Here is a 45,307-nt window from a genome sequence, read left to right as displayed (position 1 = left end):
CCGCCTGCTTCAACCGCCAGCCCAGCATCCGCGCCGCATGGTCGCGCGTGTTCACGCCTCGTCGCCCAGCGCCGCCAGACGCGCCGCCTGGTCCTCGGCGACAAGCGCCGAGATCAATTCGCCCAGCGCCTCGCCGGCGACGATCTGATCGAGCTTGTGCAATGTCAGATTGATGCGGTGATCGGTGACCCGGCTCTGCGGAAAATTATAGGTGCGGATGCGCTCCGAGCGGTCGCCCGAACCGACCTGGCCCTTGCGCTCCGCCGAACGCGCGCGGTCGAGACGTTCGCGCTCCGCGTCGTAGATCTTGGCCCGGAGCAGCTGCATCGCGCGCGCCTTGTTCTTGTGCTGCGATTTCTCGTCCTGCTGCGCAACGACGATGCCGGTCGGCAGATGCGTGATGCGGACGGCGCTTTCGGTCTTGTTGACATGCTGGCCGCCGGCGCCGGACGCCCGGTAGACGTCGATGCGCAAATCCTTGTCCTCGATCGCGACATCGACCTCCGCGGCCTCGGGCAGCACCGCGACGGTGGCCGCCGATGTGTGGATGCGTCCGCTGCCTTCGGTCGCCGGTACGCGCTGCACGCGATGGACGCCCGATTCGAATTTCAGCTTCGCATAGACGCCGCGCCCCGAAATGCCGGCAACGATTTCCTTGTAGCCGCCCATTTCGCCCTCGGACGCCGAGATGAGCTCGACCTTCCAGCCCTGCAGCGCCGCGTAGCGTTCATACATGCGGAAGAGATCGCCGGCGAAAAGGGCCGCCTCGTCGCCGCCGGTGCCGGCGCGCACCTCGAGAATGACGTTGCGCTCGTCGGCGGCGTCCCCGGGCAGCAGCATCAACTGCAGTTCATGTTCGAGCCGCGGCAATTCCTCGTTGAGGCGCGCGATTTCTTCGCGCGCCATCTCGGCCATATCGCGCACCCGCAAGAGCGCTTCGGCATCCTCGTATTCGCGCTGCGCGGCATTGAGCTTGCCGATCGCCGCGGCGATGGGCGCAAGCTCCGAAAATTCCTTCGACAGCGCGACGAAACGATCGCGCGGCAGGTCGGAATTCATTTCGGACTGCACCGCCTCGAAGCGGGCGATGACGCTCTGGAGTTTTTCTTCGGGGATCATGTCGAACAAGGAACCTGGCGAGTGACGGAGCGGGCGGCGGGCCGGGGCGCCAGCCTCGCTAATCGCCGGCCAGAGCGTGTGGTTCGGCCGCTCGTTCCGCGGCTTCGCGCGCGCGCTCGATTTCCTTCGCCTTGGTTTCGACCAGTTCGACCAGGTGCTCGACGATCTCGTCGTTCCTGATCTTGTGATCGGTGAGGCCGGCAAGATAGACCATGCCCGAACCCGCGCCGCCGCCGGTGAACCCGATATCGGTCTGTTCGGCCTCGCCCGGCCCGTTGACGACGCAGCCGATCACCGACAGCGTCATCGGCGTCGCGATATGGGCGAGACGTTCCTCAAGCAGGCGGACCGTGCCGATGACGTCGAAGCCCTGCCGCGCGCAGGACGGGCAGGAAATGATGGTGACGCCGCGATGGCGCAGCCCGAGCGACTTCAGAATGTCGAAGCCGACTTTCACTTCCTCGACGGGATCGGCCGAAAGCGAAACGCGGACGGTGTCGCCGATGCCGCCCCAGAGCAGCATGCCGAGACCGACCGAGGACTTGACCGTGCCGGTCATCAACCCGCCTGCTTCGGTGACGCCGATATGGAGCGGACAATCGATGGCGTCGGCCAGCTGCTGATAGGCGGCGACCGTGAGGAAGGGATCGGATGCTTTCACGCTGATCTTGAATTCGTGGAAATCGTGATCCTGCAGGATGCGTGCATGATCGAGCGCGCTTTCAACCATCGCTTCAGGGCAGGGTTCGCCGTATTTTTCGAGAAGGTCGCGTTCGAGCGAACCGGCATTGACGCCGATGCGCATCGAGCAGCCATGATCCTTTGCCGCCTGGACGACCTCCTTCACCCGCGCCGCCGAGCCGATATTGCCCGGATTGATGCGGAGGCAGGCGGCGCCCGCCTTTGCCGCTTCGATGGCGCGGCGATAGTGGAAGTGAATGTCGGCAACGATCGGAATTTTGCTGGCGCGGACGATTTCGCCGAGCGCCGCCGTCGAGGCCTCGTCGGGGCAGGACACGCGCACGATGTCGCAGCCCGCCTCTTCGATGCGGCGAATCTGCTCAATCGTCGCCTTCGCATCGGACGTCAGCGAGTTGGTCATGGTCTGGACGGAAATCGGCGCATCGCCACCGACCAGCACCGATCCCACATGAATCTGCCGGCTCTTGCGGCGCGCGATGTCGCGCCAGGGTCTGATGCTGCTCATGGCTTCACTATCCGTCCGTCCGCGGGACGCTGGACCGAAAGGGCACATGGCGCATGGCGCCGCACCCGTCAGGCGATTTCATACCAGAAATGTGGCGTTTCCGCGAAAACGGCCTATTCGAGCGGCGTTTCACCCGAAACATCGCCGGCAACCGCCGGTTTCGGCATCGCCGCCAGCAGATCGGCCGCATAGAGCGACTTGCCCGTCAGAACCAGCGTCGAAGGCCCGGCAAGACCCAGCGGCTGGCCATCGACCATGATCTCGAAGGCGCTGGCATCGCGCGCCACCAGAATGACGCCGGGCTGGCTCGGCGCGCGGTAGCTGTCGCCGATCTGGAAAACCCGTTCGATCAGAACTTTGCCGGCCGCATCCTCGACGCGGATCCAGGCACCGTTGCGGCGGGCACGCACCACGACCCGGCCGTCGACATTTTCGGCGCCATAGGGCGTGCCATCCGGCACGGGCGGCAGCTCGGACGACACTTCTTCGGAGAGCGCGGCGAGTTCCATTTCCTCGACAGCCGCTTCGGCGGCCGCGGCTTCGGCCGCTTCCTCGTTGAGCGGCGCCGGCTCGTAAACGCTTTGCGGCGGAAGAACCGCATCGGCAGACGGCGCCGGCGCAACGCGCACGACCGGCACATCGTCGGCACCGGGTGTCGAGGCGGACGCGCTGTCGCCGCGCGGTGCAACGGCATCGGCGGATTCCGCCGGTGCATCCGCCGTTGCCGGCAGATCAAGCGTGGCGGGCCCGCGCGCGGCCATCATTTCGTCGGTCGACTTCGACAACAGCCAGCCGCCATAAAGGCCGGCCGCGACGACGAGAAGCACGATCAGGAAGGTGCCTTTCGGCAGCCGCCGCTCTTCGTCGATGTCGGGGAAGCTCAGATCGGCGGCGGTTGCCGCCGCATTGTCCAGTTCGGCCTTGTAGCGCTCGACGACGTGGCGGCTGTCGAGACCGAGATATTCCGCATAGGAACGAACGAAACCGATCGCATAGGCGCGCGCCGGAAGCTCGGCGTTGCGGCCTTCTTCGATCGCCTCGAGCTGGCTGCGGCTGATGCGAAGACATTGCGCGATCGCGCGCAGATCCTCGCCGCGGCGCAACCGCGCATTGCGCAACTCGGCGCCCACCGTGTCGGCGGCGTCGGGCAATTCATTGGTGATGTCGCGCAGGTGCAGCCTGCGCCGCGCGTCCGACCGGTCTTCGGTGGGCAGCATCGTGACTTTGGTCATCTGTGTGGGCTCTTCTTCCCCGAGCTGAGCCATTCAAACCGCACTTTTTTTCTCATCAATGGGTACTGCGAAGGATCATCGGTGCTTCAAAACGATACATATCGGTCCCCGAACCGGCCCGAACACATCCACCCAATGCGTCTGATTGCCTAGAATAGAACAAAACCGTTGACAAACTGCAACCACGGATCGGGTCAACCCCCTTTTCCGGTCAAGGTTTTCGGGTTTCGGGCGGATGCGGGGCGGCGGGCGCCGGAGCCGCCTCAAATGATCACGCCATGGGCCTCGGCAAAGCCGGCGAGCCGCTCGCGGACGGACCGGTCCGGCAGCTCGAAAAGGCCTTCCATGAAGGTCTCGAGTTTGCCCGCGTCGAGCGAGCGGACCATCATCTTGACCGGGCCGACGGCCGCCGGCGACATCGAAATACGGCGGAAACCAAGACCCAGAAGCGCCATCGCCTCGAGCGGCTTGCCGGACATTTCGCCGCACAGCGTCAGCGGCGTGTTATGCGCGCGGCATTTGACGACAATGTGCTTCAGGAAACTCAGCACGGCCGGACTCAGGAAATCGTAGCGGCTGGCGACACGGGCATTGCCCCGGTCAGAGGCGAAAAGGAACTGCAGGAGGTCATTCGAGCCGACGGACACGAAATCGACCAGCGGCAACAGCGTATCGAGCTGCCAGGCCAGCGACGGCACTTCGAGCATGGTGCCAATTTCGAGATGCGCGGGCTTTTCCTTGCCGAACTGGTCGAGCCGGGCCATTTCCTTGTCGACCAGCGCGCGGGCGCGCTGGAATTCGGCCACTTCGGCGATCATCGGAAACATGATCCGGAGCGACCGTCCGGCCGCCGCCGTCAAGAGCGCCCTGACCTGATGGCGCAAAAGGCCCGGCCGGTCGAGGCTGATGCGGATAGCACGCCAGCCAAGCGCCGGGTTCTCTTCCTTCAGCGCCGCGAAATTCATGTAAGGCAACATCTTGTCGCCGCCGATATCGAGCGTGCGGAAGACGACCGGATTGTCGCCGGCGACATCGAGCACGGCGCCATAAAGCTCGATCTGGTCGCGCAAGGATGGCAGCGTCGAAGCGATCATGAACTGAAGCTCGGTGCGGAAGAGGCCGATACCCTCGGCACCCGATTCCTCCAGATGCGGCAGGTCGACCTGCAGACCGGCATTGACATAGAGCGAGACGCGCTCGCCGTCGCAGGTGACCGCCGGCTCGCCCCGGATCGCCTTGTACTGTTCCTGCTTGCGGGCGCGGAAGCGTGCCTTCTCCGAATAGGAGGCGATGACTTCCTGCGAGGGGCGCAGATAGACCTCGCCCGTGTCGCCATCGACGATGATCGCGTCGCCCGGCTCGATATGATCGAGAATGTCGCCGGCGCGGCCGACCGTGGCGATGCCGAAGGCGCGCGCGACGATCGAGACATGGGCGTTGGCCGCGCCCTCCTCGAGCACGAGACCCCTGAGCCGCGTCTTGTCGTAGTCGAGGAGCTCGGCCGGACCCATGTTGCGCGCGATGATGATGGCGTCGTTCGGCAGGTTGGCCGAGAGCGAGGCAAGCGTGACGCCGGTGAGCTGGCGCAAGAGCCGGTTGGCGAGATCGTCGAAATCATGCAGCCGGTCGCGGATGTAAGGATCGGCCGCGCGCTGCAGCCGCGCCCGCGTGTCGTTCTGCACGCGCTCGACGGCGGCTTCCGCCGTGAGGCCGGTGCGCACCGCCTCGAGCATCCGCTTCAGCCAGCCGCGATCGTTCGCGAACATGCGATAGGCCTGCAGCACTTCGCGATGCTCGCCCGCATGGCTGAGATCGGCCGTTTCCAGCATGTCGTCGATCGAGCCCCGAAGCGCATAAACGGCCTGTTCGAGGCGCTTCAGTTCGAGCTCGGTGTCTTCGGCGATCAGCTTCGTCACATGCACGCGCGGCTCGTGCAGCACCGCATGCCCGAGCGCGATGCCCTCGCAGAAGGAGGTCGCCTGGATGTGGTGCGGCACCTGGCGGGCCTGGTCCGGCGTCTCGAAGGCCTGCGGGTCGACCAGCTCGGCGGCCGCCACGACTTCGGCGAGCACCATCGCGACCGTCTGCAGCGCCTCGACTTCCTCTTCGGTGTAATGCCGCTTGGTGCGGTTCTGCACGGCGAGCACGCCGACGACCTTGCCGCTTCTGAGAATCGGCACGCCCATCAGCGACTTGTAGATTTCTTCGCCCGTTTCCGGCCGGTAGGCAAACCCCGGATGCGACTGCGCGTCGGCCAGATTGAGCGGCCGCGCATGCTCGGCAATGTCGCCGATCAGGCCTTCGCCGGATTTCAGCCGCGTGTTGTGGACGGCGGTCGGCTTCAACCCTTCGGTCGCCGACAATTCGAGTTCGCGCGTCCTGTTGACGAGATAGACCGAGCACACCTCCGCGACCATGTTGGACGCGATCAGCACGACGATCTTGTCGAGTCGTTTTTGCGCACTTTCCGGCTCCGCCATGACTTCGCGCAGTCGACGGAGCAGGATGCGCGGACCGCCGACGGAGCCCGGCATCAGTCCCGGTCCCTTTCGCTGCGAATGTGGCGGATGAGCGTCAACGGTCCTGGCCTCCGTTATCCGGCATCGAGTTCGTAGGCCGTGTGCAGGGCGCGCACGGCAAGCTCGGTATATTCCGACGAGATCAGCACACTGACCTTGATCTCCGATGTCGTGATCGCAAGGATGTTGATTCCCTTCTCGGCAAGCGTCTGGAACATCGTCTTGGCGACGCCGGCATGGCTGCGCATGCCGATGCCGATGATCGACACCTTGACGACATTGAGGTCGGTCTTGACTTCCTGGCAGCCGATGCCGGCCTGCAACTTGCGGATCACATCCTCGGCGCGCGTCAGCTCGGCCTGCGGCACCGTGAAGGTGATGTCGGTGCTTTTGCCATCATCCGACACGTTCTGGATGATCATGTCGACATTGATCGACGCATCGGCCAGCGGCCCGAAAACGCCCGCGGCGACGCCCGGCTTGTCCTCGACCTTAACGAGCGTGACCTTGGCTTCGTCTTTCGAATAGGCGATGCCGCTGACGACCTGTTGTTCCAAGATTTCATCCTCGTCGCAAACAAGAGTACCCGGCCCGATTGCCTCAGGCCCGTTGCCCTGCGGCGCGTCGGGCGCATCGAAGCTCGAGCGAACCTGAAGGCGCACACGATGGACCATGGCGAGTTCGACGGAGCGGGTCTGGAGAACCTTGGCGCCGAGCGACGCCATCTCCAGCATTTCCTCGTAGCTGATCTTACCAAGCTTTCGCGCCTTCGCAACGATGCGCGGATCGGTCGTATAAACGCCATCGACATCGGTATAAATGTCGCAGCGGTCGGCATGGATCGCCGCCGCAATGGCAACGGCACTGGTGTCGGAGCCGCCGCGGCCGAGCGTCGTGATTCTGTTGTCCGGCGCCAGACCCTGAAAGCCGGCGACAACCGCAACTTCCCTGCGCCCGAGGCGCTCGATCAGCACCGTGCCGTCGATCTCCTGAATGCGCGCCGCGCCATGGGCGTTGTCGGTGTGAATCGGAATCTGCCAGCCGAGCCATGAGCGCGCCGACACGCCGATGCGCTGCAACTCGATCGCAAGCAGCCCGACCGTCACCTGCTCGCCGGTTGCAACAATTGCGTCATATTCGCGCGCATCATGCAGCGGCGCCGTCTCGCGCGCCCAGGCAACGAGCTGGTTTGTGGTGCCAGCCATCGCCGAAACGACGACGGCGACCTCGTGGCCGGCATCCGTCTCGCGTTTGACATGCTGCGCCACATTGCGGATGCGCTCGACATCCCCGACCGACGTGCCGCCGAATTTCATGACCAGTCTGGCCATCTTCGCTTCCATAACTCAGCGCCGCCGATCCCGATCGGCGGCTGTCATTCTTCGCCGGCGCCGAGGGCCCACTGGACCGATCCGGCCGGAACGCCCTATATCATAACCAGATGGGAGGCTGTGCCCCGCGCCCGCCGGGCGCGGCCATACATACAAGCCCCGCCCCAACCCCGCAACCGGCGGAAACGGCCGGAAAGCCAGAGCGACGCAAGGGAAAGAGCCATATGGCCAAACCGGCCGGAGAGCAGACCCCGAGGGACGGGGCAGGCAGCGTCGATCCGGCGGAGATCGCCCGCTTTTCGGCCATGGCCGCCGAATGGTGGGACCCGGCGGGCAAGTTCCGTCCGCTGCACAAATTCAACCCCGTGCGGCTCGGCTATATCCGCGCGCATGTCGGCGCCCATTACGGGCTCGACGCCCGGGCCCGGCATCCGTTTCAGGGCTTGCGCTTTCTCGACATCGGCTGCGGCGGCGGCCTGCTCGCCGAGCCGATGGCGCGCCTCGGCGCCGACGTGACCGCTGCCGACGCCTCGGAGGAAAACATCAAGACGGCATCCGTCCATGCCGCCGAGCAGGGCCTCGCCATCGACTATCGCTGCACCACGGCCGAGGCGCTGGCCGGCCAGGGCGAGACATTCGACGTCATCCTCAACATGGAAGTGATCGAGCATGTGGCCGACCGCGACATGTTCCTGAAGGATTGCGCGCAGATGGTGCGGCCGGGCGGGCTGATGTTCGTGGCGACCCTCAACCGCACGCTGAAGGCGCATGCGCTGGCGATCGTCGGCGCCGAATATGTTCTCGGCTGGCTGCCGCGCGGCACGCATGACTGGAAGAAATTCGTGACCGTCGAGGAAATGGAAGCGGGCCTCGCAGCCGCCGGGCTTGAGGTGCGGGAAATCGCCGGTGTCGGTTACAATCCGCTCTTCGACAGCTGGTCGCTGTCGGAGGACACCGACGTCAATTACATGGTGCTTGCAGAACGGGCAAAGAACTAAAGAGTGCCGCAGGAAGGCAATATCGGGGGGCTATATGAGATATCGAGTGGGGCGGTTCACGGCCGCGCTTGCAGGACTGGCGCTGATCACGCTGGCAGGCTGCGACGGGAAAGAGGAAGCGGTTGCGCCCGTGATCCTCAACGCGCATGAAGCAACGCTTTACGCGCATAGTTGCAGCACATGTCACGAGGACCCGGCGACCGGCGCCCCGCGGACACACGACATGGAGAGCTGGGCGCCCCGCCTCGCCAAGGGCGACGAGCAACTTCTCGCCAACATTGTGAACGGTTTCAACGGCATGCCCCCGCTCGGCCAGTGCATCGAATGCGACGCCGAAGACTTCATCCTGCTGACACACTTCATGGCCGGCCCTGCCGCCACCGCCGAGGGGGAGACGAACGAATGAAAATCTCGCGCCGCAACATGCTCCAATTCGCGGCCAGCGCTTCGGCGCTGGCGGTGACCGGCCAGATCCCGCCCTTGCTGACCCGCGCCTTCGCGGAAGAACCCCGCCGTGTCATTCCCTGGAAGAACTGGTCCGGCGGACAGAGCTGCACACCCGCCATCCGCACCGCCCCCGCAAGCGAGGCGGAATTGGCCGAAATCGTTACAGGCAGCGCGACGCCCATCCGCGCAGTCGGCGCCGGGCATTCCTTTTCGCCACTCGTGCCGACAGAGGGAACACTCGTCTCTCTCGACCGGCTGAGCGGCATCGTCTCTCACGACGCAGCAACGCGGCGCGCAACGTTCAAGGCCGGTACGCGTCTCGGCGCCATGGCCTCGGCGCTCGCCGAACGCGACCTCGCACTCGACAACATGCCCGACATCAACAAGCAGACGATCGCAGGCGCGATTTCGACGGCAACGCATGGCACGGGCGTCGATCTCGGCTCGCTCTCGACCTTCGTGACCGGCCTGAAGCTGATGACGGCATCCGGTGAGCTTCTCGAATGCAGCGAGACGACAAATGCCGGTGTCTTCGACGCCGCGCGGGTTTCGCTGGGCGCGCTGGGCATCGTGACGGAGACGACGATGCAGGCGCGGCCGCTCTACAAGCTGAAGCGCCGCACCTGGATTGCCTCCATCGAAGAGATGCTGGAGCAGGCGCCCGAGCTTTGGGCGAAGCACCGCAATTTCGAATTCTACTACGTTCCCTATTCCGGCATGGCGATCGGCATCACGAATGACGAGACGGACGAAGCCGAAACGCCGGAGCCTGTAAACGAGGACGATGAAGGGGTGATGCAACTGAAACAATTGCAGGACTGGCTCGGCTGGTCGCCCTCGACGCGGCGCTGGGTCATCCAGAAGATCATGGCCGGAATGGAGCCCGAGGAACGCGTCGACTATTCGCACAAGACATTGTCGGCGGAACGCAATGTGCGCTTCAACGAAATGGAATATCACCTGCCGCGCGAGGCAGGCCCGAAAGCGCTGCGCGAAATCATCGCGGCGATCGAGACCGGCAATATCGAGGTCTTTTTCCCGATCGAGTTCCGCACCACGGCGCCGGACGACATCTGGCTGAGCCCGTTCTACCGGCGCGAGAGTTGCTCGATCGCCGTCCATCGCTTTCACGAAGCGGATTACGAACCCTATTTCAGCGCCATCGAGCCGATCTTCCGCAAGCATGACGGCCGTCCGCACTGGGGCAAGCTCAACACGCTGACGGCAAAGGACTTCGCGCCGCTTTATCCGAAGTGGCAGGATTTTCTCGAGTTGCGGAAGGAACTGGACCCGGAGGGCAAGTTTCTCAACCCGTATCTGAAGTCGGTGTTCGGGATCGACGCCTGAGCCGCACTCAGTTCGCGCGGGCCGGCGGCACGACGGGCAAGGGCGCAACCTCGACGCCTTCGTCGATCAGGTCACGCGCTTCGGCCAGCGTCGCCTCGCCATAGATGTCGCGGTGATCGGTCTCACCGTAGTGAATACGGCGCGCCTCCTCGGCAAACTTGTCGCCGACATAGTCGCAATTCTCTTCGACGTGCTTCTTGAGCGCCAGCATCATCATGTTCATCTTCTGCGCGGCATCGGGCGTAGCAGAAATATCGCCGCGCTTCGCACCCTTTTTTGTACCGCGTCCAAGGCCAGGCGCCATCAGCGCCTTGCGCACCTCGGCGCTGCCGCAAACGGGGCAGACGACGTCACCGGACGCAGCCTGCGCCTCGAAACCGGCGGACGACGGAAACCAGCCGTCGAATTCGTGTTCGTGCTCGCAGAGAAGCGCGTAGCGGATCATGATGCCTGCCTCACCGATTTGACGACGGGCAGCGCGAATTCGCGATCATGGCCGAGACTTGGAACGCGCGCCCGCGCTTCCGCGATACGCGCGGTGTCGATTTCGGCGAGCAGGACGCCGGGTTCGTCATGTGCGGCCTCGGCGGCGACCTCGCCCCAGGGCGCGACGATGAGACTGTGGCCGTAGGTTTCGCGACCGCATTCATGCTTGCCGCCCTGCGCCGGCGCAAAGACATAGCAGCCGGTCTCGATGGCGCGCGCTTTCAGCAGCGCATGCCAATGCGCTGCGCCGGTCTGGCGCGTGAAGGCGGCGGGCACGGTCAGAAAATCGGCTCCCGCCTGCGCCAGCGCGCGATAGAGATGCGGAAAACGCAGATCGTAACAAACCGTCATCCCGAGGCGCCCCCAGGGCAGGTCGGCGATGACGGCCTCGCGGCCCGGTTCGAAATTCTTGCTTTCGCGGTAGCTCTCGCCACCAGCGAGGTCGACGTCGAACATGTGGATCTTGTCGTAACGCGCGGTGATGCCGCCATCGGGCGCGACCAGGAACGACCGGTTCGCAAGCTTCGTCGCCGAAAGCTTGACCGGCAGCGAACCGATCAGCAGCCATATTTTCTTCGCCGCCGCCAGTTGGCGCAGCGCTGCCAGCGTCGCATCGTCTTGTTCTTCGCACGTATTGGCGAACAGTTTCTCGCTTTTCGTTTCGAGAAGCGAAGTCATCTCGGGCGTCATGACGAAGTCGGCGCCCGCCGCTGCCGCTTCGGAGACAAGCGCCGATACCGAGGCAAGATTGGCCGCAACATCGCGCCCGGCGCGCATCTGCACACAAGCGGCAGTGAATGTGGTTGCAGCTGTCATTGCGTCAGGCGGCCAGCAGAGCGTCGAGCTTGCCGGCGGCTTCGAGCGCCTGCAGATCGTCGCTGCCCCCGACATGCCGGTCGCCGATGAAAATCTGCGGCACCGTGTGGCGGCCATTGGCGCGCGCCATCATTTCGCGACGCTTGTCGACATCCATGCCGACATCGATTTCAGTGAAGGCAACGCCCTTCCGCCCGAGCAGGTCTTTCGCCCGGTAACAATAGGGGCACATCATCGTCGTATAGATCGTGACATCCGCCATCGCGGCACTCCAACGCAGGGCCGCAACCGAGAGCGGCCCGAAAAAAGACTATATATCATATAGATATGCCTCCGCCCGGTACAACCCGGGCGACGCACAGCACCGAAACCTCGGCGGCCCCGCCGCGCACAAGCGCCCTTGCGCATGCCTCCGCCGTCGCGCCGGTCGTCATCACATCGTCGACCAGCACCACTTTCCGGTCGCGCACGAGCGCCGCCGCACCGTCGGCAAGCTGGAAGGCGCCGGCAACATTGCGCCGCCGCGCATCGGCCGTCAGCCCAACCTGCGGCCGCGTCGCCCGCACGCGCTGCAGAAGTTCCGGCATGTGTGGCAGGCCGGCAAGCGCCGCCACCCGCCGTGAAAGCTCCGCTGACTGATTGAACCGGCGCGAAAAGAGCCGCCGCTTGTGCAGCGGCACCGGCGCCAGCAGATCGGCATCAGCGAGCAGTTCCGCGCCGCTGCGCGCCAGCCAGCGCGCGAAGGCGGGTCCCGCCTCCATCCGGTCGCCATATTTGAAGCGATGCAACAAGGCGGCGCTGCGGTCGTTATAGCGCATCACGGCACGCGCCCGCGCATAGGCGGGTGGCTGGGCAAGCGCCACGGCGCTGACCGTCTCAGGCCCCGTGTCGAAGGAAAACGGCAGACCCATCACCGCGCAAAACGGCCGTTCGATGAAATCGGCCTCGCTCCAGCAGCGCGCGCAAAGCGCGCCATGCGCATCGACGCCCCGCCCGCAGCCGAGACAAAGCGGCGGCAAGGCGATGTCGGCAAGGCGCAAGGCGCGCCGCCACCCCGTCGACCAGCCATCCGAAATGCCCGCCGCGATCCTCATGACACCCCCGGTTCGGCGCCAGCCTATCACGACGCGGGTCTTGCGGGCGACGCCCCCGCCCACCATGATGCCGCCATGCCAGCTCCCGCCACCCCGCCAATGTCCCCATCGGGCCCGATACGCGTTTTCGACCGCCCGGCGCATGCGCGCCGCCGCGCCCGCGCCGCCGCCGGCTTTGCCGGTCACGACTTTCTGGTGCGCCGCGCTTCAATCGACATTGCCGAGCGCCTTGCTGGCATCAACCGCGATTTTGCGCTGGCGCTCGATCTCGGCTGCCACCAGGGCGCGCTGGCGGCGGCACTGGCCGATACCGCCGGCATGGCCGGCAAGCCGGATATGCTCATATCGGCCGACATCGCACCCGCCATGCTCGCTCATGCGCCGGGCCCGCGCGTCGCCGCCGACGAGGAGGCATTGCCCTTTCGCGACGCAAGCCTCGATCTTGCGGTCAGCGTGCTCTCGCTGCACTGGGTGAACGACCTGCCCGGCGCCCTGATCCAGATCCGCCGGGCGCTGAAACCCGACGGTCTTTTCATGGCCGCTCTTTTCGGCGGCGACACGCTGACCGAATTGCGTCAGTCGCTGGCCGAAGCGGAAATCGAATGCGAGGGCGGCCTCAGCCCGCGCGTCTCGCCTTTTGTCGACATCCGCGACATGGGCAGTCTGATGCAGCGCGCGGGCTTCGCCCTGCCGGTCGTCGACGCCGACCGGGTGACGGTGCGTTATGCCGACCCGATGCGGCTGATGGCCGAGCTCCGCGGCATGGGCGAAAGCAACGCGCTCAGCGAACGTCGTCGCGGTCCGATGCGCCGCGCGACACTGATGCGGACCGGTGAAATCTATCGCGAGAAGTTCGGATTGGCAGACGGCCGCGTGCCGGCCACATTCGAAATCGTGACGGCGACCGGCTGGGCACCCCACGAAAGCCAGCAGAAGCCGCTTCGTCCCGGCAGTGCCGAAACACGCCTCGCCGAGGCGCTGGGAACGAGCGAGCGCAAGGCGGGTGAAAAAACCGGACGTTGAAGCTCGTCGTGCGCCGGATCACGCGCCGCCGATGGCCGCAGCGATCGGGCCGAACAAAACATCGCGAAGCGCCGTGCCGGCAAGTCCGACCGCGAGCGCAACGACGATCGAAAGGCCAGCGGCGATAAGGCCGTATTCGATGGCGGTTGCACCGCTGTCGTCCGTCGCGAACGATCTCGTGAGATACATCAGCTTGCCGGTCATCGCCCTCGTCCTTCCTCGTCGATCGTGTGAGGGGAACGCGGGGGCGCACCCTCACAGCAAATCGCGCAACACGGCCACCAGCGGCTCGTCCGCAGGCGGCATCGGGTAGGCGCGCAAGCCGGCGGGCCGAACCCATTCGAGCGCCTGCCCTTCGCAGGGCCGGACCTGCCCCTCCCAGCGCCGGCAAACATAAAGCGGCATCAGGAGGTGAAAGTCCTCATAGGCATGGCTCGCGAAGGTGAGCGGCGCAAGACACGCCTTCGCGACATCGATACCGAGTTCCTCGTGAAGTTCCCGGATCAGCGTGTCCTCGGGCATCTCGCCCGGTTCCACCTTGCCGCCCGGAAATTCCCAAAGCCCCGCGAGCGGTTTGCCCTCGGGACGGCGGGCAATCAGCACCCGCCCATCGGCATCGACTAGCGCGCAAGCCGCAACAAGAACAAGCCGTTTGGGCTCGCTTGTGCTGCTCTCGCGCTCCTCCGCCATGCTGGGCCTGTTGAGTTAACGTTTTGTGGTCCGATGCATATCGGACCAGCCGATAGCTCGAATTTTAGTTAAAATTGCGTAAGGGCGGGGCGCTCAGCTTCGGTAGTCGGCATTGATGCGAATGTAGTCATAGGTGAGATCGCAGGTCCACACGACGGCCGACGACTTGCCGACGCCGACATCAACCTCGATATCGATCTCCTGGCCTTTCATGTGTTTCGCTACCGGCGCCTCATCATAGCCGCGCACCGCCATGCCGTTTTTCGCCACATCGACACCGCCGATGCGGATCGCGAGGCGGTCGCGATCCGCCGCTTCGCCGGACTTGCCGACCGCCATGACGATGCGGCCCCAATTGGCGTCCTCGCCGGCGATCGCCGTCTTGACCAGCGGCGAGTTGGCCACCGTCATGGCGATGCGCCGCGCCGCCTGATGGCTTTGCGCGCCCGATACGGCCACGCGCACGAATTTGGTCGCACCTTCGCCGTCCCTCACCACTTGATGCGCGAGATCGAGCATCAGCGCGTCGAACGCCTTGCGGAAATCGCGCAGCCGCGGATCGCTTGCCCGCGTGATTGGCGCCTCATCGGTCATCGCCGCTCCGGTGGCAAACACCATGACGGTGTCGCTGGTCGACGTGTCGCTGTCGACCGTGATGGCGTTGAAGCTGTCGCGCGCGCCGAGCATCAGCAGCGTCTGCAGGATCTTCGACGGGATCGCCGCATCGGTGAAAATGAAAACCAGCATGGTTGCGAGATCGGGCGCGATCATGCCCGATCCCTTTGCGATGCCGTTGATCGTCACCTCCGCACCGCCAACCCGGACGCGTTGCGTCGCGAGTTTGGGATAGGTGTCGGTGGTCATGATCGCGCGGGCGGCGTCATCCCATCCATCCGGCCCAGCCGACGCCATCGCCGTCGAGATGCCGGCGACGATGGGTGCGGCGTCCATCGGCTCCCCGATCACGCCAGTCGAGGCGACAAAGACATCCCGCTGGCGGCAATTGCCGGCTGCGGCGGCGGCCGATGCGGTCGCTTTGACCGTCGCCACACCGGCCTTGCCCGTGAAGGCATTGGAATTGCCCGAATTGACGACCAGCATTCGCCCCTCGCCGCCATCGGCAAGATTGGCGCGGCACCAGTCGACGGGCGCGGATGCCGTTTTCGAGGTGGTGAAAATACCGGCAGCCTGCGTTCCTTCGACCATCTTCACAACAAGAAGGTCTGTACGGCCTTTGTACTTGATGCCGGCCGCCGCAACGCCGGACGTAACCCCACCAACCGGCGGCAGCTTGGGAAAGCTTTTCGGTGCCAGCGGAGATATTTTTGATGCCGATTTGGCCTTGGATTTGGGTTTGGGTTTGGCGCGCGCCGTTTTCTTCGGCCGCGCCAGTTTACGCTGGGCACGCGGCTGCTTCGCCTTGCTGCGCGGGCCGGTCTTGGGTTTGGCTTTGCCCTTGGCCTTGCCGCTCACCTTGCGCTTCGGCTTCACCGATGCCCGAATACCCGCGCACGCACTTTTTTTGACCGCCATAGCCGCCTGCCCTGAAACTGAAACCCGAATCCGCCTCTACTGCGCCTGCGGCACGATCTGCGGCCGCCCGCCCGACGGTGCCGATTCGGCACCGATGACGTCTATCTTCGCATCGGCGCGCAATTTCTCCATGAGCTTTTGCCCTTCTTCGCGGACGATCGCGCGAACGATGTCCTCATGCGCTTCCTCGAGACTGGGCTTCGGCAGATCGCGCGTATCGACGAGTTGGAACAGATGCCAGCCGAAATCGGTCTGGACCGGCGGCGATATTTCGCCCGCCTTGAGCGCAGACACGGCATCGCCGAAAGCCGGCACCATTTCATCGCGCCGAAACCAGCCAAGATCGGTGTCTTGGAGTGAACCGGCGCTGCCGCCATACTGAGTCATCGCATCGTCAAAGCTCAGGCCGCCCGCGATCTCGGCCTCGATCTTCTCGGCTTCGGCCTTGTTCTGCACCAGAATGTGCCGGGCATTGAATTCCTTTTCGGCTGGCGCCTTGGCGATATTGGCTTCGTACCAGGCCGCGATCGCGGCGTCGGTGACCTTGTCCTGCATCAATTGAGTCCAGTAGAAGTCGCGCAGCGCCTTTTCGGCGAAATAAGCCTGGCGGCGCTGGACTTCCGGATGATCCTCGACCTTGGCGGCCCGCGCGGCTTCGGCCACGACGCGCCGGTCGATCAGCATGCCGAGCAGATACTGGAACCGCTGCTCGGGCTCGAGCCGCGCCAGCACCGCGCCCATTTCCTCATCCGCCATCGCCACGTCGGAATAGCGGATCGGCGTTCCCTCTACCGTCACGATGATCGCGTCCTGCCCCTCCTCCTGGGTAAGGCCCGGCGTGGCAAGGCCGCCGGCGGCGAATGGAGCGGTGAGCGGCAGGACCAGCGCAAGAGCGGCCAGACGGCGCGGAAAGAACATCGGCAAACCTTCCTGTGACGTGATCCGGACATTCGCGTTCATTCGCATTGGTGTCCGGTTGCGGGCGGGTGACCGGCACACGGCCGCCCGCCACATAACATAAGCCGCGCGTTCGAGGCGGAATTTTGGCGCGCCATAATGGGCCCCGCGCCCGTACCGCACAAGGACCCCTCCATTACAGTAAATTAAAGAAAACCCGCCGCTTTCCGCTCTCTGCGGCATGGCATGCGGGCACCCGGTTTCATTGACAAGGCATCGGCCGCCCCTTACATCGGGAGCGCACCGCAAGAGGATTTTGACCTGATGGCAAGCTTTGGCGCACTCGCCAAGCGTCTTTTCGGCTCAGCCAACGACCGAAGGATCAAGGCTTACTCGGCCCGGGTCGAGGCGATCAACGCCCTCGAACCGGAATTGGCCGCGCTGGACGACGCAGCCCTGCGCGGCAAGACGGCCGAATTCCGCGCCCGCCTCCAGGCCGGAGAAGCACTGGACGACCTGCTGCCCGAAGCCTTCGCGACGGTACGCGAGGCCGCCAAGCGCACCCTCGGTCAGCGCCACTACGACGTGCAGCTCATCGGCGGTATGGTGCTCCACGAAGGCAACATTTCGGAAATGAAGACCGGCGAAGGCAAGACGCTGGTCTCGACACTGGCAGCCTATCTGAACGCGCTGCCCGGCAAGGGCGTCCACCTCGTTACCGTCAACGACTATCTGGCCAAGCGCGACAGCGAGTGGATGGGCGAAATCTATCGTTTTCTCGGCATGAACGTCGGCGTCATCCTGCACGGCCTCGACGACAACCAGCGCCGCGAAGCCTACGGCGCCGACATCACCTACGGCACCAACAACGAATACGGCTTCGACTACCTGCGCGACAACATGAAATACCAGCTCGCCTCGATGGTGCAGCGGGGACATCAATTTGCGATCGTCGACGAAGTGGACTCGATCCTGATCGACGAAGCGCGCACGCCGCTGATTATCTCCGGCCCGCTCGACGACAAGTCCGATCTCTATCTCTCCATCGACGAGATCATTCCGGAGATCGACGCCGCCGACTACGAGATGGACGAGAAGGCCCGCACCGTCAATCTCACCGACGACGGCAACGAGCATATCGAGCAACTGCTGCGCGACCGCAACATCCTGACCGAAGGCAACCTCTACGACATCGAAAACATCACCATCATCCATCATGTGAACAATGCGCTTCGTGCGCACAAGCTGTTCCAGAAGGACAAGGACTACATCGTCAAGGCCGGCAAGGTCGTCATCATCGACGAGTTCACGGGCCGCATGATGGAAGGCCGGCGCTATTCCGATGGGTTGCACCAGGCGCTTGAAGCCAAGGAGCGCGTGCAGATACAGCCGGAAAACCAGACGCTCGCCTCGATCACCTTCCAGAACTATTTCCGTATGTACAAGAAACTTGCGGGCATGACCGGGACGGCGCTGACGGAAGCATCCGAATTCGGCGACATCTACAACCTGGACGTACTGGAAATCCCGACCAACAAGGACGTTGCCCGCGTCGATGAGGACGACGAGGTCTACCGCACCGCGCGCGAGAAATACGACGCGATCATTCTGCAGATCGAGGATTGCGCGAGGCGCGGCCAGCCGGTGCTGGTCGGTACCACCTCTATCGAGAAATCGGAGAGGCTCGCCGAGCTCCTGAAGCAGAAGAAGGTCAAGCACAACGTCCTGAACGCGCGTTATCACGAGCAGGAAGCACATATCATCGCGCAGGCCGGCGTTCCCGGCGGCGTCACGATTGCGACCAACATGGCCGGCCGCGGCACCGACATCCAGCTCGGCGGCAATCTCGACATGCGCATCGCCGACGAAACGGCCGGCATCGAGGACGAGAACGCGCGCGCGCGCAAGACCGAAGAAGTGAAAGCCGACGTCGCAGTCAAAAAGGAACGCGCGCTCGAAGCCGGCGGTCTCTATGTCATCGGCACCGAGCGCCACGAGAGCCGCCGCATCGACAACCAGCTGCGCGGCCGCTCCGGCCGTCAGGGCGATCCCGGCCGTTCGAAATTCTACCTCTCGCTCGAAGACGACCTGATGCGCATTTTCGGCACCGACCGCATGGACGGCATGCTGCAAAAACTCGGGCTCGAGGAAGGCGAAGCAATCGTCCATCCCTGGATCAACAAGGCGCTGGAAAAAGCGCAACAGAAGGTCGAGGCGCGTAACTTCGATATCCGCAAGAACCTGCTGAAATTCGACAATGTGATGAACGATCAGCGCCGCGCGATCTTCGAGCAGCGCATCGAGCTGATGAAGGCCGAGGACATCTCCGAAACCGTGAGCGACATGCGCCGTCAGGTAATCGACGACATGGTGGCGTTGCATGTGCCGGAGAAAGCCTATGCCGAACAATGGGACATGGCGGGCCTCGAGGCCGATGTCGTAAAGACGCTAGGTCTCGACCTGCCGGTCGAAGCATGGGCCGCGGAGGAAGGCATCGCGGAGGAGGAAATCCGCGAACGTCTCTACGCCGCCACCGACCGTCATATGGCGGCAAAATCGGCGCAAGTCGGCCCCGACTTGATGCGCCAGGTCGAAAAGGCCGTGTTGCTGCAGACGCTCGACATGCACTGGCGCGAACATTTGATGATGCTCGATCATCTGCGCCAGGCGGTCGGCCTGCGCGGCTACGGCCAGCGCGACCCGCTGAACGAATACAAGTCGGAAGCCTTCGAGCTTTTCGAGAGCCTGCTGCGCCGGCTGCGCGAGGATGTGACGCGTCAATTGGCCGTTGCGCAATTCGTGACCGAAGCGCAGGCGCCACGCATCGAAGATGCGCCGCTGCCGGAAATGCATGCTCACCATGTGGACCCGGCGACGGGCGAAGACGAGATGGGCGGCGACACCGCAACGCTGCAACGCCCGGTGCGCAACGATCCGGGCGTCGCACTCAACCCCAACGATCCGGCGACGTGGGGCAAGACGTCGCGCAACGCCCCCTGTCCGTGCGGTTCGGGCAAGAAATACAAGCATTGCCACGGCACGCTTTAGCGCAAGGCCGGCAACCCGAAACCGAAAGAGCCGCGCCCGGAAACGGACGCGGCTCTTTCCATTTTGAACCGTCGAAAGCCGCTAGGCCCGAATACCCGCCTCGCCGGAGGTCTTCAGCGCGTGGCCGGCCAGAAAGTAATGCGTTGCCGCCCAGAGATTGAGCATCGCGGTGCCGAACAGCGCCCAGCGCAGCGATTCATTGCCAAAATCAAAGCTGACACGCAACACATCCGACAGGATGCCGACGAATTGCGGGCCGAAGCCGAGACCGATGATGTTGATGATGAAAAGCATCACAGCCGAGGCAAGGGCGCGCTTGGCCGGCGGCGTCAACGTCTGGATCAGTGCAAAGCTCGGCCCCAGATAGAAGGCGCCGAGAAAGGCAATGGGCACATAGATCACCCAGAGGATCGAGACCGGATAACCGAACGCATAGAAGGCCGGCCAGTTGTCCATCAGGTAGAAGACGATGATGAAAGGCACCACGGCGACCTTGGCCCAGGCAACGACCCAGCTGTTCCAGCGCACATCCTTCTTGGCGAGGCGGTCGGTCAACCGGCCGCCGACATAAGCCCCCAGTCCGCCGACAATGCCGACCAGCGGGGCGAGAAATGACGAGACCTCGCCGATCGACATGCCATGGGTGCGGATCAGGAAGGCCGGCCCCCAGATGACGCCGCCATAGCCAACGAAGGAGGTGAGCGTGACACCCGCCACAACATGCCGTGTCGGCGCCGTGCGCCACAGATGCGCAAAGCCGTCCTTGACGACAGCGACGGCGGCCCGGAAATCGGCGATCTCGACCTTGGCCGGCGCCATGCCGTCGGCCTGTCCCCTCGGCGGTTCGACCAGCGTGTAGCGCACGATCGCCGCCAGCAGCAGGCCCGGCAAGCCGACGACGAAAAAGGCCGCGCGCCATCCGTACCATTCGGCAACCCAACCGCCGACCAGAAAGCCGATCATCACGCCGAAATAGACGCCGAGCGAATAGACCGCCATGGCGCTGGCGCGCTCTTCGGGCGGATACATGTCGGCGATCATCGAATGGGAAGGCGGCGTCGATCCGGCCTCGCCGATGCCGACGCCGATGCGAGCCGCAGCCATCTGCCAGAAGTTCTGCGCAAATCCGCAAAGGGCAGTCATGCCGCTCCAGATCGCGATGGCATAGGCAATGATGTTGCGCCGGTTGCCGCGATCGGCCCAGAGTGCGATCGGAATGCCGAGCGTCGCATAGAAGACGGCGAAGGCGATGCCGGAAATAAAGCCGATCTGCCAATCCATAAGATGCAGATCGCGTTTGATCGGCTCCACGAGAATGCCGACGATATTGCGGTCGACATGGCTCGACGTATAGCCGAGCACCAGAACAAAGAGCGCATAACGCCTGTAGGCGGGCGAAAAGGCGGTCGATACCGCCTGCTTCGTCGCTGCAACTTCGGCCATCCCCGGATCCCCTCGCATTTTGTTATGCGGTCACATTACGTGTGTCCGTCGCCCCCGGCAATCGCTTGCGGGTGGCCGGACGCCTGCCATAATCGCCTCAACAAGAACGCTGCGCCGAGGAGGCCACACCCCATGTCATCGCCCACACCTTTCACCATCGACATTCCGCAGGGGAAAATCGACGCGATCCTGAAGAAGGTCCGCGCCTATGAGTGGCACGAAATGCCGGAAATCGCGCCCGGCGCCGACCGCTGGGCCTACGGCACCGACATGGATTACATGAAGGAGCTGTGCGGCTACTGGGTCGACAAGTTCGACTGGCGCGCGGCGGAGAAGAATCTCAATCGCTTTCCGCAATTTCGCGTCGGCATCGATGGTCACGACATCCATTTCATTCATGTGAAGGGTTCGGGCACCCACCCCGAAACGCTGCTGCTGACCCATGGCTGGCCGGGCTCGGTTTTCGAGTTTTTCGACGTGATCGAACAACTCGCCCATCCCGAGAAATTCGGCGGCAAAGCTGACGATGGCGTCAATCTCGTGATCCCGTCGCTGCCCGGCTACGGCTTCGGCGGCAAGCCGAAAACGCCCATCGGCCCGCGCGGCACCGCCGCCCTCTGGGACAAACTGATGCGCGACGTGCTGGGCTGCAAAAACTACGTCGCGCAGGGCGGCGACTGGGGCTCGGTCGTTTCCGGTTGGCTCGCCTACAATCACAGCGCACCGAAAGGCGGCTGCAAGGCCGTCCATCTCAACATGTTCGGCTTGCGGCCCGCCGCCCTTCCCGAGACGGACGAAGAAAAGCAATGGGCGCAAGGGGCGGCGATGGTCTTTGAGCTTGAAAGCGCCTATCTGCGCCTGCAGATGACGAAGCCCCAGACGCTTTCCTACGGCATGATGGACAGCCCCGTCGGGGCCGCCGCCTGGATCGTCGAGAAGTTCCATACCTGGTCCGACCGGCGCGGACCGGACGGCAAGGAGCATATCGAAAACGCTTTTTCGAAAGACCAGCTCCTTACCAACATCATGATCTATCTCGTCACCGGTACCTTCAACACCGCCACATGGTTCTATCGTGGCTTGTTCGAGGAGGGCGGCAACAACATGGCGCCTGGAACGAAAGTCGAAATTCCAACCGGCATCGCCAATTTCCCGAAGGAGTTTCTCAGGTTCCCGCCAAGAAGCATGGTCGAGAAGGGCTACAACGTCGTCCGCTGGACAGACTTCGAACATGGCGGTCATTTCGCGGCGCTCGAAACCGGCAAGGTTTTTGCCGACGACGTTCGCGCTTTCGTGCAACAGGTCAAGGGTTGAGGACGCCATGACCCACCGCATCGTGCCGGCCGACCCTTTCACGATCCGCGTTCCCGAGGCGGAAGTCGCAGACCTGAAACGCCGCCTGAGAACCACGCGCTTTCCGAACGAGCCGCTGGGCAACGAAGGCTGGAACTATGGAACAAACCTTTCCTACATGGAGCGGCTTGTCGAATACTGGCGTGACGACTTCGACTGGCGGAAGGCGGAAGCGAGCCTCAACCGCTTCCCGCAGTTTCTCGCCACGCTGACCGACGCCGACGACGAGGACCACACGATTCATTTCCTCTATGAGCGCGGTTCGGGCCCGAACCCGATCCCCTTGATCCTGACGCATGGCTGGCCCTCGACCTTCCGTGAATTTCTCGACGTGGTCGATCCGCTGGCCCATCCCGAAAAATACGGCTGCAAAGGTCCCGCCTTCGACGTCGTCGTGCCATCATTGATCGGGTACGGTTTTTCCTCGCTGCCGCGCAGGCCGATCGGTCCTGCCGCCATTGCCGATCTCTGGCACCGGCTGATGACCGAAGTGCTGGGTTACGACCGCTATGCGGCGCAGGCCGGCGACTGGGGCAGCTTCGTCACCTCGCGTCTGGCACTTCAGCACGCCGACGCACTTCTCGGCATTCATCTCACCATGCTGCCGCTTCGGCCCTCGCTGAAACATGAAAGCCAGCCGCCGGTGAGCGAGGAGGAGGGCCGCTGGATCGCCGACATGCAGAAATGGTGGCGGCGCGAGGAAGGCTATCGCTCGATCCAGTCGACAAAACCGATGGCGCTCGCCTTTGCCCTGACCGACAGTCCCGCGGGTCTGGCCGGCTGGCTCGCCGACAAGTACTACCGTCTCGGCGATACCGACAAACGCACGACGATGGACGGCATGATCGCGCGCTTTCCGTTCGACGATATCCTGACGCAGTTTTCGATCTACTGGTTCACCGGCACCATCAATTCGGCCAACACGCTCTACAAGGCCGGTCCTGCCGAAGGCTCGGCAACGCTGAAACCGGGCGAAAAGGTAACCGTGCCGACCGCCTATTCCGAATATCCGATCGACGTGCTGCCCGACACGCCGCGATCATGGGCCGAACGCGGCTACAACATTGTCCGCTGGAGGATCATGGAGAGGGGCGGTCACTTCGCGGCCATGGAAGAGCCGGAACTCTTTGCCGATGATGTGCGTGCGGCCTTCGGTGAGATGGGCGTCGAACGCTGATCAGTCCTGGTCGGGCGTGCCCGCGCCGAGATCGATCCATTGCGTGTCCTCGTAAGCAAGGATTTCGTAGGGGCCCTGCTCGTAGGCGACCGTTTCGATCGAACCGAAATAGGTGAGAATCATCCAGTGCCCGGAGTGACTGTGACGCATCGGCAGCGTCAGCGCTTCGGCGCGTTCGACCAGGTTGTCGCGACGAACGCGCAGCATGTTCCACCGGCCGCAGGGAGTCTCGGTCTGGGTACGAAGAAGACCGAGGTAATGCGGGCGCGTTGCCGGCGCGACAAGATCGAGCGCATTACCGCCGGTCGGATCGAACCCCATGGCGCGGCAAACGGCCGTGCCGGCCAGCCGCTGCACGACAAGATCGTCCGACACGATTTCGAGAATGGTGACGGCCGGCATCAGCGGCGCGATCGCGGCCGGGCTGAAGTCTTTCCTGTCGGGCGCGAAACCTTCCTTGGGCAGGCTGTCCCAATAGGAAAAGAAACGCCGCGCACCCGCGGTGCGCAGGAATTCCGGAAATGCCAGCATCCAGACGTCTCCACCCGACGATGCAGCCACAATGGCCGCAATCCCGTCAATCGGATTACAAGAATGCTGGCAATCTGGAAAGATTATATGAAGGCGGCGGGTGGTCTCAGGAAAGCCCCAACCGTCCCATTGCGAGAAATTTTTCCCGCCTGACGCGTCTGATCGAGTCGGCGTCGAGCTTTTCGAGACCGCGCAACTCCTCGGCGATGGCGTCGCCCGTTTCCTTGATCGTCTGGTTGCGCTCGCGATGCGCACCGCCGATGGGCTCGGGCAGCACCCGGTCGATGACGCCGAGTTCGTGCAGGTTCTGGGCCGTAATTTTCATCGCGGTCGCAGCTTCCTTGGTCTTGTCGGAGCTACGCCACAGGATCGACGAGGCGCCTTCGGGCGATATGACGCTGTAGACCGAATGCTCGAGCATCAGCACGCGGTTACCGCAGGCAATGCCGATGGCGCCGCCCGACATGCCTTCGCCGATAATGACCGAAACGAGCGGCACGCCAAGCGACAGGCAGCGGTCGGTCGAGCGTGCGATCGCTTCGGCGACGCTGCGCTCCTCGCTTTCCATGCCGGGATAGGCGCCCGACGTATCGGCAAGCGTCACGACCGGAATGCCGAACCGTTCGGCCAGCGTCATCAGGCGGATCGCCTTGCGATAGCCTTCGGGCCGCGCCATGCCGAAATTGTGCTTGATGCGGCCTTGCGTATCGGAACCTTTCTCATGGCCGATGAACATCACCGTGCGGCCGCGAAAGCGCCCGAGCCCGCCGACAATGGCGGCGTCTTCGCCATAGAGCCGATCGCCGGCCAGCGGTGTGAAGTCTTCGACCAGACGTTCGATGTAATCGAGAAAATGCGGCCGCGCCGGATGCCGCGCCACCTGCACCTTTTGCCAGGGGGTCAGCGAGGCATAAATATCCTGCAGAAGCTGCGAAGCCTTCTGCTCGAGCTTTGCCACTTCGTCGGAAATGCTGACGGACGGATCGTCCTGCGCGAGGAGCTTCAGCTCCTGCACCTTGCCTTCCAGCTCGGCAATCGGCTTCTCGAAGTCGAGATAGGTGTGCATCGCGCTCCGGCAACTCCCGCCCATCCGCGAACCCGGCAACGCACCGGGAGGACCCGGGCGCGGGCCCACATTTTTGCAAGTGCGCGGCACACTGGCCCGTGCCCGCGCCCTTGTCAACCGCGCGGGCTCACAAGGGTAAACGGCGGAATCCTGCGCCCTTCCGCCCGCCCTCCGCCCGTCTGTCACAAGTCGGCCCGCCGCTCCGTCTTGATACCGACGAGCCACCATTCCGGAGCAACGCCATGACAACTCTCGCGACCGCAAGCCCCGCCGGGCGCCTTTTGAAACCCGCCGCACTTGCCCTCTGGGGCGGACTCTGGCTCGGCAACGCACTCTGGATGCTCGCCGACCCGGCCGGCTGGTATGGCGGCGTTGACGGTGTCGCCAACACCGGCCCTTACAATCCGCATTTTGTGCGCGACATCGGCATGGCCTATCTGACGCTCGCCCTGCTCGCCTTCGCGGCGATCCGCTGGACCGCCCACGCCGCGCCGCTGATCGGCGCGGGCGCGCTCTTCCTCGGCCTGCATGCGATCCTCCACATCTGGGACATCGCGGCCGGCCGCCTGCCCGCGGAACACATTCTGATGGATATGCCGGGCGTTTTCGCCCCGGTCATCATCGCGGCACTGCTGATGTGGTGGTGCGCGCCGTCCCGCGCCTAACTTTCACGCAAAGGAAACAATCATGTTCGGATTTCTTGCCCGCCGCCTCATCGACGCACAGGAGCGAATGACCGGATCGAGTGCCGATTATGCCCGCGACCTCTATGCGGGCTCGCCCGGCGCCTTCTGGCGCTTCACGATTTCCATGATGTCGTCCCGCTACGTGAAGACATTGCCGCCGGAAGTCTACTGCGTCGCGGGCTTCGCCGCCTTGCGCGCCGAAGATTGCGGCCCCTGTGTCCAGATCGGGGTCAACCTCGCTCTCGCGCAGGGCATCTCACCCGCCCTTGTGCGCGCGGCCGCAACGGGGGACACAGCGTCCCTCGGCGAAGAGAACCGCCTGGCCTATGAATTCGCCCATGCGGTCGCGACGCGCGACTTTCGCGCCGAGGAATTGCGGCCCATGGTCGAAAGAAACTGGGGCAAGGCCGGTCTTGCCGAACTGGCGCTGGAGATTGCAAGTGTGCGGAACTATCCGGCAATGAAACGTGCTTTGGGCTATGGTCAATCCTGCCAGCGCGTCGTCATTGAGGGCGAGGTGACCGATGCGCGGCCGAAGGAGGCAGCGGCATGACCGCAACGGCGAGACCGGCGGAAAGCGACGCGACATTCGAGCGTCATCGAGTCCGCGCCTTCTCGGTCGCCTATCGCATTGTCGGCTCGGTGAGCGACGCCGAGGATGTGGTGCAGGAAGCCTGGCTGCGCTGGCGCGGCATCGACGCGAACACCATCCGCAATCCCGAGGCCTGGCTCGTCACCGCGACGGCGCGCCTCGCGATCGATGCCCTGCGCGCCGCCCGCACGCGCCGCGAAACCTATGTCGGCTCGTGGCTGCCCGAGCCGCTGGTCGAGGCCGCCGCTGACACCGAGCCGACGCCGGAAGACCGCCTTGCGCTGGCCGACGACGTGTCGATGGCGCTGCTGCATGTGCTGGAGCGTCTCGCGCCGGAAGAACGCGCTGCCTTCCTGCTGCACGACGCTTTCGACTATGACTACGGCGAACTGGCGGCCCTTCTCGGCAAGTCGGAAGCGGCATGCCGCCAGACGGTCAGCCGCGCACGCCGCCGCGTCCATGACGAGCACGCACGTTTCGACACCAGCGCACGCGAACATGCGCGCCTCGCCGCCGCCTTCAGCACCGCGATATCGAACGCCGACCCGCAAGCGCTGATCGAATGCTTCACCGGGGATGTCGTGTTCTATTCGGATGGCGGAGGAAAGGCGATTGCGGCACTCAATCCGATATACGGTGCCGATCACGTGATGCGCTTTTTCCTCGGCATACTGAGAAAAAGGCCGGATGGATTTGTTCCAAAACCGGCATTGGTGAACGGATTGCCGGGCTTCATTGCCTTGGACGACACCGGCATACATTCGACGCTCGGCTTTGCCGTCACCGGCGGCAAGATTTCGGCTCTCTATATGATGCGCAATCCCGACAAGCTCGCGCGGATAAAGCTCTAGACGCTCCTCGTCAGGACGCCTTGCCCTTTTTCGCCAGCGGATGATGCGTCTGCACCAGGTCCTTCAGCCGCTCGTCCAGCACATGCGTGTAAATCTGCGTCGTCGAAATATCGGCATGGCCCAACATCTGCTGCACCGCGCGCAGATCGGCGCCATTGGCCAGCAGATGGCTCGCGAAGGCATGACGCAGCGTATGCGGCGACACGCGCGAGGGATCGAGCCCGGCCGCAATGGCGAGGTCTTTCAGCAATTGTGCGAAACGGTGACGCGTCAGGTGGCCCTGCCGCCCGCGCGACGGAAAGAGCCAGGGCGATGTCCTGTCGCCGAGCCGCTGTGTGCGCATGGGCAAATAGGTGTCGATCGCATCGCGCGCCGTCTCCGAGAGCGGCACCAGCCGCTCGCGGCCGCCCTTGCCGCTGACCGAAAGAAACCGCTCGTCGCCCCGAACCGCGGATAGCGGCAGTCCGACCAGTTCCGACACGCGCAGGCCCGTCGCATAAAGGACTTCCATCAGGCAGACAAGTCGCGCGCGCTTGTAGGCCAGCACCGCCTCCTCATGCGTCCGCCCGTCCGCCGCGCGGCGGGCGGCGGCCAGCAACCCGTCCACTTCCTCGACGGAAAGCGTTTTGGGCAGTGGCCGGGCCCGGCGCGGTCCCTCGATCGAACCGCAGGGGTCGTCCTTGCGCACACCGTCGGCAAAGAGAAAGCCATGAAACTGGCGGATCGCCGAAAGCCGCCGCGCCGCCGTCGACGCCGACAGGCCCTGCTCGGCGATATACTCCAGATAATCGCGAATATCCTTGGCCACCGCCTCGGTCTGCGCTTTTCCGCGTGTCGCGAGAAAGCTGGAAAAATCCCTCAAATCTCGTTCATAGGCATCAAGCGTATTGCGCGCCGCGCCTCGCTCGGCACTCAGCATTTCGAGAAAGGCTTCGAGATGACGCCCGCGCTCCATGAATACTTTCGGCATTTCAATCACCCGATGTTACTCAACCACGCCCGGCATAGCTGCGCGCGAGAAGCGCTTCGAGAGCGAGCCGCCGGGCCTCGCTTTCGAGATTGGCGGCCTTGAGACTGGCCGTCGCTTGCGCCGCCGCTCTGGGATGCGCCGCGCCGGGCCCGTTCGAACCCAGCACGTCGAGCGTCAGCAAAACCGTTTCGCCGACGGCCTTCTTGTGACCCGCCATCTGCAATTGATTGAGTAGCGCCTCGGAGGGCGCATCGCCCGGCAGCGCGCCGCGCGCATCAAGCAGCGCTTCCCAAACGGCGGGTGTCGGCGAATGGCCGAGCGCGTCCAGAAGCATCGCCTCGCAGGCCGCGAACACCTGCGCCTTGCGCTCGCCCGACCGGAGGTCGGCGATAATCTCGGCCGACACACGCTCGCTGTCGAAACCGGCCGCAGTGCCGCCGGCGACCCGCATCAGCGCCGCAAGCTCGCGCCCGTCGCGACCGAGGCCCGGTGCGGATTGCATCAGCGCAAACCATTCGTCGGCCTTGCGCGGTTCCCCGAGAGCAAGGAAAGCGCGCGTGGCGCTCGCCGCCATCGGGCGCAGCGCTTCGGACGGCGTCATGCCGCCAAGCTCTCCATGAAGCGCCTCGATCGTCGGATAATAAAGCCCCGCCGATTCGGCCGTCGCAAAAGCAAGCTTGAAAAGCCGGATTCGGTCGTCGGCGGCGACCGCGGTCCCAATCGCCTGATGGATCATTGCGCGCCGGAGCGGCGATGTCTCGGGAATGTCGGATGTCAGCAGGCCCGCCATCTGCTCTTCGGTGAAACTGGGCATCCTGTAATAGGTCGCAAGCTCAAGCCCATCGATCAGGTCGTAGCGCGCCGCGCGTTCGGCCACCGCCAGCCGCACGGCATCGCTCAGAGTACCGTCCCGCAGCAGACCCGGCAGCAAGGCGGGTTCGGCGATCTCGGCCACATTGTCCGGCAGGTCGCGACCGGCCAGACGATAGAAGGCGGCATCGACGATGCCGAGCGTATTGGGTTCGGGCGCGCGCAACTGGATGCCGGCGGCCGCCTGACCGGCCAGCGAGAAAAACAGCGCATCGTTGAGTCCTTCCTCGCGTGCAAGATCGAGCGTCAGGTTGGCGATTTCGGGGTTGCCGGCAACGATCTGACAATAGGCGCTGAGCTTGACGGCGAAAGCCGCCATGTCGTTCCGCGCCGGGTCGTTGCCGGGTGGAATATCGGCAAGCGCCGCGCAGGCGCGATTGTCGTCGCCAGCCGCCAGCGACGCGCGCGCCAGCTCGACCGCGACCAGCGGCGAGCGGTTTGCGCCGCCCGCCAGCGCCAGCTGCATCGCTGCCTCCGCCTGGCCGGCGGCCAGAAGCCTGTTCAGCCGTGCCGCCAGCAGCGGTATGCCGCCGCCCGCGCCTTCCGGCGCCCGCGCGCCCGTCAGCAGCAGACGGCGCGCCAGATCGTCCATGACCGGCGAGCCGCTCGCGACCGGAAGCCGCATCAGATAGGTCTCGATATCGGCGCGCGAGGCGCCCTCCCACATGGCCGTCCCGAGACTGCCCTCCTGCACCCCGATCAGCCCGACGCTCGACGTGTCGACGCCGGACAGGGTACCGATCTGGATATCCGACCGTTCTCCGCCGGGCACGGCGCTCAGCATGCGGACGGCAGGCTCGCTGGACTGGCGGCCGGTCGGAAACAGCTGCGAGGGTGCCGCGGGAGAGACGGCCCGCATATCGGGCGAGGAAAGGCCCGAGGCCGGCGTCGTCGCGCCATAGCCCGGTGGAACGATGCGCTGCGGACCGTCGCTCGATGGCGCGGGCTGGCGCATGGGCTCCATGCCGGCAGGCGCCTGCAGGATATTGGCCTCCTGCGCCAACAGCGCCGGGACAGGCATCGCCATTGAAACGAGGAGCGCAAGACCGGCGGCGCGACGCCCTTGCCTAGCGCGGAAACTGGCCATCGGGGAGAACCTTCTCCACTGTTTGCACTTCGGGCGCGACGGCCCGATCGAGATAAAAAATCCCGCCGACGATTGCCACCGCAAGTACGGCAACGACGACAAGGAGGCCGGTAATGCGGCGCATCGTTTCTTCCTTCTCCGGGCCCGTGGCGGACCTTCGGTTTCAAGCCGCCGTAATGGGGGAAAGCCTTAGGCCCCGCTTGCGGCGAAAATGGGGCGCGACGGGCGCGCCGCCATGCCTTATCTACTGCCCCGCCCTTGCTGGAACCATGCTAACAATCCGGTAGGATAGCGGGTTTTCACCGCCTCACGGGCCGGCTTGGGCCGGGGAACGGGCCGCAGAATAGAATAGCAAGGTTAAGACCGCTATATCGGGCGAGCATGTGTCTTCCTGGTGAATGTGAGCCCATGTCGGACGGAAAAATGGCAGGCAACGAGCAGCGCAGAACGGCAGAGGCGGAGCAGGGGGAGACCCTGGCGCCGGCGCCGCTTGACGCGCGCTCGATCGTGCTGGTCGGGCTGATGGGGGCCGGCAAGACCACCGTTGGCCGCCGCCTTGCCCGCCGCCTCGGTCTCGACTTTGTCGATGCGGACGCCGAAATCGAGCAGGCGGCCGGCGAATCCGTTGCGGAAATCTTCGCCCGTCACGGCGAGACCGCCTTCCGCACCGGCGAGCGGCGCGTCATCACCCGTCTGCTGGCCGGTCCGCCGCATGTGCTGGCAACCGGCGGCGGCGCCTTCATGGATCCGGTGACGCGCGCCAACATCGCCGCGCGCGGCATCTCCATCTGGCTGAAAGCCGATCTCGACGTGCTCATGAAGCGCGTCGCCAAGCGCGGCGACCGGCCGCTGCTGGCAAACGGCGATCCGCGCGCCACCATGAAGCGCCTCATCGACGAGCGTTATCCGGTCTACGCAGAGGCCGACATCGCCATCGAAAGCATTGAAGGCCCGCATGAGGCGGTCGTCGAAACCATCATCGGCAAGCTGAAGGAATTCCGCGCCCGCGGCGGCGGAGAAGGCGGAGAAGACAATGACTGATACCGTTCGAAAGATCGCCGTCGATCTCGGCGACCGCACCTACGACATTCTGGTCGGACCCGGCCTCATCGCCGATGCCGGCACGTATCTCAAGCCGCTGCTGCGTCGCGCGCGCCTCGCCATCGTCACCGACGAAACAGTGGCGCGCCTTCATTTGCCGGCATTGCAGAAGAGCCTCGATGCGGCCGGCATCCGTCACGACACGATCGTGCTTCCGGCCGGCGAAGGCACCAAGTCTTTCGCCGCACTTGAAAAGCTGACCGGCTGGCTGCTCGAGACCGGCATCGAACGGGGCGATCTCGTCGTCGCGCTGGGCGGCGGCGTGATTGGCGACCTGACGGGTTTTGCCGCAGCAATCTTGCGCCGTGGCGTCGATTTCGCGCAAATCCCGACAACACTGCTCTCGCAGGTCGACAGTTCGGTCGGCGGCAAGACCGGCATCAACACGGCACAGGGCAAGAACCTCGCCGGCGCCTTCCATCAGCCGCGTCTGGTGCTGGCCGATGTCGCCGCGCTCGAGACGCTGCCGATGCGTGAATTTCTCGCCGGCTACGCCGAAGTCGTCAAATACGGATTGATCGCCGACCGCGCCTTTTTCGACTGGCTGGAGGAAAATCTCGATCGCCTGAAGGAGGGCGACCGCGCGGCGCGCATCCACGCCGTTGTCAAGAGCTGCGAGGCGAAGGCCGCGACCGTCGCCGCCGACGAACGCGAAAGCGGTGTCCGGGCGCTGCTCAATCTCGGTCACACCTTCGGCCATGCCCTGGAAGCGGCAACCGGTTTTTCGCAACGTCTCGTCCATGGCGAGGGCGTCGCCGTCGGCATGGCGTTGGCCTTCGATCTGTCGGCGCGTCTCGGCCTCTGTTCCGGACAGGACGCCACCCGGGTCCGCCGGCACCTCGCACGTGCCGGCCTGCCCGCAGGGCTCGCCGACGTGCCCGGCCCCCTGCCCGATGCCGATGGCTTGATTGCGCTGATGGGTCAGGACAAGAAGGTCCAGGACGGCAAGCTCACCTTCATTCTCGCCCGCGGAATCGGCGAGGCCTTTGTCACGCGCGATGTCGACCCGGACATCTTGCGCGCCGTGCTGCGGGAACGGGAGTCCGCCTGACATGCTGTCCCTTGGTCTCAGCGCCATTCTCGGCGCCATCCTGTTGCTGCTGCTGTTCTCGGCCTTTTTCTCGGGCTCGGAAACGGCGCTCACAGCGGCGTCCCGCGCCCGCATGCACCGTCTCGCCGAGGATGGCAATAAGCGGGCCCGCACGGTTCTCGCCCTGACGGAGGACCGCGAGCGCCTGATCGGCGCCGTGCTGCTCGGCAACAACCTTGTCAACATTCTGGCCTCGGCGCTGGCGACCACCCTCTTTCTCGCCCTGTTCGGCGACGCCGGCGTCGTCTACGCGACCCTCGTGATGACGGCCGTCGTCCTGGTCTTTGCGGAAGTCGCGCCCAAGACCGTCGCCATTACCAACACCGATCGCGTGGCGCTGGCCGTCGCACCGATCCTGCGCGTCGTGACGTTTGTATTCGGACCGGTCACAGCGGCGGTGCAGTTCATTGTCCGCCATGCCCTGCGTCTCTTCGGCCTCGACGTCGACGAAAACCAGCAGGTGCTTTCCGCACATGAAGAGTTGCGCGGTGCGATCAACCTGCATCATCACGAGGGCAGCGTGGTCAAGATCGACCGCGACATGCTGGGCGGCATCCTCGATCTGCATGATCTTGAAGTCAGCGACATCATGGTTCACCGCAAGAACATCGTGATGATCGATGCATCGCAGCCCAACAGCGAAATCATCTCGCAAGCACTGGCAAGCCCGCATACGCGCATTCCATTGTGGCGCGACGATCCGGAAAACATCGTCGGCGTTCTTCACGCCAAGGATTTGCTGCGCGCGCTAGCAGGCGCAGCCTGGAACGCCGATAGCATCGAGATACTTTCGATTGCAGCAAAGCCCTGGTTTGTGCCTGACACGACGGCGCTGCAGGATCAGCTCAACGCCTTTCTTCGCCGCAAGACGCATTTCTCCCTTGTCGTCGACGAGTATGGTGCCCTGATGGGCCTTATCACGCTGGAAGACATTCTTGAGGAAATCGTCGGCGACATTCGCGACGAGCACGATATTGAGGTGGCCGGCGTCCGTCTGCAGCCCGACGGATCGGTCGTCGTCAGCGGCGTCGTGCCGATCCGCGACCTCAATCGCGCCTTCGACTGGTCCTTGCCCGACGAGGAAGCGACGACCATCGCGGGTCTCGTGATCCATGAGGCGCGCACGATCCCGGAAGTCGGTCAGACCTTCACGTTTCACGGCTTCCGCTTCGAGATATTGCGCCGCCAGCGCAATCAGATCGTCCAGCTTCGCATCGCCCCCGCCCGCACCGTCAAGGCGGGTAAAGGTGGCTAACGCTCCGCTGCCGCTTCTTCCGGCGTCATCGCCTTGATGCCGAGCGCATGGATCGGAGAACCCATTTCCTCTTTCAGCGCTGCCGTCACCATGCGCTGGCGCTCCACCCGCGACTTGCCGGCGAAGACCGGGGCAACGATGACAACGCGGAAATGGCTCTCTCCGTCCGGCCGATGCCCGGCATGGCCTTTGTGGAGATGCGACTGGTCCTCGATTTCCAGTTGCGTCGGTGCGAGCGCCGCTTCGAGCTTGCGGCGCATGGTCTCGGCGACAGACATGGCAGTTTCCGGTTAACCTGTTTGTTAATGCATGGATAGTCGATGCAATGGCAAGATGCGCGATGCTTCCTTGTTTTAGCTCCAACGCCAACACATAATTTGGATTGTGAAACTGAACTCGAAATATTTTGATTCGATCCGGATCGCACCGCGCAAGATGCGCGGTCTGGAACAGCCGTCCCATGTCCGCACCGCTGCCCGTGAGGCACCCAGGCACTGCGAATGGGCCGGTTGCCGCGAGCCCGGTCTCCATCGTGCGCCGCGCGCCAACGCAACGGCGGCCATGGATGCCGGCGGCGATACGCAATATGCGTGGTTCTGCGAGACCCATATCCGCGAATTCAATGGAAGCTACGACTTCTTCAAGGGCATGAGCGACGCCGACATCGCCACTTTCCAGCGCGATGCGCTGACGGGCCACCGGCCAACCTGGAATCTGGGCGTTAACGCCGCAAATGCGGCTTTCGGGCCCCATTTTGGCGCCCGCAGAGGCCGAACTTCGCCTTTTCGCGATGCCTTTGGCTTTTTTGAGGATGCCGCAGGGTCAGCCCATCCTGAGGAGCCGCAGATGCGGCGCAAGCCCCGGGCACTGGAGCAACAGGCGCTCGATACGCTGGGCCTCGACGGGACCGCCTCCTTGAACGAGATCAAGGCACGGTATAAGGAACTGGTCAAAAGACACCATCCCGACGCCAATGGCGGCGACAGGTCGGCCGAGGAGCGTCTCCGCAAGGTCATTCAGGCCTACGATTACCTCCGCAAGAGCGGCTATCGCTGATTGGCAGCGGGCGGCGAGGGACATGGAAGCGCTCCGCCGGGGCGGCGTCCCGGTTCGATGATGAACGATCGGGTTTTGAACGACACGTACGGAAGTAGGCCAGGAATGAGCTTTGAAGCAAGAAACGGCATGACCGAAAATCTCCCGGACAAGAAAATCTCCGTCCGCGAGACGTTCAAGATCGACTTCGACATGGAGGTTCCGGCTTTCTCGGAGCCCAACGAATATGTGCCGGATTTCGATCCCGACTACCTCTTCGACCGGGACACGACAATCGCGCTTCTGGCCGGCTTCGCCTTCAATCGCCGTGTCATCGTTCAAGGCTATCACGGCACCGGCAAGTCGACCCATATCGAGCAGGTGGCGGCACGCCTCAATTGGCCCTGCGTTCGCATCAATCTCGACAGCCATATCAGCCGTATCGATCTCGTCGGCAAGGACGCGATCGTGTTGAAGGACGGCAAGCAGGTAACCGAATTCCGTGAAGGCATCCTGCCCTGGGCGCTGCAGCACCCGGTGGCGCTGGTTTTCGACGAATACGACGCCGGCCGTCCTGATGTGATGTTCGTGATCCAGCGCATTCTGGAAGCCTCGGGCAAGCTGACGCTGCTCGATCAGAACCGCGTCATCCGTCCGCACCCGGCGTTCCGCCTCTTCGCGACGGCCAACACCGTCGGCCTCGGCGACACGTCGGGCCTCTATCACGGCACGCAGCAGATCAATCAGGGCCAGATGGACCGCTGGAACATCGTCACCACGCTGAACTATCTGCCACATGCCGAAGAAGTGAACATCATGCTCTCCAAGCTGAAGAGCTACGACACGGAAGAAGGCCGCAAGCAGATCGCGGCCATGGTCCGCGTTGCCGATCTCACGCGTTCGGCTTTCATCAATGGCGACATCTCGACCGTCATGAGCCCCCGCACCGTGCTGACCTGGGCCGAAAACGCCAAGATTTTTGGCGGCGACATGGGCTTCGCCTTCCGCGTTACCTTCCTCAACAAATGCGATGAGCTGGAGCGGGCGACGGTGGCCGAATTCTACCAGCGCTCCTTCGGCGAGGATCTTCCGGACTCGGCGGCGAACATCAAGGTCGCCTGAAAACGCGAAAAGCGGCAAGGCCCATGAAATCGAAGGAAGGTCCCGTCGAACCGTTCAAGCGTGCGCTGGCGCAAACCATGCGCACGATTGCGGCCGAACCGGAGCTGAACGTCACTTTCGGGACGGAAGCGCCGGGCCTGCGGGGCCTGCGCGCCCGGCTGCCCCTGCCGAGCCGCACCCTGCCGCCCGAGGAAGTGGCGCAGGTGCGCGGCGTTTCCGACGCCTATGCGCTGCGTCTTGCCCATCACGACGAGAAGATCAATGCGACGTTGCAGCCCGAGGGCGGCAACGCACTCGCCGTTTTCGATGCGGTGGAACAGGCGCGCGTCGAGGCCATCGGCGCCAACCAGATGGCCGGCATGTCGCAAAACCTGACCGCCGCGCTGGAGCAGCGTTGCGCCTCACGCGGCTATGACCGCATCTCGTCGCGCGACGAGGCGCCGCTTGCCGAAGCCGTCGCCATGATGGTGCGTGAAAAGCTGACCGGCGAGGCGCCGCCGCCTTCGGCCCGCAAGTTGGTCGACCAGTGGCGCTCATGGATCGAGGACAAGGCCGGCAGCGATCTCGACCGGCTCGGCGAGGTGATCGAGGACCAGAAGGCCTTCGCGCGCGCGACGCGCGACATTCTGGTCGATCTCGACATGGGCGACGAGCTCGGCGAAGCCCCGGATCAGGCGTCCGACGATGCCGACGATCAGGAAGGCGACAGCCAGGACAGTTCAGAGCAGAGCCAGTCGGGGGAAGCCGAACAACCCGAAGGCTCGTCGGCCGATCAAGTCGAGTTTTCGGACGGCGAAGGCGAGGAAGGCGACGAGCAGACCGTCGAGGTCGATGCCGACGATATGCCGTCCGACGGCGACACGGACGAAACCAGCGAAGGCAACCAGCCCTGGCGGCCGAACCAGCAGGGCGACGACAGAAACCGCGCCGCCTACAAGATATTCACGCCGCAATATGACGAGGTGATCGCTGCCGAAGATCTCTGCGACCTCGAGGAACTGTCGCGCCTCAGACAATATCTCGACCAGCAATTGCAGCAGATGCAGGGCGTCGTTTCGCGCCTCGCCAACCGCCTGCAGCGCCGGTTGCTGGCGCAGCAAAACCGCACCTGGGAATTCGATCTCGAAGAAGGCATTCTCGATGCCGCGCGCCTGACCCGCGCGGTCATCGATCCGATGCAGCCGCTTGCCTTCAAGGTCGAGCACGACATGAATTTCCGCGACACGGTGGTGACGCTGCTGCTCGACAATTCGGGCTCGATGCGCGGCCGGCCGATCACGGTGGCGGCCATGTGCGCCGATATTCTGGCGCGCACGCTTGAGCGTTGTGGCGTCAAGGTCGAGATTCTGGGTTTCACGACACGCGCATGGAAGGGCGGCCAGTCGCGCGAGCGCTGGCTGGCGGAAGGCAAGCCGGCCCAGCCCGGCCGCCTCAATGACCTGCGCCACATCGTCTACAAGTCGGCCGATAGTCCATGGCGGCGCGCGCGGCGCAATCTCGGCCTGATGATGCGCGAAGGTCTGCTGAAAGAGAATATCGACGGCGAGGCGCTGATCTGGGCCTACAACCGCCTGCTGGCGCGGCCGGAACAACGCCGCATCATGATGGTGATTTCGGATGGCGCGCCGGTCGACGATTCGACGCTTTCGGTCAATGCCGGCAATTATCTCGAAAAGCATCTGCGCTCGGTCATCGAGCAGATCGAAAGCCACTCGCCGGTCGAACTGATCGCCATCGGTATCGGCCACGACGTCACGCGCTACTACCGCCGCGCCGTCACCATCGTCGACGCCGAGCAGCTTGGCGGCGCAATGACCGAAAAACTCGCCGAGCTTTTCGACGACGAGACGACGTTGCGGCGCGGCCAATTGAAGGCGCGTGGCCAGGACGCCAAAAAGCGCCCGAAACCCGCCGTCGCGCGCGCCGTGCGTTAGACGGTCACTCGACTTTTCCGATCCGGTAGGTGCAGCGCCGCCCGCCATCGAGCAGGTATTCTTCCCGCTCGACCCGCGCGCCCTCGCCCAGCATTATCCGAAAGAGTGCGAGTTCCGACCGGCAGAAACCCTGACACGCGGTCGCCGCCACGCAGATCGGGCAGTGATCCTCGATCAGAATGAAATCCGCGCCGTCGCGCTCCACGCGGGCCATATAACCCTCGGCAGCGCGAACCGCCGCCAGCGCCTCGACGCGCGCTTGAAGCGCCGCCGTACCCGCCAACGCCTTCTCGTAGGTCAGCCGCATGTCGCGCTCGCGTTCGGCGATCAGTTCCGCGAGGCCTTCCTCGCCGAAGAGACGGCGGACGTCGCCGATCATCTTGGCGGTCAGCTCGGCATGCGCATCGCCGAACCGCGCATGGCCTTCGGGCGTCAGCTGCCAGAATTGCCGAGGCCGTCCTACGCCCTCGGCACGGTCGAAGGGAGCAACATGCCCAACCTTGCCGAGAGCATGCAGATGCCGGCGCGCGCCCATCGAGGTCATCGACAGCGAATTGCCAAGCATTTCGGCGGTTTGCGGACCGTTCTTCTTGAGGAGGAGGAGAATCTGTTCGGGCGTTGAATGCATGCTTGCATCATGCCTCGGGACGGTCTGTTTTTCAACTTGATCGTTTATAAAATAGTCTATGAAATTCAGCGGCTTAATCGAAATTTCGAAAATCTTCTTTATTTTATAAACTATATTGATTATTTAATGGCGTCCTTTTGGAGCGCCCTCCATGTCGAGCTTTGTTCCCGTCCAGCCCCGCCGCAAACGCAGCCTCGCCGCAGCCATCATCTCGATGGGAATGGTCAATCTTTCCATGGGGATCGCTTTCCCGTTGGCCGCGCTGATCATGGCCCGCCAAGGCGCAGAACCGGGACTTATCGGCTTGTCGGCCGCCGCCCAGGCCGCACCGGTGTTTCTGATCTCGCCGATCGCACCCTGGATCATGCGCCGGTTCGGCCCGGCCAATGTGATGATCGGCGGCTTGTTGCTGGCTGGTTTCTCCTTCCTGCTGATCGGCTACTACGCAAACTTCCTCGCCTGGTTTCCGCTTCGCTTCCTGCTCGGTGTCGCCGGCACGCTGCTATGGGCGACCAGCGAAGCCTGGATCAACGCGCTGGCCGAGGACGCCAAGCGCGGAAAGATCATCGGCATCTACGGTGCCTCGGCGGCGGCCGGCTTCGCGCTCGGTCCGGCAACACTGGTGGTGCTCGGAACGGGCGTCGAGCCCTTCTATCTGGGCGGCGCATTGATGATTGCAGCCGCCATCCTGGTGACCACCGCCGACAAGAGCCGTAACCACTTCGAAAAAACCGAAAAATCGTCGCCCATATGGCGTCTGGTCTTCGTCGCGCCGGCGGCGCTGCTGGTCAACGTGTTCTATGCCGCCGCCGAAGAATCGCTGGTGACATTTTTCCCGCTATACGCAATCCGCAGCGGCATGGCGGAAAGTGGAAGCCTTGCGCTTCTCACAGTCGCGGCGATAGGCGCGATCGTCATGCAACCGATCGTGGGTGTCGCCGCCGACAAGATAAACCGGCTCAACCTCCTGATCGGCCTCGTGATTGCAACGATAGCGGGTTACGCCCTGCTACCTTTCGCCGTGCCCACGCTCGTCGCTACCGGCGTCATCCTCTTTCTGGTGGTCGGCCTCGCCAATGGCATTTTCACACTCGGTATGGTGCTGGTCGGCGAGCGCTTCCGAGGCGCGGAGCTGGCCGGCGCAAGCGCCTTCACGACTGCAATGTGGGGCACCGGCGCGCTTGTCGGCACGCCCCTTTCGGGCTTTGCCATGCAACTCTGGGACCCGCAAGGCCTTGTGCTGGCGGTCATTCTGATCTTCGCGGCCTACCTGCCGTTCCCGTTACTTGCATGGATGCGGCAGCGAAAATCCCGCACCTGCTGAAATCGGCGCTTGAGCTTCAGACGGATACGGATAATCTGCGCGGCTTTTCTCCGTTCCGGATTTTACCGCCATGCGCACCGCGCTTGCCACATTCCACTTGGATCGCCGTCTCTGGATCGATGAGGCGAAAGCGACGCTTGCGTTGTCGTGGCCGCTGATTTTCACCAATCTCGCACAGGTCGCGATCAACGCCACCGATGTGCTGATGATGGGTTGGCTCGGTCCGAACACGCTGGCCGCCGGTACGCTCGGCTCCAACCTCTATTTCGCCGTCTTCATCTTCGGCATCGGCCTGATGACCGCCGCCTCGCCGATGATCGCAGCCGAACTCGGCCGCCGCAAACATTCCGTGCGCGACGTGCGACGCACCGTACGCCAGGCATTGTGGGCCGGTCTCACCATCGTCATTCCGTTCTGGGTATTGCTCTGGAACGCGGAGTGGATATTGCTCGCGCTCGGTCAGAAGCCCGCACTGGCGGCAGAAGGCGCATCCTACGTTCGCGCCATGCAGTGGTCGTTGCTGCCGATGCTTTTTTATATCGTCCTGCGCGCCTTCATTGCGGCGCTCGAACGACCACGCTGGGCATTCGTCATCAGCGGTATCGCCGTTCCATTCAACGCCTTCGCCAACTATTGCCTGATGTTCGGGAACTTCGGCTTTCCCGCACTGGGTCTTGTCGGCGCCGGCATCGGCAGTGTGCTTTCCTGCAGTTTCATGTTCGTCGCGCTGAGCCTTGTCGTGCTCCTCGACCGACAGTTCCGCCGTTATCATTTGTTCGGGCGTTTCTGGCGCGCGGACGGGACGCGCTACCGGGAAATCTGGCGACTCGGCTTGCCTATCGCCGTGACGCTCGGCCTCGAAGTGTCGGTCTTCAACGCCGCCGTTTTTCTGATCGGGCTTTTCGGCGCCGCATCGCTTGCCGCTCACGCCATCGCACTACAGATAGCCGCCATCTCTTTCATGGTACCGCTCGGCTTCTCCCAGGCCGTGACGGTACGCGTCGGCCGCGCTTACGGCGCTGGCGACCGTGAAGCAATCCACCGTGCCGGCTGGACACCATTCGTCATGGGTGTCGCTTTTATGGGACTTATGGCGCTGGTGATGATCCTCTTTCCCTATCCGCTGATCGGCGCCTTCCTCGACCGGACTGCACCCGAAAATGCCGGCGTAATCGAGCTTGCCGTCACGTTTCTTGCCGTTGCCGCGCTCTTTCAGGTCTTCGACGGCGCGCAATCGATCGGTGTCGGCATGTTGCGCGGCCTGCACGACACGCGTGTACCGATGATCTATGCCGGCATCAGCTATTGGCTGATCGGCCTGACATTGGGCGTCGTGCTGGCATTCCCGCTGGAAATGGAAGGTTTCGGCATTTGGCTCGGCCTCGCAACGGGCCTTGCCGCCGCTTCCTCGCTGATGCTTTATCGCTGGATTCGCCGCGGCACGCTGCGGCTCGACGAAGCACCATGGGCGCGGCACGGTTGAGGCTCTTGTGCGCGGACCGTGCGCCGATATGATGCCTCCCGGCCGGGCCGTCGGCTGAAATCTCGGGGCCCGAAGCGGAAGGATCGGTAAATTGCGTCGCTCGAACATGACCGCCGGTGTGCTGGTCTTTCTTGCGCTCATTGTCGCCAGCGCGCCCGCCTACGCGGATGCACAGCGCATTGACCTCAGCACAAACACGCTCGACTGGAACCCGGAAGACCGTGACGAAACACATACCGGCAAGCTGAAGTGGGCGGGCGGCATCGAGATCAAATCGCCGATACAAGAGTTCGGGGGCTGGTCGGGACTTGCCGTCAACCCGGACGGCACCATGCTCCTTGCCGTTTCGGACAAAGGGCAGTGGTTCAGCGCAATGATCCTCTACGATGAAAGAGGGCGCCTTTCAGGTCTTGCCGAAGCCCGCATGGCACCGATGCTCGGGCTCGACGGCGAGCCGATCTCGGGCAAGATGCTCGGCGACGCGGAAGGCCTCATCGTCGACACCGAAGATACATTGGCCGGCAAGGCCTATGTCAGCTTCGAACGCGCGCACCGCATCTGGCGCTACGATCTCGGCACCAACGGTTTTCTGGCGCGACCCGAACAGCTCCTGACGCAACGTCATTTCGGCCGTCTCAACGCCAATAGCGGCATTGAATCGATTGAACTGTTGCCCGCGTCGGAACCCGGCGGGGACCCGCGTATCCTCGCGATCACGGAAGACACATTGGATCCGCGCGGCGACACCAAGGCTTTTGTCGCCGACGGTCATGATATTTCATGGTTCGCGATGAGGCCGCGTAAACCCTACAAGCCGACCGATATCGCGATGTTGCCCAATGGCGACTTTCTGCTGTTGGAGCGGCGCTTCTCGATGCTGGCGGGTGTCGGTATGCAGATGCGCCTGATCCGCCGCGACGACATTGTTCCTGGCGCGGTGACGGATGGCGAAATACTGGTCGATGTCGGACCGCGTTATTCGATCGACAATATGGAGGGGCTGGCCGTTCGCCAGGACAAGAACGGCGATTTGCTGATCTATGTGATTTCGGACGACAACTTCAATGTTCTGCAGCGAACGCTGCTCTTGATGTTTCGACTGAAAAGCGATGTCATGGCCGCTTTAACGGCTGCGCCTACGCCCCTCCGAAACCCGACAACGGACGAATTGTCCGACGCAGCATCCCGGTTGGAAAAAGCTGCAACAGCGCCCAACTGAAATAGATACCCGCCTCGATCGCAAAGCGCGCAATCAGTCCGCCGTCCCACTGCGCAGTCGGGCGCATATTGAAGGTGATTGAAAACGCGATCCCACCGATCAAAGCCGCAAGAAAAGGTGCCTTCCACCATGGAATGCCGCGCACCCAGTCGAAGGTCAATATGGCGACGAGCTGCGCCATCGCCATAGCCCCGACAAAGGCCGCAGCCTCGGGATAAGGTACGATCTCCTCGCCAAAATCGGCAATGAAGCCCTCATGCAGCGCCCATGTGAGGACGCCGCCGATCAACAGCCATGCGACAAAGGTGGCGGTAAGCGTCAGCGCCGGCCCGTAACGGCGGCTGGTCAGGTTGAGAATGAAGAACACAGCAGGCAGGACCACAAGACCCCATGTCAACCATTCCGAAGCATCGAGCCGCGGATCGAGCCGGGCAAGATAGCGAGCTTCCGCTACGGGCAGATCGCGGACCAGAAAGGCGACGGCAAAGGCGGCGCACAATGCGATCACGGGAACAATCAGTCGCAAAAAACCTGTGGTCAGCCGCGAAAAGAAACCTGGCCGACTGACCGGCACGCGATCGACTCCACTATCCAGCATCCGCACACCCCCAAGACACAGCGGCGAAGTCTAACGGGGCTGGGCACGGCCTGAAAAGGCCATGACCGGACTTTCGGTAAACGGGGTAAAATTTACAGGCAAAGAAAAAGGCGGCTCGGGAGCCGCCCACTTCTTAACCACAGCGCTGGCCGGCTTCGGTCAGGCGGCCACTGCCTGCGCTTTTTCGATGGCGCGCTTCAGCTTGAGCGCCCGCGACGAAAGCTGGGCATCGGCTGCCTTGAGCAGGAACGGGTCAAGCCCGCCATTGTGCTCGACCGAACGCAGCGCATGCGCCGAGATACGCAGGCTGACCTGCCGGCCCAGCGCATCGCTGATCAGCGTCACCTGGCAGAGGTTCGGCAGGAACTTGCGCCGCGTCTTGCGGTTGGCATGGCTCACATTGTTGCCGGACATCACGGCCTTGCCGGACAGTTCGCAGCGGCGGGACATGGGGACTTCCTTTGTAAATTCGTCGGGCCGCCGCAGTTTCCCGCGCAGCCCATGCAGGCGGGCACGTATAAAAGGCCCGTGGGTGCCCGTCAAGGCCCGTTCAGGCCTCTTCTGCAGGCCCAAGCACAAGGCCGAGCAACCGCCTTGCGGCTGCCGTGGGGGTCGTCCTGCCCTCCTCGACGTCTCGTTCCAGTTCCGGCACCAACGCCGCCACCCTGGGATCGGTCTTGAGCCTCGAGAAGAGGCCTTCCCGCAACTCGGTCCAGAACCATGCTCGAGCCTGGTCAGCCCGCAGCCGGGCCAGATCGCCGCTCTCCGTTAACACTTTCCGGTGCGCTTCGGCGGCTTCCCAGACCGCATCGAGCCCCTCTCCCTTGAGCGCGGAGGCCAATACGACATGCGGCGTCCAGCCCGCTCTTTTGGGCCGCATCAAATGGAGAGCCGCCTGATATTCCGTCTGCGCGCGCCGCGCCGCTGGAACAAGATCGCCATCGGCCTTGTTGACCACGATCAGGTCAGCAAGCTCCATGATGCCCCGCTTGATTCCCTGCAACTCGTCGCCGCCACCCGGTGCAAGCAGGAGCAGGAACATATCGACCATGTCGGCGACGGATGTCTCGGACTGTCCAACACCCACCGTCTCGACAAGGATAACGTCATAGCCGGCCGCCTCGACGAGCAGCATGGCTTCGCGCGTCCGTCGTGCGACGCCGCCAAGTGTGCCGCCTGAAGGCGACGGCCGGATGAAAGCATTGGGGTCACGCGCCAGCAATTCCATGCGCGTCTTGTCGCCGAGGATCGAGCCGCCGGTTCTCACCGATGAGGGATCGACCGCGAGAACTGCAATCCGAAGGCCCTTGCCCGTCAAAAGCCGACCGAACGCCTCGATGAATGTCGATTTTCCGACGCCCGGTGTTCCGGAAAGGCCCAACCTTGCGGCTTTGCCTGTTTCCGGGAGCAACGCAGCCAGAAGTACCTGCGCGATCTCCTGATGATCTGCGCGCGAGGATTCGACCAGGGTGATACCGCGCGCTAGTGCACTGCGGCTGCCGCCGCGGATGCCGGCCGCCAGTTCCACCGGATCCGGCAGGGCCCGATTCAGGGCGTGCCGCTGCCGTTGCTTTTTGTCGGGTCCATTTGCCATTCCAGTTGCATACTTGGTCAGGACCGGCTCCGTCCAGCCCCGCTGCTGCTCCGGATGGTCGTTCAGGTCCTGTTCATGCGGCTTTGGCAAGCATGAACCCCTCTCCGCCGCATCCGGCCGGCCCGGTCAAGCAGAGTGGAACAATGGCCCGAACGATATACACCACAGACTGGAAAACGATGGCAGCAGGTCTCGTGCTGGCGTTTGTCGCGCTTGCGCCAAGTTCGGCACCTGCCGCAGCCCCCGTCCCCGCCGCGCTGGAACCCGAAGCGCCAAGCGTGAGCGCCGATTACACCGTCTATATTGGCGGTTTCAAAGCAGCAGAGGGCACGATCAACGCCACGCTGCGCGACGAGTATTATGAATTGAGAAGCGTTCTCGGCATTGCCGGTATGCCGAGAAATTTCTTCGACGCCAAATGGACCATGGAAAGCGAGGGCCACATTGGCAAAACACGGCCGCAACCGGCGCGCTTTGCCTTTCACTCCAACGAGCAAGGCGAGATCAAGTA

At 63.7% G+C, this 45,307-nt stretch carries 44 protein-coding genes; 20 read left to right on the top strand and 24 right to left on the bottom strand.

Annotated features, from left to right (window positions below; genetic code table 11):
* Positions 1-51: 51 nt before the first annotated feature.
* The 5 genes from prfA to WEB61_RS01680 form a co-directional block, all read right to left on the bottom strand.
* The gene (gene prfA / locus WEB61_RS01700; protein ID WP_368062597.1) at positions 52-1,119 is read right to left on the bottom strand and encodes a peptide chain release factor 1; all 1,068 of its coding nucleotides are present in this window, start codon (positions 1,117-1,119) and stop codon (positions 52-54) included.
* 58 nt (positions 1,120-1,177) lie between these two features.
* The gene (gene ispG / locus WEB61_RS01695; RefSeq protein ID WP_368062596.1) at positions 1,178-2,326 is read right to left on the bottom strand and encodes a flavodoxin-dependent (E)-4-hydroxy-3-methylbut-2-enyl-diphosphate synthase; all 1,149 of its coding nucleotides are present in this window, start codon (positions 2,324-2,326) and stop codon (positions 1,178-1,180) included.
* A gap of 113 nt (positions 2,327-2,439) precedes the next feature.
* Positions 2,440-3,558 (bottom strand): RodZ domain-containing protein, encoded by a 1,119-nt coding sequence (locus WEB61_RS01690; RefSeq protein ID WP_368062595.1) that lies wholly within the window; start codon positions 3,556-3,558, stop codon positions 2,440-2,442.
* 263 nt (positions 3,559-3,821) lie between these two features.
* On the bottom strand, positions 3,822-6,092 hold the full coding sequence (ptsP, locus tag WEB61_RS01685) for a phosphoenolpyruvate--protein phosphotransferase (protein ID WP_368062594.1): 2,271 nt from the start codon (positions 6,090-6,092) through the stop codon (positions 3,822-3,824).
* A gap of 59 nt (positions 6,093-6,151) precedes the next feature.
* Positions 6,152-7,408 carry an aspartate kinase gene (locus WEB61_RS01680; protein ID WP_368062593.1) on the bottom strand — a complete coding sequence of 419 codons (1,257 nt, stop codon included), beginning with the start codon at positions 7,406-7,408 and terminating at the stop codon, positions 6,152-6,154.
* Between the two features lie 224 nt (positions 7,409-7,632).
* Between WEB61_RS01680 and ubiG the strand changes: the two genes are divergently transcribed.
* From ubiG to WEB61_RS01665, 3 genes are read left to right on the top strand one after another with little or no spacing between them, the layout of a single operon-like run.
* On the top strand, positions 7,633-8,406 hold the full coding sequence (gene ubiG / locus WEB61_RS01675) for a bifunctional 2-polyprenyl-6-hydroxyphenol methylase/3-demethylubiquinol 3-O-methyltransferase UbiG (RefSeq protein ID WP_368062592.1): 774 nt from the start codon (positions 7,633-7,635) through the stop codon (positions 8,404-8,406).
* Between the two features lie 46 nt (positions 8,407-8,452).
* Positions 8,453-8,812 (top strand): cytochrome c5 family protein, encoded by a 360-nt coding sequence (locus tag WEB61_RS01670; RefSeq protein ID WP_368062591.1) that lies wholly within the window; start codon positions 8,453-8,455, stop codon positions 8,810-8,812.
* The gene (locus WEB61_RS01665; RefSeq protein WP_368062590.1) at positions 8,809-10,200 is read left to right on the top strand and encodes a D-arabinono-1,4-lactone oxidase; all 1,392 of its coding nucleotides are present in this window, start codon (positions 8,809-8,811) and stop codon (positions 10,198-10,200) included. The genes WEB61_RS01670 and WEB61_RS01665 overlap by 4 nt, the downstream gene beginning before the upstream one ends.
* 7 nt (positions 10,201-10,207) lie before the next feature.
* On the opposite strand, the gene WEB61_RS01660 is transcribed toward WEB61_RS01665, so the two are convergent.
* The 4 genes from WEB61_RS01660 to WEB61_RS01645 are packed head-to-tail and all read right to left on the bottom strand — an operon-like array spanning position 10,208 to position 12,596.
* A complete protein-coding gene (locus WEB61_RS01660) occupies positions 10,208-10,645 on the bottom strand; it encodes a DUF1178 family protein (protein ID WP_368062589.1) in 438 nt (145 codons plus the stop codon).
* Entirely contained in the window at positions 10,642-11,502 is an 861-nt protein-coding gene (locus WEB61_RS01655) for a carbon-nitrogen hydrolase family protein (protein ID WP_368062588.1), read from the bottom strand. The genes WEB61_RS01660 and WEB61_RS01655 overlap by 4 nt, the downstream gene beginning before the upstream one ends.
* A gap of 4 nt (positions 11,503-11,506) precedes the next feature.
* Positions 11,507-11,764, bottom strand: a complete 258-nt coding sequence (gene grxC / locus WEB61_RS01650; protein ID WP_368062587.1) for a glutaredoxin 3 — start codon at positions 11,762-11,764, stop codon at positions 11,507-11,509.
* Positions 11,765-11,819: 55 nt separating this feature from the next.
* Positions 11,820-12,596, bottom strand: a complete 777-nt coding sequence (locus WEB61_RS01645) for a ComF family protein (protein ID WP_368062586.1) — start codon at positions 12,594-12,596, stop codon at positions 11,820-11,822.
* A 99-nt stretch (positions 12,597-12,695) separates the two neighbouring features.
* Between WEB61_RS01645 and WEB61_RS01640 the strand changes: the two genes are divergently transcribed.
* A complete protein-coding gene (locus tag WEB61_RS01640; protein ID WP_368062598.1) occupies positions 12,696-13,619 on the top strand; it encodes a methyltransferase domain-containing protein in 924 nt (307 codons plus the stop codon).
* 18 nt (positions 13,620-13,637) lie between these two features.
* Here WEB61_RS01640 and WEB61_RS01635 read toward each other — a convergent pair whose 3' ends face one another.
* The 4 genes from WEB61_RS01635 to WEB61_RS01620 form a co-directional block, all read right to left on the bottom strand.
* Complete coding sequence (locus WEB61_RS01635) at positions 13,638-13,823, bottom strand: Flp family type IVb pilin (RefSeq protein ID WP_368062585.1); 186 nt, start codon at positions 13,821-13,823, stop codon at positions 13,638-13,640.
* Positions 13,824-13,874: 51 nt separating this feature from the next.
* Entirely contained in the window at positions 13,875-14,309 is a 435-nt protein-coding gene (locus WEB61_RS01630; RefSeq protein ID WP_368062584.1) for a (deoxy)nucleoside triphosphate pyrophosphohydrolase, read from the bottom strand.
* Between the two features lie 93 nt (positions 14,310-14,402).
* On the bottom strand, positions 14,403-15,842 hold the full coding sequence (gene argJ / locus WEB61_RS01625; RefSeq protein WP_368062583.1) for a bifunctional glutamate N-acetyltransferase/amino-acid acetyltransferase ArgJ: 1,440 nt from the start codon (positions 15,840-15,842) through the stop codon (positions 14,403-14,405).
* Positions 15,843-15,878: 36 nt separating this feature from the next.
* Positions 15,879-16,802, bottom strand: a complete 924-nt coding sequence (locus WEB61_RS01620; protein ID WP_368062582.1) for a peptidylprolyl isomerase — start codon at positions 16,800-16,802, stop codon at positions 15,879-15,881.
* 261 nt (positions 16,803-17,063) lie between these two features.
* Between WEB61_RS01620 and secA the strand changes: the two genes are divergently transcribed.
* Positions 17,064-19,787, top strand: a complete 2,724-nt coding sequence (gene secA / locus WEB61_RS01615) for a preprotein translocase subunit SecA (protein WP_368062581.1) — start codon at positions 17,064-17,066, stop codon at positions 19,785-19,787.
* Between the two features lie 81 nt (positions 19,788-19,868).
* On the opposite strand, the gene WEB61_RS01610 is transcribed toward secA, so the two are convergent.
* Positions 19,869-21,230 carry a spinster family MFS transporter gene (locus WEB61_RS01610; RefSeq protein WP_368062580.1) on the bottom strand — a complete coding sequence of 454 codons (1,362 nt, stop codon included), beginning with the start codon at positions 21,228-21,230 and terminating at the stop codon, positions 19,869-19,871.
* 132 nt (positions 21,231-21,362) lie between these two features.
* Between WEB61_RS01610 and WEB61_RS01605 the strand changes: the two genes are divergently transcribed.
* Together WEB61_RS01605 and WEB61_RS01600 are read left to right on the top strand one after the other, a co-directional pair.
* Positions 21,363-22,544: an epoxide hydrolase family protein gene (locus tag WEB61_RS01605; protein WP_368062579.1), complete on the top strand. Its 1,182-nt coding sequence runs from the start codon at positions 21,363-21,365 to the stop codon at positions 22,542-22,544.
* A gap of 7 nt (positions 22,545-22,551) precedes the next feature.
* Complete coding sequence (locus WEB61_RS01600) at positions 22,552-23,760, top strand: epoxide hydrolase family protein (RefSeq protein WP_368062578.1); 1,209 nt, start codon at positions 22,552-22,554, stop codon at positions 23,758-23,760.
* On the opposite strand, the gene WEB61_RS01595 is transcribed toward WEB61_RS01600, so the two are convergent.
* Positions 23,761-24,291 (bottom strand): PAS domain-containing protein, encoded by a 531-nt coding sequence (locus tag WEB61_RS01595; protein WP_368062577.1) that lies wholly within the window; start codon positions 24,289-24,291, stop codon positions 23,761-23,763.
* A gap of 106 nt (positions 24,292-24,397) precedes the next feature.
* Positions 24,398-25,357 (bottom strand): acetyl-CoA carboxylase carboxyltransferase subunit alpha, encoded by a 960-nt coding sequence (locus WEB61_RS01590; RefSeq protein WP_368062576.1) that lies wholly within the window; start codon positions 25,355-25,357, stop codon positions 24,398-24,400.
* Positions 25,358-25,599: 242 nt separating this feature from the next.
* Between WEB61_RS01590 and WEB61_RS01585 the strand changes: the two genes are divergently transcribed.
* Genes WEB61_RS01585 through sigJ form a run of 3 tightly spaced genes read left to right on the top strand, consistent with a single transcriptional unit; the run spans position 25,600 to position 27,486 of the window.
* Positions 25,600-26,022 carry a hypothetical protein gene (locus WEB61_RS01585; RefSeq protein WP_368062575.1) on the top strand — a complete coding sequence of 141 codons (423 nt, stop codon included), beginning with the start codon at positions 25,600-25,602 and terminating at the stop codon, positions 26,020-26,022.
* Positions 26,023-26,044: 22 nt separating this feature from the next.
* Entirely contained in the window at positions 26,045-26,596 is a 552-nt protein-coding gene (locus WEB61_RS01580; protein WP_368062574.1) for a hypothetical protein, read from the top strand.
* On the top strand, positions 26,593-27,486 hold the full coding sequence (gene sigJ / locus WEB61_RS01575; protein ID WP_368062573.1) for an RNA polymerase sigma factor SigJ: 894 nt from the start codon (positions 26,593-26,595) through the stop codon (positions 27,484-27,486). The genes WEB61_RS01580 and sigJ overlap by 4 nt, the downstream gene beginning before the upstream one ends.
* 10 nt (positions 27,487-27,496) lie before the next feature.
* Here the strand turns inward: sigJ and xerD are convergent, their stop codons facing one another.
* The 3 genes from xerD to WEB61_RS01560 are packed head-to-tail and all read right to left on the bottom strand — an operon-like array spanning position 27,497 to position 30,537.
* On the bottom strand, positions 27,497-28,456 hold the full coding sequence (gene xerD, locus WEB61_RS01570; RefSeq protein WP_368062572.1) for a site-specific tyrosine recombinase XerD: 960 nt from the start codon (positions 28,454-28,456) through the stop codon (positions 27,497-27,499).
* 19 nt (positions 28,457-28,475) lie between these two features.
* A complete protein-coding gene (locus WEB61_RS01565) occupies positions 28,476-30,413 on the bottom strand; it encodes a hypothetical protein (RefSeq protein WP_368062571.1) in 1,938 nt (645 codons plus the stop codon).
* A complete protein-coding gene (locus WEB61_RS01560) occupies positions 30,394-30,537 on the bottom strand; it encodes a hypothetical protein (protein WP_368062570.1) in 144 nt (47 codons plus the stop codon). Before WEB61_RS01560 ends, WEB61_RS01565 begins: the two co-directional genes overlap by 20 nt.
* A 284-nt stretch (positions 30,538-30,821) precedes the next feature.
* Here WEB61_RS01560 and WEB61_RS01555 point away from each other — a divergent pair, with 284 nt between their 5' ends.
* Genes WEB61_RS01555 through WEB61_RS01545 form a run of 3 tightly spaced genes read left to right on the top strand, consistent with a single transcriptional unit; the run spans position 30,822 to position 33,859 of the window.
* Positions 30,822-31,454: a shikimate kinase gene (locus WEB61_RS01555; protein ID WP_368062569.1), complete on the top strand. Its 633-nt coding sequence runs from the start codon at positions 30,822-30,824 to the stop codon at positions 31,452-31,454.
* Positions 31,447-32,565, top strand: coding sequence for a 3-dehydroquinate synthase (gene aroB / locus WEB61_RS01550; RefSeq protein WP_368062568.1), 1,119 nt, complete (start codon positions 31,447-31,449; stop codon positions 32,563-32,565). Before WEB61_RS01555 ends, aroB begins: the two co-directional genes overlap by 8 nt.
* Position 32,566: 1 nt before the next feature.
* Entirely contained in the window at positions 32,567-33,859 is a 1,293-nt protein-coding gene (locus tag WEB61_RS01545) for an HlyC/CorC family transporter (protein ID WP_368062567.1), read from the top strand.
* Here the strand turns inward: WEB61_RS01545 and WEB61_RS01540 are convergent.
* On the bottom strand, positions 33,856-34,137 hold the full coding sequence (locus tag WEB61_RS01540; RefSeq protein ID WP_368062566.1) for a BolA family protein: 282 nt from the start codon (positions 34,135-34,137) through the stop codon (positions 33,856-33,858). The genes WEB61_RS01545 and WEB61_RS01540 overlap by 4 nt on opposite strands.
* 106 nt (positions 34,138-34,243) lie before the next feature.
* On the opposite strand from WEB61_RS01540, the gene WEB61_RS01535 reads away from it, so the two are divergent.
* The 3 genes from WEB61_RS01535 to cobT all read left to right on the top strand — a co-directional run bounded on the left by WEB61_RS01535 (position 34,244) and on the right by cobT (position 37,950).
* Positions 34,244-34,915, top strand: coding sequence for a J domain-containing protein (locus WEB61_RS01535; RefSeq protein WP_368062565.1), 672 nt, complete (start codon positions 34,244-34,246; stop codon positions 34,913-34,915).
* A 129-nt stretch (positions 34,916-35,044) separates the two neighbouring features.
* Positions 35,045-36,016 (top strand): cobaltochelatase subunit CobS, encoded by a 972-nt coding sequence (cobS, locus tag WEB61_RS01530; RefSeq protein WP_368062564.1) that lies wholly within the window; start codon positions 35,045-35,047, stop codon positions 36,014-36,016.
* A 23-nt stretch (positions 36,017-36,039) separates the two neighbouring features.
* Positions 36,040-37,950 carry a cobaltochelatase subunit CobT gene (gene cobT, locus WEB61_RS01525; protein ID WP_368062563.1) on the top strand — a complete coding sequence of 637 codons (1,911 nt, stop codon included), beginning with the start codon at positions 36,040-36,042 and terminating at the stop codon, positions 37,948-37,950.
* A gap of 4 nt (positions 37,951-37,954) precedes the next feature.
* Here cobT and WEB61_RS01520 read toward each other — a convergent pair whose 3' ends face one another.
* Positions 37,955-38,578 carry a helix-turn-helix transcriptional regulator gene (locus WEB61_RS01520; protein WP_368062562.1) on the bottom strand — a complete coding sequence of 208 codons (624 nt, stop codon included), beginning with the start codon at positions 38,576-38,578 and terminating at the stop codon, positions 37,955-37,957.
* A gap of 151 nt (positions 38,579-38,729) precedes the next feature.
* Between WEB61_RS01520 and WEB61_RS01515 the strand changes: the two genes are divergently transcribed.
* The 3 genes from WEB61_RS01515 to WEB61_RS01505 all read left to right on the top strand — a co-directional run bounded on the left by WEB61_RS01515 (position 38,730) and on the right by WEB61_RS01505 (position 42,604).
* Positions 38,730-39,902, top strand: a complete 1,173-nt coding sequence (locus tag WEB61_RS01515) for an MFS transporter (RefSeq protein ID WP_368062561.1) — start codon at positions 38,730-38,732, stop codon at positions 39,900-39,902.
* A 70-nt stretch (positions 39,903-39,972) separates the two neighbouring features.
* Positions 39,973-41,385 carry an MATE family efflux transporter gene (locus tag WEB61_RS01510; protein WP_368062560.1) on the top strand — a complete coding sequence of 471 codons (1,413 nt, stop codon included), beginning with the start codon at positions 39,973-39,975 and terminating at the stop codon, positions 41,383-41,385.
* Positions 41,386-41,476: 91 nt separating this feature from the next.
* On the top strand, positions 41,477-42,604 hold the full coding sequence (locus WEB61_RS01505) for an esterase-like activity of phytase family protein (protein WP_368062559.1): 1,128 nt from the start codon (positions 41,477-41,479) through the stop codon (positions 42,602-42,604).
* Here WEB61_RS01505 and WEB61_RS01500 read toward each other — a convergent pair.
* The 3 genes from WEB61_RS01500 to meaB form a co-directional block, all read right to left on the bottom strand.
* On the bottom strand, positions 42,522-43,202 hold the full coding sequence (locus WEB61_RS01500; protein WP_368062558.1) for a hypothetical protein: 681 nt from the start codon (positions 43,200-43,202) through the stop codon (positions 42,522-42,524). The genes WEB61_RS01505 and WEB61_RS01500 overlap by 83 nt on opposite strands.
* Before the next feature lie 159 nt (positions 43,203-43,361).
* On the bottom strand, positions 43,362-43,652 hold the full coding sequence (gene rpmB, locus WEB61_RS01495) for a 50S ribosomal protein L28 (protein ID WP_368062557.1): 291 nt from the start codon (positions 43,650-43,652) through the stop codon (positions 43,362-43,364).
* Between the two features lie 100 nt (positions 43,653-43,752).
* Complete coding sequence (gene meaB / locus WEB61_RS01490) at positions 43,753-44,886, bottom strand: methylmalonyl Co-A mutase-associated GTPase MeaB (RefSeq protein WP_368062556.1); 1,134 nt, start codon at positions 44,884-44,886, stop codon at positions 43,753-43,755.
* Positions 44,887-44,939: 53 nt separating this feature from the next.
* On the opposite strand from meaB, the gene WEB61_RS01485 reads away from it, so the two are divergent.
* Positions 44,940-45,307 (top strand): DUF3108 domain-containing protein (locus WEB61_RS01485; RefSeq protein WP_368062555.1); only part of this gene is annotated, 368 nt, incomplete at its 3' end.

The sequence above is a fragment of the Parvibaculum sp. genome (assembly GCF_040882025.1).
Taxonomy (GTDB): Bacteria; Pseudomonadota; Alphaproteobacteria; order Parvibaculales; family Parvibaculaceae; genus Parvibaculum.
The sequence above is the reverse complement of the archived record's forward strand: the minus strand, read 5'-3'. Positions and strand labels throughout refer to the sequence as shown.

Bases quoted from the DNA above. Each gene is read 5' to 3' on its own strand.
- prfA (WP_368062597.1), bottom strand. From the start codon at position 1,119: ATGATCCCCGAAGAAAAACTCCAGAGCGTCATCGCCCGCTTCGAGGCG.
- ispG (WP_368062596.1), bottom strand. From the start codon at position 2,326: ATGAGCAGCATCAGACCCTGGCGCGACATCGCGCGCCGCAAGAGCCGG.
- WEB61_RS01690 (WP_368062595.1), bottom strand. From the start codon at position 3,558: ATGACCAAAGTCACGATGCTGCCCACCGAAGACCGGTCGGACGCGCGG.
- ptsP (WP_368062594.1), bottom strand. From the start codon at position 6,092: ATGCCGGGCTCCGTCGGCGGTCCGCGCATCCTGCTCCGTCGACTGCGC.
- WEB61_RS01680 (WP_368062593.1), bottom strand. From the start codon at position 7,408: ATGGCCAGACTGGTCATGAAATTCGGCGGCACGTCGGTCGGGGATGTC.
- ubiG (WP_368062592.1), top strand. From the start codon at position 7,633: ATGGCCAAACCGGCCGGAGAGCAGACCCCGAGGGACGGGGCAGGCAGC.
- WEB61_RS01665 (WP_368062590.1), top strand. From the start codon at position 8,809: ATGAAAATCTCGCGCCGCAACATGCTCCAATTCGCGGCCAGCGCTTCG.
- WEB61_RS01660 (WP_368062589.1), bottom strand. From the start codon at position 10,645: ATGATCCGCTACGCGCTTCTCTGCGAGCACGAACACGAATTCGACGGC.
- WEB61_RS01655 (WP_368062588.1), bottom strand. From the start codon at position 11,502: ATGACAGCTGCAACCACATTCACTGCCGCTTGTGTGCAGATGCGCGCC.
- grxC (WP_368062587.1), bottom strand. From the start codon at position 11,764: ATGGCGGATGTCACGATCTATACGACGATGATGTGCCCCTATTGTTAC.
- WEB61_RS01645 (WP_368062586.1), bottom strand. From the start codon at position 12,596: ATGAGGATCGCGGCGGGCATTTCGGATGGCTGGTCGACGGGGTGGCGG.
- WEB61_RS01640 (WP_368062598.1), top strand. From the start codon at position 12,696: ATGTCCCCATCGGGCCCGATACGCGTTTTCGACCGCCCGGCGCATGCG.
- WEB61_RS01635 (WP_368062585.1), bottom strand. From the start codon at position 13,823: ATGACCGGCAAGCTGATGTATCTCACGAGATCGTTCGCGACGGACGAC.
- WEB61_RS01630 (WP_368062584.1), bottom strand. From the start codon at position 14,309: ATGGCGGAGGAGCGCGAGAGCAGCACAAGCGAGCCCAAACGGCTTGTT.
- argJ (WP_368062583.1), bottom strand. From the start codon at position 15,842: ATGGCGGTCAAAAAAAGTGCGTGCGCGGGTATTCGGGCATCGGTGAAG.
- WEB61_RS01620 (WP_368062582.1), bottom strand. From the start codon at position 16,802: ATGAACGCGAATGTCCGGATCACGTCACAGGAAGGTTTGCCGATGTTC.
- secA (WP_368062581.1), top strand. From the start codon at position 17,064: ATGGCAAGCTTTGGCGCACTCGCCAAGCGTCTTTTCGGCTCAGCCAAC.
- WEB61_RS01610 (WP_368062580.1), bottom strand. From the start codon at position 21,230: ATGGCCGAAGTTGCAGCGACGAAGCAGGCGGTATCGACCGCCTTTTCG.
- WEB61_RS01605 (WP_368062579.1), top strand. From the start codon at position 21,363: ATGTCATCGCCCACACCTTTCACCATCGACATTCCGCAGGGGAAAATC.
- WEB61_RS01600 (WP_368062578.1), top strand. From the start codon at position 22,552: ATGACCCACCGCATCGTGCCGGCCGACCCTTTCACGATCCGCGTTCCC.
- WEB61_RS01595 (WP_368062577.1), bottom strand. From the start codon at position 24,291: ATGCTGGCATTTCCGGAATTCCTGCGCACCGCGGGTGCGCGGCGTTTC.
- WEB61_RS01590 (WP_368062576.1), bottom strand. From the start codon at position 25,357: ATGCACACCTATCTCGACTTCGAGAAGCCGATTGCCGAGCTGGAAGGC.
- WEB61_RS01585 (WP_368062575.1), top strand. From the start codon at position 25,600: ATGACAACTCTCGCGACCGCAAGCCCCGCCGGGCGCCTTTTGAAACCC.
- WEB61_RS01580 (WP_368062574.1), top strand. From the start codon at position 26,045: ATGTTCGGATTTCTTGCCCGCCGCCTCATCGACGCACAGGAGCGAATG.
- sigJ (WP_368062573.1), top strand. From the start codon at position 26,593: ATGACCGCAACGGCGAGACCGGCGGAAAGCGACGCGACATTCGAGCGT.
- xerD (WP_368062572.1), bottom strand. From the start codon at position 28,456: ATGCCGAAAGTATTCATGGAGCGCGGGCGTCATCTCGAAGCCTTTCTC.
- WEB61_RS01565 (WP_368062571.1), bottom strand. From the start codon at position 30,413: ATGGCCAGTTTCCGCGCTAGGCAAGGGCGTCGCGCCGCCGGTCTTGCG.
- WEB61_RS01560 (WP_368062570.1), bottom strand. From the start codon at position 30,537: ATGCGCCGCATTACCGGCCTCCTTGTCGTCGTTGCCGTACTTGCGGTG.
- WEB61_RS01555 (WP_368062569.1), top strand. From the start codon at position 30,822: ATGTCGGACGGAAAAATGGCAGGCAACGAGCAGCGCAGAACGGCAGAG.
- aroB (WP_368062568.1), top strand. From the start codon at position 31,447: ATGACTGATACCGTTCGAAAGATCGCCGTCGATCTCGGCGACCGCACC.
- WEB61_RS01545 (WP_368062567.1), top strand. From the start codon at position 32,567: ATGCTGTCCCTTGGTCTCAGCGCCATTCTCGGCGCCATCCTGTTGCTG.
- WEB61_RS01540 (WP_368062566.1), bottom strand. From the start codon at position 34,137: ATGTCTGTCGCCGAGACCATGCGCCGCAAGCTCGAAGCGGCGCTCGCA.
- cobS (WP_368062564.1), top strand. From the start codon at position 35,045: ATGACCGAAAATCTCCCGGACAAGAAAATCTCCGTCCGCGAGACGTTC.
- cobT (WP_368062563.1), top strand. From the start codon at position 36,040: ATGAAATCGAAGGAAGGTCCCGTCGAACCGTTCAAGCGTGCGCTGGCG.
- WEB61_RS01520 (WP_368062562.1), bottom strand. From the start codon at position 38,578: ATGCATTCAACGCCCGAACAGATTCTCCTCCTCCTCAAGAAGAACGGT.
- WEB61_RS01515 (WP_368062561.1), top strand. From the start codon at position 38,730: ATGTCGAGCTTTGTTCCCGTCCAGCCCCGCCGCAAACGCAGCCTCGCC.
- WEB61_RS01510 (WP_368062560.1), top strand. From the start codon at position 39,973: ATGCGCACCGCGCTTGCCACATTCCACTTGGATCGCCGTCTCTGGATC.
- WEB61_RS01500 (WP_368062558.1), bottom strand. From the start codon at position 43,202: ATGCTGGATAGTGGAGTCGATCGCGTGCCGGTCAGTCGGCCAGGTTTC.
- rpmB (WP_368062557.1), bottom strand. From the start codon at position 43,652: ATGTCCCGCCGCTGCGAACTGTCCGGCAAGGCCGTGATGTCCGGCAAC.